The organism is Bradyrhizobium sp. IC4059 (assembly GCF_020193615.1).
In the GTDB taxonomy this organism is placed as follows: domain Bacteria; phylum Pseudomonadota; class Alphaproteobacteria; order Rhizobiales; family Xanthobacteraceae; genus Bradyrhizobium; species Bradyrhizobium yuanmingense.
The window spans coordinates 343743-400162 of the sequence record NZ_JADYVH010000004.1; the positions used below are offsets into that span (position 1 = coordinate 343743).

55 protein-coding genes (2 of these 55 cut by a window edge) are annotated in these 56420 nt (G+C 64.4%); 30 read left to right on the forward strand and 25 right to left on the reverse strand.

Annotation, left to right across the window (positions count from 1 at the left end):
• Positions 1-149, reverse strand: partial view of a DUF6636 domain-containing protein gene (locus tag I6F12_RS15140; protein ID WP_109142415.1) — the beginning only. 271 nt of this gene lie to the left of the window's left edge; 149 of the gene's 420 nt are visible here — the first part of the coding sequence; its start codon is at positions 147-149; the stop codon falls past the left edge of the window.
• Positions 150-160: 11 nt separating this feature from the next.
• Positions 161-1144 (reverse strand): threonine/serine dehydratase, encoded by a 984-nt coding sequence (locus tag I6F12_RS15145; protein WP_225126437.1) that lies wholly within the window; start codon positions 1142-1144, stop codon positions 161-163.
• Positions 1145-1171: 27 nt separating this feature from the next.
• On the opposite strand from I6F12_RS15145, the gene I6F12_RS15150 reads away from it, so the two are divergent.
• Positions 1172-1474 (forward strand): helix-turn-helix domain-containing protein, encoded by a 303-nt coding sequence (locus I6F12_RS15150; protein WP_036021541.1) that lies wholly within the window; start codon positions 1172-1174, stop codon positions 1472-1474.
• 140 nt (positions 1475-1614) lie between these two features.
• On the forward strand, positions 1615-2244 hold the full coding sequence (locus tag I6F12_RS15155) for a glutathione S-transferase family protein (RefSeq protein ID WP_225134610.1): 630 nt from the start codon (positions 1615-1617) through the stop codon (positions 2242-2244).
• A gap of 282 nt (positions 2245-2526) precedes the next feature.
• Here the strand turns inward: I6F12_RS15155 and metH are convergent, their stop codons facing one another.
• Complete coding sequence (metH, locus tag I6F12_RS15160; RefSeq protein ID WP_225156742.1) at positions 2527-6369, reverse strand: methionine synthase; 3843 nt, start codon at positions 6367-6369, stop codon at positions 2527-2529.
• Positions 6370-6375: 6 nt separating this feature from the next.
• Entirely contained in the window at positions 6376-7296 is a 921-nt protein-coding gene (gene metF, locus I6F12_RS15165; protein WP_225156743.1) for a methylenetetrahydrofolate reductase [NAD(P)H], read from the reverse strand.
• Between the two features lie 374 nt (positions 7297-7670).
• Between metF and I6F12_RS15170 the strand changes: the two genes are divergently transcribed.
• Positions 7671-8684 carry an LLM class flavin-dependent oxidoreductase gene (locus I6F12_RS15170; protein WP_225156744.1) on the forward strand — a complete coding sequence of 338 codons (1014 nt, stop codon included), beginning with the start codon at positions 7671-7673 and terminating at the stop codon, positions 8682-8684.
• Positions 8685-8869: 185 nt separating this feature from the next.
• Here the strand turns inward: I6F12_RS15170 and I6F12_RS15175 are convergent, their stop codons facing one another.
• Positions 8870-9727 (reverse strand): prephenate dehydratase, encoded by an 858-nt coding sequence (locus tag I6F12_RS15175; protein ID WP_035998021.1) that lies wholly within the window; start codon positions 9725-9727, stop codon positions 8870-8872.
• Between the two features lie 21 nt (positions 9728-9748).
• Entirely contained in the window at positions 9749-10489 is a 741-nt protein-coding gene (locus I6F12_RS15180; RefSeq protein ID WP_225156745.1) for a 3-deoxy-manno-octulosonate cytidylyltransferase, read from the reverse strand.
• 231 nt (positions 10490-10720) lie between these two features.
• On the opposite strand from I6F12_RS15180, the gene I6F12_RS15185 reads away from it, so the two are divergent.
• The 6 genes from I6F12_RS15185 (at position 10721) to I6F12_RS15210 (ending at position 19228) form a co-directional block, all read left to right on the forward strand.
• The gene (locus tag I6F12_RS15185; protein WP_035998026.1) at positions 10721-11272 is read left to right on the forward strand and encodes a cytochrome c family protein; all 552 of its coding nucleotides are present in this window, start codon (positions 10721-10723) and stop codon (positions 11270-11272) included.
• Positions 11273-11481: 209 nt separating this feature from the next.
• Positions 11482-13395 carry an extracellular solute-binding protein gene (locus I6F12_RS15190; RefSeq protein ID WP_225156746.1) on the forward strand — a complete coding sequence of 638 codons (1914 nt, stop codon included), beginning with the start codon at positions 11482-11484 and terminating at the stop codon, positions 13393-13395.
• A 14-nt stretch (positions 13396-13409) separates the two neighbouring features.
• Positions 13410-15296, forward strand: a complete 1887-nt coding sequence (locus I6F12_RS15195; protein WP_225156747.1) for an extracellular solute-binding protein — start codon at positions 13410-13412, stop codon at positions 15294-15296.
• 2 nt (positions 15297-15298) lie between these two features.
• Entirely contained in the window at positions 15299-16408 is a 1110-nt protein-coding gene (locus I6F12_RS15200; protein WP_035998032.1) for a microcin C ABC transporter permease YejB, read from the forward strand.
• Entirely contained in the window at positions 16408-17586 is a 1179-nt protein-coding gene (locus I6F12_RS15205) for an ABC transporter permease (protein WP_225156748.1), read from the forward strand. Before I6F12_RS15200 ends, I6F12_RS15205 begins: the two co-directional genes overlap by 1 nt.
• 4 nt (positions 17587-17590) lie before the next feature.
• Positions 17591-19228: an ABC transporter ATP-binding protein gene (locus I6F12_RS15210; RefSeq protein WP_036021581.1), complete on the forward strand. Its 1638-nt coding sequence runs from the start codon at positions 17591-17593 to the stop codon at positions 19226-19228.
• A 7-nt stretch (positions 19229-19235) separates the two neighbouring features.
• Here I6F12_RS15210 and I6F12_RS15215 read toward each other — a convergent pair whose 3' ends face one another.
• Together I6F12_RS15215 and I6F12_RS15220 are read right to left on the reverse strand one after the other, a co-directional pair.
• A complete protein-coding gene (locus I6F12_RS15215) occupies positions 19236-20090 on the reverse strand; it encodes a C40 family peptidase (protein WP_225156749.1) in 855 nt (284 codons plus the stop codon).
• The gene (locus I6F12_RS15220; RefSeq protein WP_225156750.1) at positions 20083-21456 is read right to left on the reverse strand and encodes a leucyl aminopeptidase family protein; all 1374 of its coding nucleotides are present in this window, start codon (positions 21454-21456) and stop codon (positions 20083-20085) included. The genes I6F12_RS15215 and I6F12_RS15220 overlap by 8 nt, the downstream gene beginning before the upstream one ends.
• 450 nt (positions 21457-21906) lie before the next feature.
• Here I6F12_RS15220 and I6F12_RS15225 point away from each other — a divergent pair, with 450 nt between their 5' ends.
• Both I6F12_RS15225 and I6F12_RS15230 read left to right on the forward strand, forming a co-directional pair.
• The gene (locus I6F12_RS15225) at positions 21907-23412 is read left to right on the forward strand and encodes a metallophosphoesterase (protein ID WP_225156751.1); all 1506 of its coding nucleotides are present in this window, start codon (positions 21907-21909) and stop codon (positions 23410-23412) included.
• Between the two features lie 96 nt (positions 23413-23508).
• Positions 23509-24336 carry a tetratricopeptide repeat protein gene (locus I6F12_RS15230; protein WP_035998052.1) on the forward strand — a complete coding sequence of 276 codons (828 nt, stop codon included), beginning with the start codon at positions 23509-23511 and terminating at the stop codon, positions 24334-24336.
• Between the two features lie 48 nt (positions 24337-24384).
• Here the strand turns inward: I6F12_RS15230 and I6F12_RS15235 are convergent, their stop codons facing one another.
• From I6F12_RS15235 to I6F12_RS15280, 10 genes are all read right to left on the reverse strand, one after another.
• Positions 24385-25359: a type II secretion system F family protein gene (locus I6F12_RS15235; protein WP_035998055.1), complete on the reverse strand. Its 975-nt coding sequence runs from the start codon at positions 25357-25359 to the stop codon at positions 24385-24387.
• 9 nt (positions 25360-25368) lie between these two features.
• Positions 25369-26346, reverse strand: a complete 978-nt coding sequence (locus tag I6F12_RS15240) for a type II secretion system F family protein (RefSeq protein ID WP_057028159.1) — start codon at positions 26344-26346, stop codon at positions 25369-25371.
• A 16-nt stretch (positions 26347-26362) separates the two neighbouring features.
• Positions 26363-27832 carry a CpaF family protein gene (locus tag I6F12_RS15245; protein ID WP_035998067.1) on the reverse strand — a complete coding sequence of 490 codons (1470 nt, stop codon included), beginning with the start codon at positions 27830-27832 and terminating at the stop codon, positions 26363-26365.
• 21 nt (positions 27833-27853) lie between these two features.
• Positions 27854-29122, reverse strand: a complete 1269-nt coding sequence (locus I6F12_RS15250) for an AAA family ATPase (protein ID WP_225156752.1) — start codon at positions 29120-29122, stop codon at positions 27854-27856.
• Positions 29119-29853: a CpaD family pilus assembly protein gene (locus tag I6F12_RS15255; RefSeq protein ID WP_035998073.1), complete on the reverse strand. Its 735-nt coding sequence runs from the start codon at positions 29851-29853 to the stop codon at positions 29119-29121. Before I6F12_RS15255 ends, I6F12_RS15250 begins: the two co-directional genes overlap by 4 nt.
• Before the next feature lie 20 nt (positions 29854-29873).
• Positions 29874-31364, reverse strand: a complete 1491-nt coding sequence (locus tag I6F12_RS15260; protein WP_225156753.1) for a type II and III secretion system protein family protein — start codon at positions 31362-31364, stop codon at positions 29874-29876.
• Entirely contained in the window at positions 31361-32158 is a 798-nt protein-coding gene (gene cpaB, locus I6F12_RS15265) for a Flp pilus assembly protein CpaB (protein WP_035998075.1), read from the reverse strand. Before cpaB ends, I6F12_RS15260 begins: the two co-directional genes overlap by 4 nt.
• A 129-nt stretch (positions 32159-32287) precedes the next feature.
• Positions 32288-32812 (reverse strand): prepilin peptidase, encoded by a 525-nt coding sequence (locus tag I6F12_RS15270; RefSeq protein ID WP_035998077.1) that lies wholly within the window; start codon positions 32810-32812, stop codon positions 32288-32290.
• Positions 32813-32934: 122 nt separating this feature from the next.
• Positions 32935-33075 carry a hypothetical protein gene (locus I6F12_RS15275; RefSeq protein ID WP_193760509.1) on the reverse strand — a complete coding sequence of 47 codons (141 nt, stop codon included), beginning with the start codon at positions 33073-33075 and terminating at the stop codon, positions 32935-32937.
• Positions 33076-33152: 77 nt separating this feature from the next.
• Complete coding sequence (locus I6F12_RS15280) at positions 33153-33317, reverse strand: Flp family type IVb pilin (RefSeq protein ID WP_025033956.1); 165 nt, start codon at positions 33315-33317, stop codon at positions 33153-33155.
• 272 nt (positions 33318-33589) lie between these two features.
• On the opposite strand from I6F12_RS15280, the gene I6F12_RS15285 reads away from it, so the two are divergent.
• From I6F12_RS15285 to I6F12_RS15300, 4 genes are all read left to right on the forward strand, one after another.
• Positions 33590-34417: a sterol desaturase family protein gene (locus I6F12_RS15285; protein ID WP_225156754.1), complete on the forward strand. Its 828-nt coding sequence runs from the start codon at positions 33590-33592 to the stop codon at positions 34415-34417.
• A gap of 250 nt (positions 34418-34667) precedes the next feature.
• The gene (locus tag I6F12_RS15290; protein ID WP_035998084.1) at positions 34668-35171 is read left to right on the forward strand and encodes a pilus assembly protein N-terminal domain-containing protein; all 504 of its coding nucleotides are present in this window, start codon (positions 34668-34670) and stop codon (positions 35169-35171) included.
• A 205-nt stretch (positions 35172-35376) separates the two neighbouring features.
• A complete protein-coding gene (locus I6F12_RS15295; RefSeq protein WP_036021610.1) occupies positions 35377-35958 on the forward strand; it encodes a TadE/TadG family type IV pilus assembly protein in 582 nt (193 codons plus the stop codon).
• 23 nt (positions 35959-35981) lie between these two features.
• Positions 35982-36596 carry a TadE/TadG family type IV pilus assembly protein gene (locus I6F12_RS15300; RefSeq protein ID WP_036021636.1) on the forward strand — a complete coding sequence of 205 codons (615 nt, stop codon included), beginning with the start codon at positions 35982-35984 and terminating at the stop codon, positions 36594-36596.
• 93 nt (positions 36597-36689) lie between these two features.
• Here I6F12_RS15300 and I6F12_RS15305 read toward each other — a convergent pair whose 3' ends face one another.
• From I6F12_RS15305 to I6F12_RS15315, 3 genes are all read right to left on the reverse strand, one after another.
• Positions 36690-36902: a cold-shock protein gene (locus I6F12_RS15305; RefSeq protein WP_035998097.1), complete on the reverse strand. Its 213-nt coding sequence runs from the start codon at positions 36900-36902 to the stop codon at positions 36690-36692.
• A 259-nt stretch (positions 36903-37161) separates the two neighbouring features.
• Positions 37162-37449, reverse strand: coding sequence for a translation initiation factor IF-1 (infA, locus tag I6F12_RS15310; protein WP_035998101.1), 288 nt, complete (start codon positions 37447-37449; stop codon positions 37162-37164).
• Between the two features lie 23 nt (positions 37450-37472).
• Positions 37473-39056 (reverse strand): DEAD/DEAH box helicase, encoded by a 1584-nt coding sequence (locus I6F12_RS15315; protein WP_051056812.1) that lies wholly within the window; start codon positions 39054-39056, stop codon positions 37473-37475.
• Positions 39057-39536: 480 nt separating this feature from the next.
• Between I6F12_RS15315 and urtA the strand changes: the two genes are divergently transcribed.
• The 15 genes from urtA to I6F12_RS15390 all read left to right on the forward strand — a co-directional run bounded on the left by urtA (position 39537) and on the right by I6F12_RS15390 (position 53523).
• Positions 39537-40859, forward strand: a complete 1323-nt coding sequence (urtA, locus tag I6F12_RS15320) for an urea ABC transporter substrate-binding protein (protein WP_225156755.1) — start codon at positions 39537-39539, stop codon at positions 40857-40859.
• 84 nt (positions 40860-40943) lie between these two features.
• Positions 40944-42551 carry an urea ABC transporter permease subunit UrtB gene (urtB, locus tag I6F12_RS15325; RefSeq protein ID WP_225156756.1) on the forward strand — a complete coding sequence of 536 codons (1608 nt, stop codon included), beginning with the start codon at positions 40944-40946 and terminating at the stop codon, positions 42549-42551.
• Entirely contained in the window at positions 42548-43717 is a 1170-nt protein-coding gene (gene urtC, locus I6F12_RS15330; protein ID WP_225156757.1) for an urea ABC transporter permease subunit UrtC, read from the forward strand. Before urtB ends, urtC begins: the two co-directional genes overlap by 4 nt.
• Before the next feature lie 6 nt (positions 43718-43723).
• Positions 43724-44485, forward strand: a complete 762-nt coding sequence (gene urtD, locus I6F12_RS15335; protein WP_018646608.1) for an urea ABC transporter ATP-binding protein UrtD — start codon at positions 43724-43726, stop codon at positions 44483-44485.
• Positions 44486-44573: 88 nt separating this feature from the next.
• Positions 44574-45269: an urea ABC transporter ATP-binding subunit UrtE gene (gene urtE, locus I6F12_RS15340; RefSeq protein WP_036021619.1), complete on the forward strand. Its 696-nt coding sequence runs from the start codon at positions 44574-44576 to the stop codon at positions 45267-45269.
• A gap of 38 nt (positions 45270-45307) precedes the next feature.
• Positions 45308-46138 carry an urease accessory protein UreD gene (locus I6F12_RS15345; protein WP_225156758.1) on the forward strand — a complete coding sequence of 277 codons (831 nt, stop codon included), beginning with the start codon at positions 45308-45310 and terminating at the stop codon, positions 46136-46138.
• Between the two features lie 38 nt (positions 46139-46176).
• Positions 46177-46479 carry an urease subunit gamma gene (locus I6F12_RS15350; RefSeq protein ID WP_007605424.1) on the forward strand — a complete coding sequence of 101 codons (303 nt, stop codon included), beginning with the start codon at positions 46177-46179 and terminating at the stop codon, positions 46477-46479.
• Between the two features lie 9 nt (positions 46480-46488).
• The gene (locus I6F12_RS15355; protein ID WP_026202067.1) at positions 46489-46794 is read left to right on the forward strand and encodes an urease subunit beta; all 306 of its coding nucleotides are present in this window, start codon (positions 46489-46491) and stop codon (positions 46792-46794) included.
• 56 nt (positions 46795-46850) lie between these two features.
• The gene (locus tag I6F12_RS15360; protein ID WP_035998123.1) at positions 46851-47390 is read left to right on the forward strand and encodes an HD domain-containing protein; all 540 of its coding nucleotides are present in this window, start codon (positions 46851-46853) and stop codon (positions 47388-47390) included.
• A gap of 34 nt (positions 47391-47424) precedes the next feature.
• Entirely contained in the window at positions 47425-49140 is a 1716-nt protein-coding gene (gene ureC, locus I6F12_RS15365) for an urease subunit alpha (protein WP_225156759.1), read from the forward strand.
• Between the two features lie 128 nt (positions 49141-49268).
• Positions 49269-49568, forward strand: a complete 300-nt coding sequence (locus I6F12_RS15370) for a putative quinol monooxygenase (RefSeq protein WP_035998129.1) — start codon at positions 49269-49271, stop codon at positions 49566-49568.
• 13 nt (positions 49569-49581) lie between these two features.
• Positions 49582-50193 carry an urease accessory protein UreE gene (locus I6F12_RS15375; protein ID WP_225139306.1) on the forward strand — a complete coding sequence of 204 codons (612 nt, stop codon included), beginning with the start codon at positions 49582-49584 and terminating at the stop codon, positions 50191-50193.
• Complete coding sequence (locus I6F12_RS15380) at positions 50174-50902, forward strand: urease accessory protein UreF (RefSeq protein WP_225156847.1); 729 nt, start codon at positions 50174-50176, stop codon at positions 50900-50902. Before I6F12_RS15375 ends, I6F12_RS15380 begins: the two co-directional genes overlap by 20 nt.
• A 39-nt stretch (positions 50903-50941) precedes the next feature.
• The gene (gene ureG / locus I6F12_RS15385; RefSeq protein ID WP_025033975.1) at positions 50942-51565 is read left to right on the forward strand and encodes an urease accessory protein UreG; all 624 of its coding nucleotides are present in this window, start codon (positions 50942-50944) and stop codon (positions 51563-51565) included.
• Positions 51566-51864: 299 nt separating this feature from the next.
• On the forward strand, positions 51865-53523 hold the full coding sequence (locus I6F12_RS15390) for an HWE histidine kinase domain-containing protein (protein WP_225156760.1): 1659 nt from the start codon (positions 51865-51867) through the stop codon (positions 53521-53523).
• Here I6F12_RS15390 and I6F12_RS15395 read toward each other — a convergent pair.
• From I6F12_RS15395 to I6F12_RS15410, 4 genes are all read right to left on the reverse strand, one after another.
• The gene (locus I6F12_RS15395) at positions 53520-54128 is read right to left on the reverse strand and encodes a TetR/AcrR family transcriptional regulator (protein ID WP_225141308.1); all 609 of its coding nucleotides are present in this window, start codon (positions 54126-54128) and stop codon (positions 53520-53522) included. The two genes, I6F12_RS15390 and I6F12_RS15395, sit on opposite strands and share 4 nt — an antisense overlap.
• Positions 54129-54218: 90 nt before the next feature.
• Positions 54219-55367, reverse strand: a complete 1149-nt coding sequence (locus tag I6F12_RS15400) for an OpgC domain-containing protein (RefSeq protein WP_035998141.1) — start codon at positions 55365-55367, stop codon at positions 54219-54221.
• Positions 55368-55535: 168 nt separating this feature from the next.
• The gene (locus I6F12_RS15405) at positions 55536-55991 is read right to left on the reverse strand and encodes a hypothetical protein (RefSeq protein ID WP_225156761.1); all 456 of its coding nucleotides are present in this window, start codon (positions 55989-55991) and stop codon (positions 55536-55538) included.
• A gap of 88 nt (positions 55992-56079) precedes the next feature.
• Positions 56080-56420, reverse strand: the 3' portion of a protein-coding gene (locus I6F12_RS15410) for a DUF883 family protein (RefSeq protein WP_035998171.1). 31 nt of this gene lie beyond the right edge of the window; the window shows 341 of its 372 coding nt (coding positions 32-372); its start codon lies beyond the right edge, outside the window; it ends in the stop codon at positions 56080-56082.

A 56420-nucleotide genomic window follows, 5' to 3' on the forward strand; every position in this document is an offset into this window, starting at 1 on the left:
CGGAGCACGCCCTGTCCGTTGTCGGTGAAGAACTGGCAGGCGATGTTCTTCGACGGCGTCAGAAAGCCGATCGGGCGGTCCTGCGCGTGGGCGGCGCCGATCATCGGCAGCAGGATCGCCATCAGGACCAGTCCGCGCGGTCGCGTCATGTCATTCCCGCTCAGCTCTCGAAAGTCACCGCCGTCGTGTTTGCCCCGCAGACCAGAACTGCGACGCGCTCGGTAGGTGAGGGACGATAGCGGCCGGAGAGCACCGCGGCAAATGCAGCTGCGCCGCCGGGCTCGGCCACGAGGCGCAAGTGCGACCACAGCGCAGCCTGCGCCTGCCGGATCGCATCGTCGCTGACCAGGACGACGCGCTCGACATTTGCCCGCGCGACCGGAAACATCAGCTCGCCGACACGCCGCGGCGCAAGGCTGTCGGCGGCGATGCCGCCGGCCGGCGCATCGACCGGTGCACCCGCCTCGAACGCGGCGTGCAGGGTCGGCGATTGCTCCGGCTCGACCGCGACGATGCGTGTCCGGCCGCCGTACCACGCGGCAATGCCGCCGATCAGCCCGCCGCCGCCGACCGCCACCAGCAGCGTGTCGATGCCGGGCGCATCCTGCTCAAGCTCCAGCCCGACGCTGCCCTGGCCGAGCAGGGTTTCGGCTTGATCGTAGGCATGGACGGCCAGCGCGCCGGTCTGCGCGACATGCGCCTCGCTCGCGGCGAGCGCATCGGCGTAGCGGCTGCCGGCGATCACGAGCTTTGCGCCATAGGTCCTGATCCGCTCGGCCTTGGCCGGCGAGGTGATGTCGGGCACGAAGATCGTGGCGGGAATGCCGAGCCGATGCGCGGCATAGGCAACGGCGGCGCCGTGATTGCCGCCGGACGCGGCGACCACACCGGCCTGCGGCACCTGCCGCAGCAGCAGATTGGCGAAGGCGCCGCGCGCCTTGAACGATCCGGAATGCTGCAGCATCTCGAGCTTGAAGGTAACAGGCGCGGCCGGCAGGCCGAAATCGGCGAGGTCGGCCTGAACAAGCGGCGTGCGCCTGATATGCGGACGGATGACCGGCTCGGTCGCCGCAATCCGCTCCCGTGTGATGTCCATTGTCGCTGTCATGATGCCGTCCAGGATAACCCAACTGAGAGTTGACATCAATTAGGTAATTAGCAAAATGGCTAAATGAAATTTGCCGTCGCCCTGCGCGCGCTCGCCAACGAACGCCGCCTGCAGATCCTGGAATGGCTGCGGGATCCGCGGAAGCATTTTCGCGAGCAGGAAGACGGCGACCTGGTCGAGGACGGTGTCTGCGGATTGCTGATCGCCGAAAAGCTCGGGGTCAGCGCGCCGACATTGAGCGAGCACATGCGGGTGCTGACGGCAGCCAAGCTGGTGCGCGCCAAGCGGATCAAGCAGTGGACGATGTACAAGCGCAACGAGACCGCCATTGCCGCGATCAAGCGCTCGATCCAGGACGGCCTTTGAGCGTGGTGCGCGGTGAGGCCGTCGCGGGTCGTTGCAGCCGGCGCAATGCTCCGTTTCCGAGATATTTGTTGCGCCGCGCCGAGCTGGTCGTGGAGACTGATCGGCCCTGCCTTGTTCAATGATAGAGAAGAGCGAGAACCATGTTCCTGATCGGCCAATATGATTCCCCCTTCGTCCGCCGCGTCGCGATTGCGCTCCGGCTTTACGGGCTCGCCTTCGAGCACAGGCCATGGTCGACCTTCGGCGATGCCGACAAGATCGCGCCGTACAATCCGCTCCGCCGCGTGCCGACCTTGGTGCTCGACGACGGTGAGGCTTTGATCGAGAGCACGATCATCCTCGATTATCTCGATGACCTCGTCGGCGCGGACAAGGCCATGCTGCCGCGCGGCGGCACCGAGCGGCGCAAGCATTTGCGCATCTGCGCGCTCGCTTCCGGCCTCGGCGACAAGGCGGTGAGCCTGCTCTACGAGCGCGTGCTGCGGAAGGAGCAGCTCGCGCTGTGGGTCGAGCGTTGCCAGGCGCAGATCGCGGACGTGCTGAAAGTGCTCGAGGCCGAGCGCGCCAAGGTGACGACGCCGTATTGGCTGGGCGACCGCATCGGCCACGCCGACGTTGCCGTCGCCTGTGTCGTCCGCTTCACCCGCGAAGCGCATCCGCAGCTGTTCGATGCCGCGCGCTATCCGGCGCTCGCGGCCCATAGCGAGCGTTGCGAGGCACTGGCGCCGTTCAAGGAGATCGTGCAGCCGCTGTCCCCGCCGAAGGGGTGAAGCGCTCTGTCATTCCGGGGCGCGCGAAGCGCGAGCCCGGAATCCGTGCAGCGGATGATGTGGAGCAATGGATTCCGGGCTCGCGCCAAGAGGCGCGCCCCGGAATGACAGCGCGGGGCCTGGCGAGAGTATCGGACGGCCACCGCAGTCGATGATGCAATAATACCCCTGTTTTGCCCGACGCCGCAACCGTGTTTTCGGCAAGTCAGAAAACGTCAAGCCTTTTTAACCCCATCGCTACTGTGCATGGGGTTGTTTTTCACGTTTGTGTTTCGGCGGCGTCTACCCCGCGCCGGCGCGCTTCTTCTGCCAGACCAAGTGCACCGCGCAGGTGCAGCCCGGCGGATGCGAGGCGAGGTCTTTCGGCATTTCGTCGTTCGCCGGCGTGGCGGCGAAGGGCTTGTCCTGCGACGGGATGTAGTTCAGCACCGGCGCGAGCCAGCGCTCGGCTTCGGCCACGCTCATGCCCTTGCGCGCGGCGTAGTCCTCGACCTGGTCGCGCTCGATCTTGCCGACGCCGAAATAATAGCTTTCGGGGCTGGCAAAATAGAGCCCGGAGACGGACGAGCCCGGCCACATCGCAAAGCTCTCCGTCAGCTTCACCCCGGCGGTGGCTTCCGCGTCGAGCAGCTCGAACAGCGTCGCCTTCTCGGTATGATCGGGCTGCGCGGGATAGCCGGGCGCGGGGCGGATTCCGGAGTACTTCTCCAGGATCAGCTCCTCGTTGGAGAGCGCCTCATCCGGTGCATAGGCCCAGAACTCGCGGCGGACGCGGGCGTGCATGCGTTCGGCAAAGGCCTCGGCGAGGCGGTCGGCCAGCGCCTTGCACAGGATCGAGGAGTAGTCGTCGTTCGCCATCTTGAAGCGGTCAGCCACGGCATCCTCGCCGATCCCTGCGGTGACGACGAAGCCGCCGATGTAATCGGGCACGCCGGCAGGGGCGATGAAGTCGGACAGCGCCGCATTGAAGCGGCCCTCGCGCTTCTCCAGCTGCTGGCGCAGCGTGTGCAGCGTCGCGATGCTCTTGGTCCTGTTATCGTCGGCATAGAGCACGATGTCGTCGCCTTGCGCGTTCGCCGGCCAGAAGCCGATCGTCGCCCGCGCCCGGAACCACTTCTCCTTGACGATCGTGTCGAGCATCTTGCGCGCATCGTCATAGAGCGAGCGCGCGACCTCGCCGACCTTGGAATCGTCGAGGATGGCGGGGAAGCGTCCGGCGAGCTCCCAGGTCTGGAAGAACGGCGTCCAGTCGATGCAGTCGACGAGCTCGGCGAGATCGTAATCGTCGAAGCTCTTGGTGCCAAGGAAAGTCGGCTTCACCGGCTTGCTCTTGGCAAAATCGACCGGCACGCGGTTGGCGCGGGCATCAGCGAGCTTCAGCCGCTTCTTGTCGGCCTGCGCGCGCAGATGCGCCTCCGAGATCCTTGCGTATTCGGCCCGCACCTCGGCCGCATAGGCCTCGCGTTTCTCCGGCGAGAGCAGCGCGGAGGCGACGCCGACCGCGCGGCTGGCGTCGTTGACATGCACGACGGGACCGGCGCGATAGCTCGGGTCGATCTTGACGGCCGTATGCACGCGGCTGGTGGTGGCGCCGCCGATCAGGAGCGGCAGCCTCAAGCCTTCGCGCTGCAACTCGCCGGCGAAGAACGCCATCTCGTCGAGCGAGGGCGTGATCAGGCCGGAGAGCCCGACGATGTCGGCCTTCTCCGCCTTCACCGTCTCGACGATCTTGGCGGCCGGCACCATCACGCCGAGATCGATGACCTCGAAATTGTTGCACTGGAGCACGATGCCGACGATGTTCTTGCCGATGTCGTGGACGTCGCCCTTCACCGTCGCGAGCACGATCTTGCCGGCGGACGAGGAGCCCTCGGTGCCGATGCCGCTCGCAAGGTTGCGCGCCTTCTCCTCCTCCATGAACGGCATGAGGTAAGCGACGGCCTGCTTCATCACGCGCGCGGACTTCACCACCTGCGGCAAAAACATCTTGCCGTCGCCGAAGAGATCGCCGACGACGTTCATGCCGGCCATCAGCGGGCCCTCGATGACGTCGAGCGGGCGCGAGGATTTCTTGCGGGCTTCTTCAGTGTCCTGCTCGATGAACTCGGTGATGCCATGCACCAGCGAATGCGACAGCCGCTTCTCCACCGGCCATTCGCGCCAGGCGAGATCGGCTTCCTTGCCTTCGGTCTTCTTGCCGCGGAACTTCTCCGCCAGCGCCAGCAGCCGCTCGGAGGCGCCCGCGTCACGGTTGAGGACGACGTCCTCGCACACTTGCCGCAGCTCCGGGTCGATGTCGTCATAAACGATCATCTGACCGGCATTGACGATGCCCATATCCATGCCGGCCTTGATGGCGTGATACAGGAACACCGAGTGCATGGCCTCGCGCACCGGCTCGTTGCCGCGGAACGAGAACGACAAATTGGAGACGCCGCCCGAGACATGCGCGCCCGGCAGGTTCTGCCGGATCCAGCGCGTCGCCTCGATGAAGTCGACGCCGTAATTGTTGTGCTCCTCGAGGCCGGTCGCGATCGCGAAGATGTTCGGATCGAAGATGATGTCTTCCGGCGGGAAGCCGACCTTGTTCACCAGGATGTCGTAGGCACGCTTGCAGATCTCGGTCTTGCGCGCGAACGTGTCGGCCTGGCCGACCTCGTCGAACGCCATCACGACAACGGCCGCGCCGTGGCGACGGGCGATCTTGGCCTCAAGGATGAACTTCTCCTCGCCTTCCTTCATCGAGATCGAGTTGACGACCGGCTTGCCCTGCACGCATTTCAGGCCGGCCTCGATCACCGAGAATTTCGAGGAATCGACCATCACAGGCACGCGCGCGATGTCGGGCTCGGCGGCGACGAGGTTGAGGAAGGTCACCATCGCCGCTTCGGAATCGAGCAGGCCCTCGTCCATGTTGACGTCGATGATCTGGGCCCCGTTCTCGACCTGGTCGCGCGCGACCTGGAGCGCGGCGGTGTAGTCGCCTGATGTGATCAGCTTGCGGAAGCGCGCCGAGCCCGTGACGTTGGTGCGCTCGCCGACGTTCACGAACGGGATTGCATCCGTCAGCACGAACGGCTCGAGTCCGGAAAGCCGCAGGCGCGGGGTGATCTCCGGCACGATGCGCGGCTTGTGCGGCGCCACTGCCGCGGCAATCGCCGCGATATGGTCCGGCGTCGTACCGCAGCAGCCGCCGACGATGTTGACGAGGCCATCACGCGCGAACTCGCCGATCAGCCGCGCCATGTATTCGGGCGTCTCGTCATACTGGCCGAACTCGTTCGGCAAGCCGGCATTGGGATAGGCGCAGACCAGCGTGTCGGCGACGCGGCCGATATCGGCGATATGCGCGCGCAGGTCTTCGGCGCCGAGCGCGCAGTTAAAGCCGATGGTGACGGGCTTGGCGTGCCGCACCGAATTCCAGAACGCTTCCGGCATCTGGCCCGACAGCAGGCGGCCGGACTTGTCGGTGATGGTGCCCGACACCATCACGGGAACGTCGATGCCGAGCTCTTCGGTGATCTCGGCGATCGCATAGAGCGCCGCCTTGGCGTTGAGCGTGTCGAAGATGGTCTCGACCAGCAGGAGATCGACGCCGCCGTCGATCAGGCCGCGGATCTGCTCGCCATAGGATTTTCGTAAGTCATCGAAGTTGACGGCGCGGTAACCGGGATTGGAAACGTCGGGCGAGATCGAGGCCGTGCGGTTGGTGGGGCCGATGGCGCCGGCGACGAAGCGCGGCTTGCCGTCCTCGGCTTCGACACGCCGTGCGGCATTGCCGGCGAGGCGGGCGCCTTCACGCGCCATCTCGTAGACGATGTCGGTGAGGTCGTAATCGGCCTGCGCGATCGAGGTCGTCGAGAACGTGTTGGTCGCGACGATGTCGGCGCCGGCGCGCAAATAGGCGGCGTGGATGTCCTCGATCGCCTGCGGCTGGGTCAGGATCAACAAATCGTTGTTGCCGCGCAGGTCGCGATGGAAGTTCTTGAAGCGCTCGCCGCGGAAGGCTTTCTCGTCGAGCTGCAGGTTCTGGATCATCGTGCCCATGGCGCCGTCGAGCACCAGGATGCGCTCGCGCGCGGCGTCGAGCAGGGCAGTTCGCTTCGGAGAGATGGTCACGGTCATTTTCTCTTACGCCGCCTTCTGCGCGCTTTTCGCGCGAATGCCGAGCAAATGGCTGATCGCGAACACGAGATCGGCGCGGTTCATGGTGTAGAAATGGAAGGTGTCGACGCCGTGCTTGGCGAGCTTCTGCACCTGGCCGGCCGCAACGGTCGCGGCCACCAGCTTGCGCGTCTCGGCATCGTCATCGAGGCCCTCGAACTTCGCCGCGAACCAGTCGGGCACCGTGGTGCCAGCACGGGTCACGAAATTGCGCGCCTGCTTGAAATTGTGCATGGGCATGATGCCCGGCACGATCGGGATGTCGATGCCGCGCGCACGCACGCGGTCGAGATAGCGGAAGTAGAGATCGTTGTCGAAGAACACCTGCGTGATCGCGCGTGTCGCGCCGGCGTCGACCTTGGCCTTGAGCGTGTCGATATCGGCATCGAAGTCGCGCGCTTCGGGGTGCTTCTCGGGATAGGCAGAGACCGAGACCTCGATGTCGCCGTGCCGCTTCTTGATGCCGGCGACGAGCTCGGCCGAGCTCTGATAACCCTCGGGATGGCTCGAAAAGGGCGTGCCGATGCCGCCGACGGGATCGCCGCGCAAGGCCACGATGTGGCGGACGCCGACCTCGTGATAGCGGTCGACGATCTCGTCGATCTCGCCGCACGAAGCACCGACGCAGGTCAGGTGCGCCGCCGGCAGCAGCGCGGTCTCTTTCAGGATGCGCGTGATGGTCGAATGGGTGCGCTCGCGGGTCGAGCCGCCGGCGCCATAGGTCACCGAGACGAACTTCGGCTCGAGCGGGGCCAGCCGGTTGATGGTCTCCCAGAGATTGCGCTCCATCTCTTCCGTCTTCGGCGGAAAGAACTCGAAGGAGATCGCGGGCCGCTTCAGGTGCCTGTCCTGCCGGTCGGCTGTCGCAGGCGTCGTCAGGTCAGTCATGGCGCCACTCACTCCAATGTCAGGCCGGCAATCGGGGTCTAGCCTCGGAGAGCCAAAATACGGCAAAGGCCCCTTGATCGACAGCCCATCATGCATGGGAAGTTGCCCATTCAGGTGCAGTTAGACGGGTCATTCTTGCGAATCATGTTTTGGGTGGGAAGCGCGCTGCATGACATAATGTGTTGAATTTGCAGATATTATCTCTCGTGACCCATCTTTTATGAACGATTTTCTTGGTGGGCAGATCAGAATCGTCTGCAAAGTAGCGGTCGTTGTCCCAACTCCAGCCGCTGGCGTGCCAGCCCGTCCGTACACGTCAGGCCTGCGCAGCCTGCCCATTGTCGCCGCGACCGCCTCGATTACCTTAAGCCGCCATGATCCCGCTCTCCGTCCTCGACCTCTCCGTCGTCACATCAGGCACCAAGCCCGCCGCGGCGCTGCGCAACAGCATCGATTTGGCGCGTCACGTGGATGGCCTCGGCTATGTCCGCTACTGGCTCGCCGAGCATCACAATCTCGCCTCCGTCGCGAGCCCCGCGCCCGACCTGATGATCGGCCAGATCGCGGCGGTGACGAAGCACCTCCGCGTCGGTTCCGGCGGGGTGATGCTGCCCAACCATGCGCCGCTGGTCGTCGCTGAGCGCTTCAAGATGCTGGAGGCGCTATTTCCGGGCCGGATCGATCTCGGTCTCGGCCGCGCGCCGGGCACCGATGGTGCGGCGGCTTACGCGCTCAGGAGCCGGCTCGACCGCCGCGAGGGCGACGATTTCCTGGAGCGGCTGCACGAGTTGATCCTGTGGGAGACGCGCGAATTCCCCGCGGGGCACCCCTACAACAACGTCGTCGCAATGCCCGACGACACCAGACTGCCGCCTATCTGGCTGCTCGGCTCCAGCGATTATTCCTCGGAATTGGCCGCCCAGGTCGGCATGGGCTTCGCCTTCGCCCATCATTTCGCGTCCCACGACGCGATCGATGCGATGGTGCATTACCGCAATCGCTTTCAACCCTCGGCCTGGCGTGCGAGCCCACATGCCATTCTCGCGGTCGCCGTCATTGCGGCTGATACCGACGAGGAGGCCGAAAGGCTCGCCTCGTCCTTCGACCTCAACCGTCTTCGCCGCGACCGCGGTCAATATCTGCCGCTGCCGAGCGTCGAGGAGGCGATGGCCTATCCGTATACGGACGCCGAGCGCACCTCGATCCTGCGCAACCGCTCGCGCCTGTTCGTCGGCAGTCCCGCGACGGTGCAGAAGAAGCTGCAGCCGCTGATCTACGCAAGCAAGCCGGACGAGCTGATGGTGATCACGGCGGTGTATGACCACGCGGCGCGAAAGAAGTCGTATTCGCTGCTGGCGGAGGCATTCGGGCTCAGAGCGGCGGGGTAGCTTACCCTCCCCTGGAGGGGGCGGGTCGATTGCGCGCAGCGCGAGCGGGGTGATCTCTCCACTCGGGCAGTATTCGACGTGGAGAGACCGTCACCCACCCCGCTACGCATTGCGCTGCGCTCCATGCGTAGCGACCCACGGGCGAGCTGCGCTCGTCCCGGACCCCTCCAGGGGAGGGTGAGGGATCAATCCTGCACTTCGCTGAACGTGGCGCGGAACGGATGGCCCGGATATACGCCGACGATGCGGAATTCGCGCGAGAAGAATTTCAGCTCCTCGATGGCGAAGGCGAGGCCCTTGTCATCGGGATGGCCGTCGACGTCGGCATAGAACTGCGTGGCGAAGAAATTGCCGTCGACCATGTAGCTCTCGAGCTTGGTCATGTTGACGCCATTGGTGGCGAAGCCGCCGAGCGCCTTGTAGAGCGCCGCCGGCAAATTGCGCACCCGGAAAACAAAAGTCGTGACGAGCGGCCCGGTACCTTGGGGCGCCCATTTCGGCTCGCGCGCCAGCACCACGAAGCGAGTGGTGTTGTGGGCCTCGTCCTCGATGTCCTCGGCGAGGATGTCGAGACCGTAGATCTTTGCAGCAAGGCGCGAGGCGATCGCGGCCACCGTCTTGTCCTTGCGCTCCGAGATGTCGCGGGCGCTGCCGGCGGTATCGGCATGCACGATCGGCTTGATGCCGAGCTTGCGGATGATGCGCCGGCACTGGCCGAGCGCATGCACATGGCTCTCGACGCTCTTGATGTCTTCGAGCTTGGTGCCCTTCACGGCCATCAGCTGATGCCGGACCGGCAGAAACCATTCGCCGACGATGAAGAGGCCGGACGCCGGCAGGAGGTGATGGATGTCGGCGACGCGGCCGGCGACCGAATTCTCGATCGGGATCATGCCGAGATCGGCCTCGCCCGACGAGATCGCCGACAGCGCGTCTTCGAATGTGGCGCAGGGCATCGGTTCGGCGTCGGGATAGGCCTCGACGATGGCGATGTGGGAATTGGCGCCAGGCTCGCCCTGGAATGCGATCTTCATCTTGCTCATGCTCGGCCTTGTAGCAGCGGCTCAGGATTTGGAAAGGATGCTGCGCGCGGTCTCGAGGTCCGCCGGCGTATCGACCCCGCGCGGCACGGTGTCGACGATGGTGAAATCGATGCGCATTCCGGCCTCAAGCGCCCGGAGCTGCTCGAGCTTCTCCTGCAATTCCAGCGGAGACGGCGGAAGAGAGACGTAGCGCTCCAGCGCGGCGCGGCGAAAGGCATAGAGGCCGATATGGTGATAACGCGGTCCGTCGCCGGTCGGGGCGGTCGCGCGGGTGAAATAAAGTGCGCGCATCCGCCTGCCGCCAACCGAGGTTCCGATCGCCTTCACCACGCTTGGGGCGAGATCCTCTTCCTCGGTGTGGATCCGCGAGGCCAGCGTCGCGATGTCCACGGCCGGGTCTTGCAGCGGCGGCAGCACCTCGCGGATGTTGTCGATCGTGATGGTCGGGAAATCCCCCTGGACATTGACCACGATCTCGGCCTTGCCCTCGGGATCGAGCTTCTGCATGGCCTCGTGGATGCGGTCGGAGCCGGAGGGGTGGTCGCCGCGGGTCATCACGGCCTCGCCGCCATGGGCGGTTACGGCCGAGGCGATCTCGTCGGTGTCGGTGGCCACCGCGACCCTGCCGATTGCGGCGGCCTCGGCACGGCGCAGCACATGCACGATCATCGGCAATCCCGCGATATCGGCGAGCGGCTTGCCGGGCAGGCGGGTTGCGGCCATGCGAGCCGGGATCAGCACCAGGATGCGGGGATCGATCATCGGGTTCAAAGGTCTGAGGTCAAGAGCCTGAAAACGGAGCGTTTTCCGCACCGGGACATGGGATGGGGACGGGCCTGAAGCCGGGTCGCTTATACGGGTTGCCAGACCCCGGGCAAACCGATATCTCAATGGCAAAACTCGGGGAAACAATAAGGAACGGTTGATTCTCCGAGGCTCGTCCTGCGGCCATCCGGGCCGCTGTTTCCTTCTTGCGGTGGGGCCTGGCCGGAAATGGACTCTTTCGAACTCAACAAGATTCTCGGCGCCGTGTTCGGCACCTGTCTCTTTCTGCTGGTGACGAGCTTCACCGCGAGTGCGCTGTTCTCCCCCAAGATGCCGGAAAAGCCGGGCTTCGAGATCGCGGTCAAGCAAGATGCCGGCTCCGGCAAGGAGGGCGCCGCCGCCGCACCGTCCGAACCGATCGAAAAGCTGCTCCAAACCGCCTCCGTCGAGAAGGGCGCCGCGGCCGCCAAGAAGTGTGGCGCCTGCCACACCTTCGAGAAGGGCGGCCCGAACCGAGTCGGTCCGAACCTCTATGGCGTCGTTGGCGAGCCCAAGGGCCAGGGCCGTGGTGGCTTCAACTTCTCGGCCGCCATAAAGGCCAAGGGTGGCAACTGGAGCTTCGACGACCTCAACAAGTTCCTCGCCAATCCGAAGGGCTTCATTCCGGGCACCGCGATGGGCTTTGCCGGTGTTGCCAAGGATTCCGAGCGTGCCGATATCATCGCCTATCTGAATTCGCAGTCGGAGAAACCTCAGCCGCTGCCGACGGCGTCAAAATAAGGTCCCAAGAACCGGCGCTCGAATACGGCCAGGCTGAAAAGTCTGGCCGTTTCCTTATCCGGGCCTCGCGGCGACGTTATCGGGGCGTTTGGCCGCATCCGATAGGCCGGCCGGGCTTCCAAGATGAGGAAAAAGCAACATATTCGGTCGAAACCTCGCCTATATTGGGAACTTAAAGGAGTAGCCTCCTTCAAGACAGGGATGTTGATTTGGCCATTACCCGACGAGATCTCCTGCTCACCGGCACTGCAGCCGCAGCGCTTCCAGCCCTTGGCTCCGTCGCGGGCGTTCCCGTCGGCGTGGCGCATGCGCAATCAGCAACTGAGCTGCCTTCCGGCGGGTTGCCTTGGCGCCACGCGCTGTCGCTGTTCGGAAAGGTCAAGTACCCCGCCGACTTCAAGCGCTTCGACTACGTCAATCCGGACGCCCCCAAAGGCGGTGTCGCGCGCCAGATCGCCGTCGGCACGTTCGACAATTTCAACATCGTCGTCTCGGGCGTGAAGGGCCAGGTCGCCGGTGCCGTCGCGTTCATCTATGAATCGCTCCTGACGCAGTCGCTCGACGAGGTCTCGACCGAATACGGCGCGCTGGCCGAAGCGGTCAGCCATCCCGACGATTTTTCCTTCGTCACCTATCGCCTGCGCCCGCAGGCGAAATGGCATGACGGCAAGCCTGTTACGCCGGAGGACGTGATCTTCTCGCTCGATTCCTTCAAGAAGAACCATCCGATGTACTCGGCCTATTACAGCCATGTGGTGAAGGCCGAGAAGGTCGGCGAGCGTGACGTGAAGTTCGTGTTCGACGCACCCGGCAACCGCGAGCTGCCGCTGATCGTGGGACAGCTGATCGTCCTTCCGAAACATTGGTGGGAGGGGACGGACGCGCAGGGCCGCAAGCGCGATATCGCCACCACCACGCTGGAAGTGCCGCTCGGCTCGGGCCCTTACAAGGTCAAGGAATTCGTCGCAGGACGCTCGATCGCGCTGGAGCGCGTCAAGGACTATTGGGGCCGCGATCTTCCCATCAATGTGGGCCGCAATAATTTCGATGAGCTGCGCTACGAATATTTTCGCGACGGCACCGTTGCGATCGAGGCCTTCAAGGCCGACCAGGTCGATTGGCGCACCGAGAACAGCGCGAAGAGTTGGGCGACCGCCTATGATTTCCCGGCCGTGACCGAAAAGCGGGTGATCCTCGAGGAATTCGTCAATCGCAGCTCGGGCGTGATGCAGGCCTTCGTGCCGAACCTGCGCCGCGCCAAGTTCAGCGATCCGCGCGTGCGTCGTGCGCTCAACTACGCGTTCGACTTCGAGGAGATGAACAAGCAGATCTTCTACGGTCAGTACAAGCGCATCAGCAGCTATTTCGACGGCATCGAGGAGCTGATGGCAACGGGATTGCCGCAGGGTAAGGAGCTCGAAATTCTCGAGACCGTCCGCGCCCAGGTACCGCCCGAGGTCTTCACGACGCCCTACACCAATCCGGTCGGGGGTAGTCCGGAGGCGGTGCGCGACAATTTGCGTGAGGCGCTGCGCCTGTTCAAGGAAGCCGGCTACGAGGTGCGAGATCGCAAGCTGGTCGACGTCAAGACCGGTGCGCAGTTCTCGCTGGAATTGCTCAACTCGGATCCCAGCTTCGAACGAATTACGCTGTTCTACAAGCCGTCGCTGGAGCGGCTCGGCATTGCGGTGAGCGTTCGGACGGTCGATCCGACCCAGTATGAGAACAGGACGCGCGAGTGGGACTTCGACATCGTGACGAACTCCTGGGGCGAGTCGCAATCGCCGGGCAACGAGCAGCGCGAGTTCTGGTCCTCCAAATCGGCCGACATCGCCGGGTCGCGCAACATCGCCGGTATCAAGAATCCGGCCGTGGACAAGCTGATCGAGCGGGTGATCTACGCCACTGATCGCGACGATCTCGTCGCGGCCACCAAGGCCCTCGACCGCGTGTTGCTGTGGAATCACTACGTCGTGCCGCAATGGACCTACAACAAGGTGCGCACCGCGCGCTGGGATCGCTTCGGCCGGCCGACGGAATTGCCCAGGTATGGTCTGTCCGGCTTCCCGTTCATCTGGTGGTACGACGCAGACAAGGCGGCACGGATCGCAAAGAAATCGTGAAGGACAATCCCCGCATGACGCAGATGTCACGCCGCCATGTGCTGGTCCTGGGTGTTGGCGGCGCCGTCGGGGCGTCCGTCGGCGCGCCGCTGCTGCGCAGCGCGCGAGCATCGGAAGCGGCGACCGAGGCGCACGGCATGTCGGCATTCGGCGATCTCAAATATCCCGCCGACTTCCGTCATTTCGATTACGTCAATGTCGACGCGCCGAAAGGCGGCACGTTCTCGCTAATCCCGTCGGTGCGGGCCTACAATCAGTCCTACCAGACCTTCAACTCGCTCAACGCCTTCATCCTGAAAGGCGACGGCGCACAAGGTATGGGTATGACGTTCTCGCCGCTGATGATCCGCGCAGCTGACGAGCCCGACGCAATGTACGGGTTGGCGGCCAAATCCGTGCAGATATCGCCGGACAAGCTGGTCTACCGCTTCGCGATGCGACCCGAGGCGAAATTCCACGACGGGACCAGGCTCACCGCCCACGATGCAGCCTATTCGCTGACGACTCTGAAGACCAAGGGGCATCCGCTGATCACCGTGCAGATGCGCGACATGGTCAGTGCCGAAGCCCTCGACGATGCGACGCTCGTCGTCACCTTCGCCAAGGGACGTGCACGCGACGTGCCGCTCTATGTCGCCAGCCTGCCGATCTTCTCGAAGGCGTACTACGCCTCCCGCCCGTTCGATGAATCGTCGCTGGAGATTCCGCTCGGCTCGGGCCCGTACAGGGTCGGCAGGTTCGAGGTCAATCGCTACATCGAGTTCGAGCGCGTGAAGGACTGGTGGGCCGCTGATCTGCCGCCCTGCCGCGGCAGCTACAATTTCGATGTCGTCCGCTATGAATTCTATCGCGACCGCGACGTCGCCTTCGAGGGCTTTACCGGCAAGAGCTATCTTTATCGCGAGGAGTTCACTTCGCGCATCTGGGCGACGCGCTATGACTTCCCCGCGGTGAAGGAAGGCCGAGTCAAGATGGAGGTCGTGCCCGACGATACGCCCTCCGGCGCGCAAGGCTGGTTCATCAATACGCGGCGCGACAAATTCAAAGACCCCCGCGTGCGCGAGGCCCTGATCAACGCTTTCGATTTCGAATGGACCAACAAGACAATCATGTACGGCGCTTACGCTCGTACGGTGTCACCGTTCCAGAACTCGGACCTGATGGCCGGCAATGCGCCGCCTTCGCCGGAAGAGCTGAAGCTGCTGGAGCCGTTTCGCGGCCAGGTTCCTGACGAGGTGTTCGCGGCGCCGTTCACGCCGCCGGCCTCCGACGGCTCCGGACAGGACCGCAGCCTGCTCCGCAAGGCGCAGCAATTGCTGACCGAGGCCGGCGTGCCCATCAAGGACGGCAAGCGGGTGCTGCCGAACGGCGAATTGTTCAAGATCGAGTTCCTGCTGGATGAGCCCTCGTTCCAGCCGCACCACGCGCCTTACATCAAGAATCTCGCGACGCTCGGCATCGAAGCGAGCGTGCGCCTCGTCGATGCCGTACAGCACAAAGCCCGGCAGGAAGATTTCGATTTCGACATGACCATCCAGCGCTTCAGCATGTCGGCGACGCCAGGCGATGCCATGCGCGCGTTCTTCTCCTCGCAGGTCGCAAACACCAAGGGCTCGTACAATCTGGCTGGCGTCGCCAGTCCGGCGATCGACGCCATGATCGAGAAGATCATGGCGGCCGACAGCCGCGAAGACCTGACCGTCGCCTGCCGCGCCTTCGATCGCCTGTTCCGCGCCGGCCGGTATTGGGTGCCGCAATGGTACAACAAGACGCACCGGCTGGCTTATTGGGATCAGTTCGGACATCCGCCGAAGCTGCCGCGCTATGCCAACGGCGTCGGCGCGCCCGACATCTGGTGGTATGAGCCCGCCAAGGCGGCCAAGCTCGAGCAGGCAAAATAGCCATGAGCGCCTATATCGCCCGCCGCCTCCTGCTAATGATTCCGACCCTGCTTGGGATCCTCTTCGTGTCCTTCGTCGTGGTGCAATTCGCGCCCGGCGGCCCGGTTGAACGCGTGATCGCGCAGCTCTCGGGCGCCGACACCGGCGGCACCTCGCGCATATCGGGCGGCAGCGATTTTGCGCAGCGCGCGCCGGGGCAGGTCGGTGCGGGCGGCGATTCCGTCAACTCGAAATATCGCGGCGCGCAGGGCCTCGACCCCGATTTCATCAAGAAGCTGGAAGTGCAGTTCGGCTTCGACAAGCCGGCGCCGGAACGCTTCCTGCTGATGGTGTGGAACTTCGCCCGCTTCGATTTCGGCAAGAGCTATTTTCGCGACGTCAGCGTGCTGCAGCTCATCAAGGAAAAGCTGCCGGTCTCGATCTCGCTTGGCCTCTGGCTAACACTTCTGACCTACCTGATCTCGATCCCGCTCGGCATTCGCAAGGCCGTGAACGACGGGGCGCGGTTCGACACCTGGACCTCGACGGTGCTCGTGCTCGGCTATGCCATCCCCGGTTTTCTGTTCGCCATTCTCCTCATCATCCTGTTTGCCGGCGGCTCCTTCTTCAACTGGTTCCCGCTGCGCGGACTGACCTCGGACGGCTGGTCGCAGTTTCCCTGGTATTGGAAGATCATCGATTATTTCTGGCATCTGACGTTGCCACTTATCGCCATGGGGCTAGGTGCCTTCACCACCATGACGTTCCTGACCAAGAATTCGTTCCTGGATGAGATCCGCAAGCAATACGTCATGACCGCCCGCGCCAAGGGCTGCAGCGAGAACCGGGTGCTCTATGGCCACGTCTTCCGCAACGCGATGCTGATCGTGATCGCCGGCTTCCCCGGCACTTTCATCCACGCCTTCTTTTCCGGCTCGCTGCTGATCGAGACCATCTTCTCGCTGGACGGGCTCGGACTGCTCAGCTTCGAGAGCGTGCTCAATCGCGATTATCCCGTGGTGTTCGGCACGCTCTACATCTTCTCGCTGGTCGGCCTCGTGATCAACCTGATCTCCGACCTGACCTATATGTGGATCGACCCCCGGATCGATTTCGAAGCGCGGGAGGTCTGATGACGATCACCGCGCCGACGCCGATCGAGACCACAGCGAAGTCGCCGCTCGGCGATGCCGTTCCGATCACGGGCAAGCCGTTCGCTCCATCGCCGCTTAACCGGCGGCGGTGGCAGAACTTCAAGGCGAACCACCGCGGCTACTGGTCCTTCTGGATCTTCATCGGCCTGTTCGTGATCTCGCTGTTCGCCGAGCTGATCGCGAACGATCGGCCCTTCCTGATCAAGTTCGACGGTCGGCTATATTGGCCGGCCTTCGTGACCTATTCGGAGACGACGTTCGGCGGCGATTTCGAGACGGCGGCCGATTACCGCGACCCGTACTTGCAGAAGCTGATCAAGGACAAGGGCGGCAGCGTCGTCTGGCCGCTGATCCGTTACTCCTATGACACTCACAATCTCGATCTGCCGACGCCGGCGCCGTCGCCGCCGACCTGGATGCTGACGGAGAAGCAGTGCAAGCCGGTGGTGGAGAAGAAGGGACTGAAGAGCTGCCGCGATCTCGAATACAATTGGCTCGGCACCGACGATCAGGGCCGCGACGTGCTGGCGCGGCTGATCTACGGCTTCCGCATCTCGGTGCTGTTCGGCCTTTGCCTCACCATCGTTTCGTCGGTCATCGGCATCGCGGCGGGTGCGGTGCAGGGCTATTTCGGCGGTTGGGTCGATCTGATCTTCCAGCGTTTCATCGAGATCTGGACCGCGATTCCATCGCTGTATCTTCTCCTGATCCTGTCCTCGGTGCTGGTGCCCGGTTTCTTCGTGCTACTCGGCATCTTGCTGCTGTTCTCCTGGGTCTCGCTGGTTGGCCTCGTGCGGGCCGAATTCCTGCGCGGGCGCAATTTCGAATACGTCCAGGCGGCACGTGCGCTCGGCGTCTCCAATCCTCTGATCATGTTCCGCCACCTGCTGCCGAACGCGATGGTCGCGACCATGACGTTCCTGCCGTTCATCGTTTCGAGCTCGGTGATGACGCTGACGGCGCTCGATTTCCTCGGCTTCGGCCTGCCACCGGGATCGCCCTCGCTCGGCGAATTGCTCTCGCAGGCCAAGGCCAATGTGCAGGCACCGTGGCTCGGCTTCTCCGGCTTCTTCTCGGTCGCGATCATGCTCTCGCTGTTGATCTTCATCGGTGAAGCCGTGCGCGACGCCTTCGACCCGCGCAAGACGTTCAGGTAAGGCCATGGATGCGATCAACCAGCCACTGCTCGCCGTTCGCGACCTCTCGGTGGCCTTTCACCAGGGCGGCGCCACCACGCTTGCGGTCGACAAGGTCTCGTTCCAGATCAAGCGCGGCGAATGCGTCGCGCTGGTCGGCGAGTCCGGCTCCGGCAAATCGGTCAGCGCACTCTCGATCCTGAAGCTGCTGCCGTATCCGAATGCCTCCCATCCCTCCGGCAGCATCCGCTTCAAGGGCCAGGAGTTGATCGACCAGTCCGAGCAGCAGATGCGGGAGATCAGGGGCAGCGACATCTCCATCATCTTCCAGGAGCCGATGACCTCGCTCAATCCGCTGCACACGATCGAGGCGCAGATCGGCGAGATCATCCAGCTGCACAATCCGACCAGCAATGCGCAGGCCCGCAAGCGGACGCTGGAGCTCTTGACCCAGGTCGGCATTCCCGATCCAGAGACGCGGCTGAACAGCTATCCGCACCAGCTCTCCGGCGGCCAGCGCCAGCGTGTGATGATCGCGATGGCGCTCGCCAACGAGCCGGACCTTCTGATCGCGGACGAGCCGACCACGGCGCTCGACGTCACCGTGCAGGCGCAGATCCTGGCGCTGCTCGCCGAGATCCGCGCGCGGCTCGGCATGAGCCTGCTGTTCATCACCCACGATCTCGGCATCGTGCGCCGCATTGCCGACACCGTCTGTGTCATGAAGGGCGGCGTGATCGTCGAGCAGGGTCCGGTCGAGCAGGTCTTCAAGACCCCGAAACATCCCTATACACGCGACCTGCTCGCGGCGGAGCCCAAGCCCGATCCGGCGCCGCCGCAGCCGAATGCGCCGGTGGTGATGTCGGCCAATGATCTCAAGGTCTGGTTCCCGATCAAGCGCGGCCTGATGCGCAAGACGGTCGGTCACATCAAGGCGGTCGATGGGGTCAGTGTCGCCGTACGCAAGGGCGAGACGCTCGGCGTGGTCGGCGAATCCGGCTCGGGCAAGACCACGCTGGGGCTGGCGCTGCTGCGGCTGATCTCCTCGAACGGACGCATCGTGTTCTTAGGGAACGACATCCAGGGCCTGCGCTTCAAGGAGATGCGTCCCTTCCGGCGCGACATGCAGATCGTGTTTCAGGATCCGTTCGGCTCGCTCTCACCGCGCATGTCGGTCGCCGACATCATCGCCGAGGGCCTGTCCGTGCATCAGCCGGCGCTCTCGCGCGAGGAACGCGAGGCGCGCGTGGTCAAGGCACTCGAGGATGTCGGACTCAATCCGGAGACGCGCTTCCGCTATCCGCACGAATTCTCCGGCGGCCAGCGTCAGCGCATCTCGATCGCGCGCGCGATCGTGCTGGAGCCTGATTTCGTCGTGCTGGACGAGCCGACCAGCGCGCTCGACATGCTGTTCCAGGCGCAGATGGTCGATCTGTTGCGCGAGCTCCAGCGCAAGCGCGAGCTCACCTACATGTTCATTTCGCACGATTTGCGTGTCGTCGCCTCGCTCGCCAGCCACCTCATCGTGATGCGCGGCGGCAAGGTGGTCGAGGAGGGGCAGGCGGCCGAATTGTTCAGGAATCCGAAGACGGATTACACCCGAGCGCTGTTCGCGGCCGCGTTCCGGCTGGAGACGGCCGGGAACGGGGCGGTGGCGACGTAGCGCTCCGTCAGAGCCGCTTGATCGCGACGACCTCGCTGCCAGCCGCCTTGATCCGCGCGATCGCCGGCTCGATCGGCTCGATCACCGTTGCCATGTGATGCGCATTGGCGTGAACCATGGTGGTGGCGTCGCGCACGATGGCGACATGACCTTTCCAGAAGATCAGATCGCCGCGCTGCAAGCTGCTCCGCTCATGCGGCTCCAGCGTGCGGCCGAGACCGGCGAGCTGCATGTCGCTGTCACGCGGGCAGCCGATCCCGGCTGATGTCAGCGAGACCTGGACGAGGCCGGAGCAATCGATGCCAAAGCTGCTCTTTCCGCCCCAGAGATAGGGCGTGCCGACGAAGCGCTCGGCCACCGCGACGAAATCCGGCTCGCGATGATCGAGCGGGATGAGATGCGTTCTCGGCAGATATCTGCCGTCGTGCGTCACGGCGAAGCTGCCGTCCTCGCGCGCCACGGCAAGCTTCGATCCCATCACGAGCGTGTCGGCCGGCGGCAGCTTGATCGAGGGGCCGGGGAACGCAAACGTCCGCAGTGCGCCGACCACGTGCGTTGGGGCGGCCGACGGCTTTGCGAGCGCCGCATCCGGGAGCCAGCCGACATAGCCATCGCTACTGAGCTGGCCCCAGGCCCAACCCTCGCCGTTGCGGTCGTAGATGGTGACGCGTTCGCCGCGCAGCGCTTCGGTCATCAACGTCGCGTTGGAGGACGGCTGCTCGCGCATGGGCGCGATCGGCTCGACGACCTCGAACTCGTCACCCTCGACGAAGCGCTGCGCCTCGACCTTGCCTTCGAGATATTTGGCGGCAAGGTCGCCCCGCGCCGGCGTCAGCCTCGGGTCGTGTCCTGGATCAGGCATAGCGCTCGCTCAGCAGTGCGTAGATGGCGCGTGCGGCCTGGCATTCGCCGCCCTCGGGCCGCGCCGGCTTCGCCGACGGCGTCCAGCCATAGATGTCGACGTGGAGCCAGCTCTTGGCGTGCTCGACGAAGCGTTGCAGGAACAGCGCGCAGGTGATCGAGCCGGCGAAACCGCCCGAGGGTGCATTGGTGATGGTGGCGGTCTTGGAGTCCAGCCAGGCATCGTAAGGCGGCCACAGCGGCATGCGCCACAACGGATCGTTCTCCCTCATCGCGCAGCGCGCGAGGTCGGCAGCCAGCGTCTCATCATGGGTGTAGAAGGGCGGCAGATCCGGCCCCAGTGCGACGCGGGCCGCGCCGGTCAGCGTGCCCAGGTCGATCAGCAGATCGGGCTTCTCCTCATCGGCCAGCGCCAGCGCGTCGGCGAGCACGAGGCGGCCTTCGGCGTCGGTGTTGCCGATCTCGACGGTGATCCCTTTGCGCGAGGTGAAGATATCGAGCGGACGGAAGGCATTGCCGGCGACGGCGTTCTCCACCGCCGGAATCAGCACGCGCAGCCGCACCTTCAGCTTCGCATCCATCACCATGCGCGCCAGCGCCAGCACGTTGGCTGCGCCGCCCATGTCCTTCTTCATGATCAGCATGCCGCTCGACGGCTTCAGGTCGAGCCCGCCGGTGTCGAAACAGACGCCCTTGCCGACCAGCGTCACCTTGGGATGATCAGGATCGCCCCAGACGATGTCGATCAGCCGTGGCGCGCGGCTGGAGGCCATGCCGACGGCGTGGATCAGCGGAAAGTTCTTCGCCAGCTCCTCGCCGACGGTGCAGGAAAAGCTCGCGCCGAACTCGGCGGCGAGCGCTTGCGCGGCTGCGGCGAGCTCATCCGGGCCCATGTCGTTGGACGGCGCGTTGATGAGGTCGCGCGCGAGCATTGCCGCATCGGCAATCCGCTCGATCTCGGCCGCGTCGACACTGTCAGGCGGCACCAGCCGGATCTCGGGGCGATCTGCCTTGCGGTAGCGGGCAAAGCGGTAGCAACCCAATGCGAAGGCGAGCGCGGCCAGCCGCGCATCGTGCGGTGCATTGGCAAACCGATAGGTGCCGGGCGGCAAGAGGCCGGGCAGGGCGCCGGGCCGAAACAGGTCGCGCGATCTTGCATCCTCTTCCTCGAGCCCGAACAGCACCTGCGCAATGGTGCCGTCGGTCGCGGGCAGCGCCAGATAGCTGCCCGGCTTGGCGGCGAAGGCGCTGGCACGCGCGAACTGGCGTTGCGCCGGCGGCAGCGTTTCGGCGACCTGATCCCAGCTCGATTTGGTGACGAAGGTGATCGGGGTGGCGGTGGATGACGTCTCGAAGACAGAAGGCATTGGCGGGTCCGGATCGTCAGTTCAGGCGAGTCATGCGAACGGACGAGACTTCGCAGAGTTTGGCCGCCGCTGCAATCGGCTTTGCCGTCACCGTTCAGCGAGCCGCTACTCGCCGCAAGGTGGGCATGCGGTTCGATGCGCTCGACGAGATCCGCGAGCGGCTTGCCATCGAGTATCGACCGGGCGCGACGAAACCGTCCGCGGACAAATCTCGTATCTCACGCCGAGAGCTGCCGTTCGCAACGCCACGGCCCCAGGGCTTTACTAGCGCTTCGGTTGTGGCATTATCGACGAACATTTTAGATTGTGTCGCTTGTTCTGCATGAACCCGAACGCAGACACGCGGCGGCATGGTGCCTGCCCAGGTTGGGTCGATACGGCTGAATCTGCTCGTCGAAGCATTTTTCTCATTGTTTGGGCGGCGCAGCATATGCAGATGAGCGGCGCAAAATGGATAGATCGTTCGTTGTTGCGCAGATTTCCGACCTGCATCTGGACGGGTCGGGCCGGCTGCTTCCGGCCATCGAGACGCTCAGGGCCGCGATTTGCGAGAAGATGGCGGCTGCCGCGAATGTTCCCGATCGCATCCTGCTGATCACGGGCGATCTGGTGGACGACCCAACGCCGCGCGCGCTCGACGAGGCGCTCGCCGTCATCGCATGCTTCCGGCAGACGGGGCTATTCACCGACATCCAAGCCGTGGCAGGCAATCACGACGTCAAGCGGCCGAACCAGCGTGCGGGCCGTCACGACGCCTACGACTACCTGCACCTGCCGCGGACCGCGAAGAATGTCTATTACCGTCAGGCAGGCCTCGACCTGGTGCTGCTCGATTCCAATCGCGCCAACTTGAAGGCGCTCGCGAGCGGCAAGATCGACGAGAGCGCTTACAAGGCGATGGTCGCCGATTCTGCCCGGCTGAGCGCCGAGGTCGCGGGAAGCATCGGTTCGGCCGGGCGCGCCGACTACGCCGAGCCGGCGGAAAATCTGGTTCGTGTGCTGGCCCTGCACCATCACCCACTGCCGCAGGCCACCGGCGAAGGAAAGCGCTTTCTAGGCATGCCGGACGAGCCGCTGATGTATCTCGCCGCACCCGCGACCTTCCTCGAGGCCGCCACCTCGCTCAACGTCGATCTGGTTCTGCACGGTCATCGCCATGTCGAGGGGCTGACCCGCTATTCCATCCCCGATCCGCGTGCGACGTCGAGCGAGAGCGGTGAGGCGTTCTGGCGCACGATCTACGTGCTCTCCTGTCCGTCCTCGACCGGGCAAGCCGGCGACGATGCCGGTTTCAACCTCGTCCATTTCGGCCCCGCGTCCCATGCCGGCCGCAACGAGCACCGCTTCGCGATCACCCGCTATACGAGGCTCCGCAACGATGCGGCCTTCAGGCCGCTCGATTCCAACCTGCCGGGCGGCGTCATCAGGCTGCCGGCGGGGCGGGATTTTTCCCGCGATCCGGCCGTCCAGTCGGCGATCGAGGCGGCCTCGTCCCGCACACTGAAACGCGACCAGGTCGCGGCGATCGTCCGCCGGCTGTTCATGCGTGGCAGCTTTTACGATGAGGCGGAGCCGAACTGGGCGATAGCGCTCTACACCTACATGGTCTCGGCCCATGCCTGGGCGGAGCTCGAGCGTAAGGCCGCGAGATCCCGGCCGGGATTCGACAGCGACGCGCTCGCCGCGGTGAAGACGTTGCTCGGCCGATTGATCGAGCAATCCGCTGACGTGCTCGGCATCGATCGCGCTCAGCTCGATGAGCTCTACGGGAGAGGCCTGATCAATTGTAACGACTTCCTGCGTCAGGTGCCGCGGCTGCCTTCTGAAGGTGTCGACGTTCAGCGGCGGGGGCGGCAGAGGCTGCAACTGCTGCTGGAGCTGGATCAGCAGGTGCAGGCGCTCGGCCCCGATCTCGGCCTCGGCGGCAAAGCGCCGCCGCAACCATCGCCGGCGTGAGAGAAGCGCGTCTAAGCGCTGTTAACCGGCCGTTAGGGTTAACATTCTACTGCTGACACGTTCGGCTCGATCGAGCAGCTCGAGAGTCAAAGCGTCATGCATCAACGGATCAGGCTTACCCGGCTACTTGCTTCGACGTCGCTGGTCGCGACAGTGGCGATGTGCCTCGGCGGCTGCACGGCGATGTCGAAGCTCTCGGAGGTGACGGGCTCGGTCGGCCCCCGGGCGGACGCGGCCTCCGCCGATCGCGCGCCCACCGATCCGGCGCGTGCGGTCGAAGCCTATGGCGAGCGCTACCGCGCCAATCCCAAAGATGCCGACGCCGCGCTCGCCTATGGACAGGCCTTGCGTGCCAACGGCCAGCGCGCCCAGGCCGCCGCCGTGCTCGAGCAGGCGACGATCGCCAACCCCGGCAACAAGGCGCTGCTTGCCCAGTACGGCCGCGCACTCGCCGACAACGGCAATTTCCAGCAGGCCTTCGACGTGCTGTCGAAGGCGCATTCGCCCGACAATCCGGACTGGCGCCTGCTCTCGGTGCAGGGCACCGCGCTCGACCAGATGGGCCGTCATGAGGAGGCGCGATCCTATTACGCGAGCGCGCTCAAGATCGCACCGGGTGATCCCGGCGTGCTCTCCAACCTCGGCCTGTCCTACATGCTATCGAAAGAGCTGCCGAAGGCGGAAGAGGCGCTGCGGCAGGCGCATGCCTCGCCGCGTGCCAGCGCCCGGGTCCGGCAGAACCTCGGCCTGGTCGTCGGCCTGCAGGGCCGCTTCGCGGAGGCGGAGACCATCGTCAAGGCGGACCTGCCGCCGGACCAAGCTGCGGCCAATGTCGCCTATCTCAAGGAGATGCTGAGCCGTAGCGAGGCCCCGCGCGGCGCGCCGAAGCGGACGCCGGTCGCTTCGCTGAGCCAGCCCGGCTGATCATCTGACTTCCTGGCCTTGGTGGCGGACCGTACGGTCCAGCCCGGCTCATTGCATCTCGGTGACCTTGATGGCGGTGGGTCCGAGAATGACCACGAACAGCACAGGCAGGAAAAACAGGATCATCGGCACCGTGAGCTTCGGCGGCAGCGCGGCCGCCTTCTTCTCGGCCTCGTTCATGCGCATGTCGCGATTTTCCTGCGCCATGACGCGCAGGGAATGGCCGAGCGGAGTGCCGTATCGTTCCGCCTGTTGCAGCGCCAGACACACCGACTTGACGCCCTCGAGCCCGGTGCGCCGTGCCAGGTTCTCATAGGCGACCTTGCGATCCTGCAGGTAGGACAGCTCGGCCGTGGTCAGGGTGAACTCCTCCGACAGCGCAATCGACTGGCCCACGATTTCGGTCGCAACTTTCCGGAATGCCATCTCGACCGACATGCCCGATTCGATGCAGATCAGGAGCAAATCGAGCGCGTCGGGAAACGCACGCTTGATCGAGAGCTGGCGCTTGGAGATCGCATTCCTGAGGAACAGCATCGGCGCCTGGAGGCCGAGATAGGCGGCGCCGATACAGATGCCGATCTTGATCGGCATCGACTGTTGCATGTTTCCGATCACGAACACGTAGAGGGCCGAGCCGATCAAGAACACGATCGGGGCGACCATGCGGGCAAACAGGAAGGTGATGTAGGGCGCCTGGCCGCGGTAACCCGCCATGATGAGCTTGTCCCGCGCAGCCTCCTGCGCGAGCCATTTGGTCAGGTTGAAGTCCTCGACCACCTTGGAGACGAGTTGCTTCGGCGTCTGGCGCAGCGAAACCTTCTCGCTCTTGTTGAGACGCTCACGCTCGCGCTGCCGGATGCGTTCACGCTCGCTCGCCACCGCCTTCATGCGCTTGGAGAGGCCCTCGCCGGCGAACAACGGCATCACCAGCGTATAGACGGTGGCGCTCGCGGCGATGGCCGCGAGCAGCATGGTCATGAAACGGACGTCGTGCAGTTTCGAGACGAGGAATTCGACCATGCGACACCGTCAGAAATCGAAGTTGATCATCTTCTTCATCACCAGGATGCCGATCGACATCCAGACGACGCAGCCGACCAGCATCAGCTGGCCGGTGGGATGAGTCCAAAGCACCGAGATGTATTGCGGCGTCGTGAGATAGACCAGGAACATCACGATCGGCGGCAGCGAGCCGATGATGCCGGCCGAGGCCTTGGCTTCCATCGACATCGCCTGGATCTTTTCCTTCATCTTCTTGCGGTCGCGCAGCACCTTGGAGAGGTTACCGAGCGCTTCGGAGAGGTTGCCGCCCGATTTCTGCTGGATCGACACCACGATTCCGAAGAAATTGGCTTCCGGCAGTGGCATGCGCTCGTAAAGCCGCGCGCAGGCCTCGCCCAGCGGCATGCCGATCGCCTGCGTCTCGATGATGGCCAGAAACTCGCTGCGCAGCGGCTCGGGCGAATCGGCGGCTACGACCTTGATCGATTCGAACAAGGGCAGGCCTGCCTTGATGCCGCGGACGATCACGTCGACCGCGTCGGGCAGTGCAGCCAGGAACTTGGTTTCGCGACGCTTCTTGAGGAAGCCGAGTGCCCAGCGCGGCAGGCCGAAGCCGCCGGCAAAGGCAAGACCGGCGGCGCCGATCAGGCCCCCGCCCGCGAACATAGCGGCCGCGAAAAAAACGCCGGCCACCACGGCGGACACGGTCCAGAACTTCTGCGGCGTCCAGTCGAGCCCGGCCTGCGACAGGCGGACGCTGAGCGGAGCGCTCTTCTCCTGGGCGCGCCGCGCCTCGAGGTCCTTCAGCGTGGACTCGACCTGCTCGCGGCGAGAGCGCTGGGTTTTCTCGGCCTGCCGGGCCGTGGGCGCTTCGGCGCGCGCGACCGAGGCACGGCGGCTTTCCGCCTTTCGCTCCCCAGACAGCACCGGATAGAGGAATACCCAGGCGATGCCACCAACTGCTGCGGTGGCGAGGAAGGCGAGGGCGAGGACCTGCATGTTCATGGCGCTGCCAATCTGCTCACGTCTTCGGCGCGACTTCCGCCGCGTCGAGCGCCGCGGCGAGGCGCTTCTCCTCGCCGTAATAACGGGCGCGTTCCCAGAACTTCGGACGGCCGATGCCGGTTGAGCGGTGCCGGCCGATGATCTTGCCGTTGGCGTCCTCGCCGACCATGTCGTAGAGGAAGATGTCCTGGGTGATGATGGTGTCGCCTTCCATGCCCATCACCTCGGTGATGTGGGTGATGCGGCGGGAGCCGTCGCGCAGGCGCGCGGCCTGAATGATGACATCGATCGAGGCGCAGATCATCTCGCGAATTGTTCGCGACGGAAGGGAAAAGCCGCCCATCGTGATCATGGATTCGCAGCGCGACAGCGCCTCGCGCGGGTTGTTGGCGTGCAGCGTGCCCATCGAGCCGTCATGGCCGGTGTTCATGGCCTGCAGCAGGTCGAAGGCTTCCGGTCCGCGGACCTCGCCGACGATGATGCGTTCGGGACGCATACGCAGGCAGTTGCGCACCAATTCGCGCATCGTGACCTGGCCCTCGCCCTCGATGTTGGGCGGACGGGTTTCCAGCCGCACCACGTGAGGCTGCTGCAGCTGGAGCTCGGCGGCGTCCTCGCAAGTGATGACGCGCTCGTCGTGCTCGATGTAGTTGGTGAGGCAGTTGAGCAGGGTCGTCTTGCCCGAGCCGGTACCGCCGGAGATCAGCACGTTGCAGCGGACGCGGCCGATGATCTGAAGGATCTCGGCGCCTTCCGGCGTGATCGCGCCGAACTTAACAAGCTGATCCAGCGTCAGCTTGTCTTTCTTGAATTTGCGGATGGTGAGCGCGGGGCCGTCGATCGACAGCGGCGGCACGATGGCGTTGACACGGGAGCCGTCGGCGAGGCGCGCGTCGCAGATCGGCGAGGATTCGTCGACGCGCCGGCCGACCTGGCTGACGATGCGCTGGCAGATGTTGAGAAGCTGCTGGTTGTCGCGGAAGCGGATGCCGGTACGCTGGATCTTGCCGCCGACCTCAATGTAGACGGTGTTGGCGCCATTGACCATGATGTCGGCGATGTCGTCGCGCGACAATAGCGGCTCGAGCGGGCCGTAACCGAGGACGTCGTTGCAGATGTCGTCGAGCAGCTCCTCCTGCTCGGCGATCGACATCACGATGTTCTTGATCGCGATGATCTCGTTGACGATGTCGCGGATTTCCTCGCGCGCGGACTCCGAATCGAGCTTGGCGAGCTGGGCGAGGTCGATGGCCTCGATCAGCGCGCCGAAGATGGTCGCCTTGACCTCGTAATAATTGTCCGAACGCCGGCTCTCCATGGCCGGAGGCGGCGGAGCCTTGGCGGGCGCAAGCGGCGGCGAGGCGACGGCCGGCGGAGGCGGAGCGCGCGAAACCGTCGGCGCCTGAGCCGGGGCAGGCTCGAGCGACACGGCGCCGGGCTTGGGTGCCCGAAGGTCGGTGTCTGTTCCGCTACGCTTACCGAACACTTAACAACTCCATGCGGCGGCTTATCTTCCCCGCAACTTCTCAATCAGAGGTGAAAGCAGGGACGACTTTTGCTTCTTGGTCTCGCTGCGGCCGGTCAGGCGCTGGGCGATCTGCAGGAACATCTCGATCGACTTGTGGTTGGCGGAGATCTCCGCGATCATCTGGCCGTTGTTGGCCGCCGAGCCGAAGATCTGCGGTTCGAACGGGATCGAGACGACCGGCTGGCTCTCGATTGCCTTGGCGAACTCCGCGGCGGCGATCTCGGGCCGTTTCGGCACGCCGACCTGGTTCAGGCAGTAGAGCGGCGGCCGGTCGTTGGGGCGCGCGGCCTTCAACAGATCGAACAGGTTCTTGGTATTGCGCAGATTGGCGAGGTCTGGCGCGGCCACGATCAGGATGTCGTCCGCCCCGATCAAGGCGCGCTTGGTCCAGCCCGACCATTGATGCGGAACGTCGAGCACGATGCAGGGCATGGTGGAGCGCAGCGTGTCGAATACGGCATCGAAAGCGTCAGTGCCGAAATCATAGACCCGGTCGAGCGTCGCAGGCGCCGCCAGCAGGCTGAGATGGTCGGTGCATTTCGACAGCAGGCGGTCGATGAACGCGGTGTCAACGCGGTCAGGCGAGAACACGGCGTCGGCGATACCCTGCGGCGGATCCTGGTTGTAGTCGAGCCCGGCCGTGCCGAAGGCGAGGTCGAGATCGGCGACGACGGCGTCCATCGCGAGGTCTCGCGCGATCGCCCACGCGACGTTGTGCGAGATGGTCGAAGCCCCGACGCCACCCTTGGCTCCGACCACGGCGATGATGCGGCCGACTGCCTTGGCTTCGGGGGCCGAGAACAGGTTGCAGATCGAGCGTACGACGTCGATCGCGCCGACCGGCGCGAGCACGTAATCGCTGACGCCGCGGCGCACCAGCTCGCGATAGAGCGTGACGTCGTTGATGCGGCCGATCACCACCACGCGGGTGCCGGCATCGCAGACGGTGGCAAGCTGGTCGAGTCCGCCCAGCAGGTCGTTGCGACCGTCGCTCTCGAGCACGATCACGTTCGGCGTGGGAGCCGAGCGGTAGGCTTCGATCGCGGCCGCCATGCCGCCCATCTGGATCTTCAGATGAGCCTTGCCGAGACGGCGATCCTCGCCGGCCGACTGCACCGCGGCGGCCGTCTCCACGGTTTCGCAGAAGGCCTGAACCGAGACGCGCGGCGCGGGCCCAATATGCTCCTCGACCGGCGGAGGAGCTGCTGCCGGCTGCTCTTCGTGTGTCTGGCGCGCGTAACTGATCATTTGCCGGTGTCGCTGAGTTTGGCCCTGTCGGCCTCGGGATAGGTGGTCGCCGTCGTCGTTCCCTTGCGATACTTCTCGAACCCGGTGATGCGCCGCGGCGTGTATGACGGAGTTTCGGGCCGCGGCTGCTCAAGATCCGACGGATTGTCGACCATGGCCGCGAGGTTGCGCTGATAAGCGCAGCCGTAGTTGTAATAGTCCTTGTTCTCGAACCAGCGCTTGTTCTTCATCGAGGGTCCGATGTCTTCCGGCCACAGGCCGCAGGGACCGGCGACTGCGGCAATCCTGGAATAGGTGAGCCGGATCGGGGGGAGGAAGCGCTTGTCTTGCGGCTGGTAGGGGTGAAGGCTGACGCCGCGCGGCGGAACGCCTGCCGCCGCCAGCATCGCCTGGATCTCACGCATCGTATCGGCGACCGGGCGAGCATTGGGCGTATTGGAAGGCACGTCGATGCGAATCGCGCCGGTGCCTTCTTGCAACCACGCCGATGCCACGCCCATCACGTCAGCGCGTTGGGCCGCGGTTAATCCGCCGCGGGCATGACCCACGAAGACTACGATCGAGCGATTCTGCTCCTCGACCGCGATCGGATGGCGCTGCTTGTAGTCGTCGGGAATGGACGCCGTGAGGACTTCGTCGTGCTGGCAGCCCCCGACCGCGAGCGCGAGGCCGATGAGCGCGCCACCGAGGCTGATGGCGCGCTTGCGAAGCTGGGGTGGTCTCGTGATCATCGTGAAATCCCCGTTCCGCCTCAGTCGGTAATGAAGCCGTAGGTGCCGCGGTAGTTCTTGGCCGCTTCGGTCCGGCCCGGCACGCCGTAGATCCGGTTGATATTGCCGATCAGCTGCGCCTGCGGATCCGCAGGCGGAGCGAAGCCGTCATCCGGCCGCGACAGGTCCTTCGGCGCCACCGCGCGGACCACATAGGGCGTCACGATCACGACCAACTCGGTTGCATTGTTGACGAAGTCGCGGCTGCGGAACAGCGTGCCGAGGATCGGGAGCTGCATCAGCCCCGGCATTCCGTTGACAGCTTGCTTGGTCTGCTGCTGGATCAGGCCGGCCATCGCCATCGCGCCGCCGGACGGAATTTCCAGCGAAGTCTCTGCGCGGCGTGTCTTGATTGAGGGGACCGTCAGCGAGTTGACCGTGTTCGAGGTCACCGCCTGCGACAGCGTGATCGCATTCTCATTTGACAGTTCGGAGACCTCGGTCATCACCCGCAAGCTGATCTTGCCTTCGCTCAGGACCACAGGCGTAAAGTTGAGTGAGATGCCGAACTTCTTGAAGCTGATCTGAGTGGTACAGACGCGCGTGACGGGATCGCACGAATAACCTGCAGGCACCGGAAATTCGCCGCCGGCGAGAAAGGTGGCGGACTCTCCGGAGATCGCGGTCAGGTTCGGCTCGGCCAGCGTCCTGATCACGCCCGCGCTCTCCATCGCACGCAGGGTCGCCTGCACCGAAGGCGTCGCGCCGAAACTCGCAGTGAGATTGTTGCCATCCACCAGATTACGGCCGAGGGCCGTGAACGGGTTGGAGTTGCTGAAGCTCACCACCGATGTGCCGTAGTTGAGGTTGGCGGTGAGGTCGATACCGAGCTGCTTGACGATCGTGCGCGCGACTTCGGCAACGGTCACCTTGAGCATGACTTGGTCGCGGCCGCGCACCACGATCGAGTTCACCACCTTGTCGACGCCGCCGGCCAGGCGCGCAGCGAGCTCGTTGGCCTGTTGCGCCTCCATAGGGTTGGCGGCCGTGCCGGACAGGACGATACCGTCGCCCAGGCCGTCGATCTGGATGTCTGAGTTGGGCAGAACCTGCTTCAGTGCGGCCCGCACGCCGTTGAGGTCGCGCTTCACCGCGATGTCGTAGGCCGCAATCTGCTGCCCGGCGGAATCGAAGAACACGATATTGGTCTGGCCGACCGCGGCGCCGATGATATAGGCGCGCTGTGCGGAGCGGACCACCGCATTGGCGATCTTAGGATCGGCGACCAGCACGTCCTTGATGTCGCGCGGCAGGTCGATCACGACCGACTTGCCGATGCCGAGCGAGAGGAAACGCGCGTTGATCTGGCCGTCCGCCGCGGCCTGCGGCACAGGGCGGTAATCGGCGGCGACTGCCGGGGCGATCGTCGGGCTGAGCGCCAGCGCGAGGGCGGCCGAAAACGACAGGGCGCGGACCAGTGAGGTCCGCATCGTCGCCGAATCTGCCCTGTATCTGATGTCGACTGTCTTCATCGTGCCTTAGCCGCCTGACTTGGAATGCCGTAGCGAATGATCGAGACACCGTCGCGCTTCTGCGCGGAGTCATCGAGCGTGATCTCGCTCATTTTGACGTCGACGATGCTGCGCAGCGCCAGCGACAGCGTGCCGCTCTGGCGCGCCGCGGAGAGCGTTGCGGTCTGCGCGGGATTGAGCTCGAGGGTGACGGTCTTGCCGATCACCGCGTTCTGCCCGTCCTTCTCCTTGGGTGCCTGGTCGATGGCCAGGACCCGGATATTGGCCAGGATGATCTCGGAGGTGACGATGTCGGGAGCGCCGCTGCTCTGATCCGGGTTCTTGAGCCGGCGGGTGAGCAGGACGTCGACGCGGTCGTTGGGCAGGATGAAGCCGCCCGCGCCGGTCTCCGGCGAGATCTCGGTCGAGATCGCCCGCATGCCGGTGGGCAGGATTGCCGCCATGAAGCCGGAACCCTCGGCCTTGACCAGCTTCTGGTCGCGGATCGGCTCACCCTGGATGAAGGGCGCGCGCGCGATCGAGCCGGTCACCTGGGTCGCACCGTCGGGGCGCTCGTTGCGTCGGATGAAGGTGGCGCTGGCGGTCGCGGTCGGCCAGGTCTGCCATTGCACGTCTTCGGGCTTCACGGTCTGGCCGAGGCCGATGTCGTTCTTGGCCACGAGGACGTCGACGGTCGGCAGCTGCGCGACCGGAACCGGAGGCGGCGCAGAATTGTCGGAGCCGCTCGCCAGGTACGCGGCGACGCCGCCGGCGCAGATGGCGACCGTCAGGACGACAATGCGTGCCCTATTCATACGCTTCAACTTTCCAACAATACGCCGCGACGCTGCCGCCGCCGTGATCGGCAGTTGACCAGCTATTCGTCAAAGCATGGTTAATGAGGCGTATCTAAATCGCCTTAACGCCGGGTTTACCCGGGGCGTTCAGCGCAGCGCGAGGCGAGCGAGGTCGATCGTCTTCACCCATTCGGTCTCCGGGTAGACCATCAGCGCGCTCAGCGCGAGCGCGATGCCGTAGGGAATGCCGCTCTCCTTGGCGTGCAGCCGTGCGAGCCAGGCCTGTCCTGCCAGCCCGTAAGGCAGCGGCCATTGCCGGAACTGCAGCAGGAGCAGCGTCAGCGCGCCGCCGAACAGCGAGGCGTAGAGCAGGAAGTTCATCAGATGTGGGAAGCCGAACCAGAGCGCGACGGAGGCCGCGACCTTGGCGTCGCCGCCGCCCACCCAGCCCATGGCGAAGCAGGTGAAGGCCACGACCAGAACGAGCGCACCGGCGCCGACATGACTCAGCATCTCGTAAGGTGCCATGCCCCCGGCGAGGGCGAGCGCGAAGAAGCCCGCCACCAGCGCCAGCGATACGCGGTTCGAGATCGTCATCGTGAAGAGATCGCTCGCGGCGGCGAACGCCATCAGGGCCGGGAAGAGCAGAAGGCGCGCAAGGTCGAGAATCATGGGCTGCGTCTTGAGGCCTGGGTTTGTCGCGGGAGCTGCTTCGGGCGATGCTAGCGCGCGATGCTAAACAAACCGACAACGGCGGCACGGGCGCGCCCGGGCCTCGGCCGACGAACGCGCTTTCACCAGAAGCTGGCAATACGTGCGGCGAGCGCGACCGTCGCAACCAGCAGCGCAAGGCAGATCCAATAGACCGGCGAGCCGGCCTGCGCCGCTTCCGCCTCGTGCGCCGCGACCGCGGCATCGGTTCTGAACTCGTGCAACGCCACTGGAACTCGCCGTCTTCAGAAAAACAAACGCCCCGGAGGTCCGGGGCTTTTGCCGTCGTTCGTGGACCCGCTTACTTCAGCGAGGTGCTGATCGAGCTGAACTTGGCGTTCAGCGTGGTGCCGAGATTGTTGACGACGGTGATGATGGCCAGCGCGATGCCGGCGGCGATCAGGCCGTATTCGATGGCGGTGGCGCCGGATTCATCCTTCGCGAAACGCGCAATCAAGTTCTTCATGAACAAAACTCCGTCTGGGTGGGGACCGCCTCGTTCGGCGCTGTCGTTGACGCGACGACCATGAGAGCCGAGCTCTTTCGGGAGAGTTAATTCGACCGGGTAATCCCACGTCCGGCGCGATGCTTTTGCCCAGAGTGAATTTCGCCTTAAGACGGCACCTGCAAATTCGTTGCGGTTCCGGATGTGCCGCCATCGCGGCGCGTGCTTCACCCTCCCTTAAATTTCGCGGAGTAGGCCTTGAGCTACAGCGGAATTCGCGGAGAGAGGCGACGATGTCGAGCCTGCCCATGCAAGTCGCCTTGATGTTCGGCGAGACCATCGTCAAGGTGATCCCGGTCACCTTGGTGCTCGCGGCGGTCTTCACCGTGCTGGAGCATTTCTGGGCCTGCAATCCCGGCGCGCCGTGGTGGCGCAAGCGGGAGATCGTCACCGACATCTGCTACTGGTTCTTCGTTCCGGTGTTCGCCCGCACCATGCGGATCGGGCTGCTGGTTGTCGGCGCCAGCGTCGTCTTCAACATCCACGACGCCGACGAGCTCATCGCCTTTTACGACAATGGCCACGGTCCGCTGGCGCAGCTGCCGCTGTGGCTGCAGGCCGTGCTGTTCCTGGTGCTGTCCGATTTCATGCTGTACTGGCTGCATCGGCTTTTCCACGACGGCGGCTTCTGGAAATATCACGCCATCCATCATTCGTCGGAGGAGATCGGCTGGATCTCCGCGGCGCGCTTCCATCCGGTCAATCTCTTGCTCGGGACGATCAGCGTCGACGTCGTGCTGCTGATGGCAGGCATCTCCCCGAACGTCATGGTCTGGGTCGGCCCGTTCACCACCTTCCACTCGGCCTTTGTGCACGCCAACCTGAACTGGACTTTCGGACCGTTCAAATACGTGCTGGCGACGCCGGTCTTCCATCGCTGGCACCACACCTCGCTCGAAGAGGGCGGCAACACCAATTTTGCCGGAACGTTCCCGATCTGGGACGTGCTGTTCGGCACCTTCCGCATGCCGGAGGGCAGGCTGCCGCAGGACTACGGCAAGGACGAAGCGGCCATGCCCAAGGAGATCGGCGGGCAGCTCGCCTTTCCGTTCCGGCACTAAAGCATAATCCGAAAAAGGCCGAAGCAGTTTTCCGGAAAGATCATGCGTAAACAACAACCTAAAGCGCGATGACGATTCATCCAAAACTCATCGCGCTTTAGGGGGCGGGCCCCGCAAATGTCCGTCCGTTCAAACAATACGCGGCGAGTTTGCGGAACGTTCACGAATTAAAGGCAGGTTAGCCGGGTCGGGCACCGGCTCCGCTGTATTCGTCGCTTCTGCCGGTTTGTGACGTCCCGGGGGTAAGAGTATGCGTAAAGAAATGCTGCGCCGTCATGTGCGCGTCTGTGTTCTGGTTGCCGCTGCGGTGCTGGCCTCGCCGGCCGCCAGCCTTGCCGAGCCCGTCGCCGATACCATCGCCGTCAATGTCGACCAGGCCAAGCTGGTGCGGCTGCCCGGCAAGGTGGCGACCATCGTGGTCGGCAATCCCCTGATCGCCGACGTCACGCTCCAGCCCGGCGGCATGATCGTCGTGACCGGAAAGGGCTACGGGGCCACCAACTTCATCGCGCTCGACCGCGGCGGCGAGATTCTGGTGGACCGCCAGATCCAGGTCGAAGGTCCGAGCGACCGGCTCGTCACCGTCTATCGCGGGGTCGAGCGGGAGTCCTACAGTTGCGTGCCGCTTTGCCAGCGCCGCGTGACGCTCGGCGACAGCGACACCTATTTCAACAACGCGATGAGCCAGGCCGGTACGCTGAGCAGCAGCGCCAGCGGAGGTGCGGGTGCCGGCGCGGCTGCCAAGCCAAACTAGCCCACGGGCGGGCCTCGATCCCGCCAAGCCGCTCGATTCGAGGGCGGCACCTCGTTGCATGCCGTGCTTCCTCCCGCTTGCGGGCGCTGGTTAACGCGGTGTTAACGGCGCGGTCCGTTGGAAGCGGATCGTCTGAAACACTTAGACAATCAGTTTCCGCTATTGAACGGGCAGATGATCGCCGGCCGCTGGGGAATTTGACGAGATGCCATCGCCTGCACCTACGAGGTTCACGCTCCGGAAAGCGCTGCTCCGGTTTCGCGGCAACCGCCGCGGCTCCGCAGCCGTCGAATTTGCGCTGGTCGCACCGATGTTCTTCGCGCTGCTGTTCGCGATCCTCGAGACGGCGCTCATGTTCTTCTCCAGCCAGGTGCTCGAGACCATCGCGCAGGACTCCGCGCGCGCGATTCTAACCGGCCAGGCTCAGGCGCAGGGCGGCTCGGTGGCGGCCTGCCAGTCCGCGCCCAACACAGTCGCTGCATGCGATCAGACGACGTTCAAGACCTTCGTCTGCAGCAAGATTCCGGCGCTGTTCGATTGCAGCAAGCTGTACGTCGACGTCGTCAGCACCAGCTCGTTCGGGACGCTCAGCCTCACCAATTTCGGCAATTCCTGCACCTTCAATCCCTCCGGGATGCAGTACAGTGCCGGAAGCTCCGGTCAGGTCGTCGTGGTGCGCCTGTTCTATCAATGGCCGCTCATCGTCACCGGCCTCGGCTACAACGCGGGATGCAGCAACAAGCGGCTGATGGTGGCGACGGTGGCGTTCAAGAACGAACCCTTCTGAGGCAGATGGATCTGGGCGGACCGATGCGGGCGATTGCGAACATCTGGAGGAATGCACGCGGCTCCGTGCGCGGCTTCGTCGCCGACAAGCGCGCGCTGGCGGCGACCGAATTCGCGATCATCGTACCGCTGATGCTGGTGATGTTCTTCGGCACTGTCGAATTTTCGTCCGCCGTGGCGATCGACCGCAAAATCACGTTGATCGCGCGGACATTGTCCGATTTGACCTCGCAGTCGACCACGCTCAACGATGCCAGCATGAAGGATACGTTCACGGCAAGCATCTCCGTCGTCATGCCTTACGACGCTGCGCTCGTGAAGGGCACGATCTCCCAGATCTACATCGACGCCAACAGCATCGCCAAGGTCCAGTGGAGCAGGGCCGGCACGATTGCGAGCGGCGCGACGCAAGCCACGCTTGCGACCTCGGCTCGGAACGCCGGCGACACGGTCACCACGATGATTCCCCCGGCACTCTTGATTCCGTCGAGCTATCTCATCCTGAGCGAAGCCAACTACACTTACACGCCCACCATCGGCTACGTGTTGAAGTCGAGCGTAACCCTGAGCGATCTCTCCTACACGCGGCCGCGTCAGGTCACCTGCGTGCCCTACAACAACGTGCCGTCGACGTGTTGAGATCTGTCAGCCGCCCGTGACATGAAAAAAAGGCCGTGCGTTGCGCACGGCCTTTGTGCTTTGGCTCGCTGATCGGGCCGGCGCCCGGCGGGCTCAGCCCGCAGCGCGCAGGTTGTCCGCCGCCGACTTGCCGGAACGGCGGTCGGCCACGATCTCGTAGGAGATCTTCTGGCCCTCGCGGAGCGAGCCGAGGCCGGCGCGCTCCACGGCGCTGATGTGAACGAACACGTCCTGGCCGCCATCGTCGGGCTGAATGAAGCCATAGCCCTTGGTTGCGTTAAACCACTTCACGGTTCCCATGCTCACGGGGGTAGTCCCTCTCAGATAACACTATGTCGGAGCCCGCTCGCGCGGGCAGGGTTAGATCGAATTTCTGGAAGGGTCGTCAGCGTGTCTGAACCGGCTGTACCGGTGGATGCCAATGTCGTCCGGCCGAAAATCGATTAATTCATTTTATCGGAAGCAGCGGTTCGAAACAATCCGGACGCGCACGATTTTTTGATCCGCCGTGATGTCAACGGCGGATCACCTAACAGATCGGAATTCGAACCCGCGCCGCAGCCGACTAGCGGCGGCGGAATTGGCCGCCGCGCTGTCCGGGACGGGGCGGTCCGCCCGGCGTGCTGGGACGTTCGTCCTTGTGGCGGAAAATCAGCCGGCCCTTCTCGAGGTCATAGGGCGACATCTCCACCGTCACGCGGTCGCCCGCGAGCGTCTTGATGCGGTTCTTCTTCATCTTGCCGGCGGTATAGGCAACGATCTCGTGTCCGGCGTCGAGCTGCACGCGGTAGCGGGCATCGGGGAGGATTTCGGTGACCAGTCCTTCGAACTGGATCAGCTCTTCCTTAGCCATTGATATCTCCAGGTCGTGGACGGCTAGTGCGAATAGGGTTTGCGGTTCGGTTGGCTGTTTGGCCGACTCTGGCGGCGCAAAAAGGCAACGCCTTGTATCCCATCAGGGGTCCCGGCGCTATGCGCGGAACGCTGTTCCGGACGGTCGACAGGCGACGAATGCATCTTACCACCGGAGCGGCGGCGGCGAGAACCCTTGGAAGCATTCGGGCCACTGCCGGGCCGTCCGTCGGCATGCCTCGCCTCGGCGTGCCGGCCTTCACCGTGCCTGCCGTCGCCTTGCTTACCGGCACTATGGTGGCGCCCGTCGGCATGCCGTTCGTCGGCGCGACGTCCGTCACCGTGGCGTGCGCCTTGTGGGCGCTGGCCCGAACGACCGCCCGGCCGGCCCTGTCGTTGCTGCGACGGGGCGGGACCAGCATCGCGGCGGCCGGCGTCGGTGCGGTGGTCCTCCCGCGGCAGGGCGACGCGAATCAGCCGCTCGATGTCGCGCAGATAGCCGAGCTCCTCGCCGCCCGCGACCAGCGAGATTGCGGTGCCGTCGGCTCCGGCGCGCGCGGTGCGGCCGATGCGGTGGACGTAGGTCTCCGGCACGTTCGGCAGGTCGAAGTTGATGACGTGACTGATGCCGTCGACGTCGATGCCGCGAGCGGCGATGTCGGTGGCGACCAGGGTGCGGATCTCTCCCGATCGGAACTGGGCCAGCGTGCGCTCGCGATGGTTCTGCGACTTGTTGCCGTGGATGGCGTTGGCGGCGATCCCGGCCTTGGCCAGCGTCTTCACCACCTTGTCGGCGCCGTGCTTGGTGCGGGTGAAGACCAGCGCGCGGTTGATCGCCTCGTCCTGCAGCAGCTTGGTCAGGAAGGCCGGCTTGGCCGCGAAGTCGACCTGCAGGATGCGCTGGTTGATCCGCTCGGCGGTCGAGGACACCGGGGTCACCGCGACACGGGCGGGGTCGCGCAACATGGAATCGGCGAGCTCGGCGATGTCCTTCGGCATGGTGGCCGAGAAGAACAGGGTCTGCCGCTTGATCGGCAGCTTGGCGACGATTTTGCGGATGTCGTTGATGAAGCCCATGTCGAGCATGCGGTCGGCTTCGTCGAGCACGAGGAACTCGACGCTTGAAAGCTTCAAGCCGTTGCTCTGCACGAGGTCGAGCAGGCGGCCGGGGGTGGCGACCAGCACGTCGACGCCCTGCATCAGCGCACGGACCTGGCGGCCCATCGGCACGCCGCCGATCGCGAGCGTCGAGGACAGGCGGATGTGGCGGCCGTAGGCGTTGAAGCTGTCGAGGATCTGCCCGGACAGCTCGCGGGTCGGCGACAGCACCAGCACGCGGGCGGTCTTGGGCTGCGGCTTGATGCGGTTCTCGAGCAGACGATGCAGGATCGGCAGCGCGAAGGACGCGGTCTTGCCGGTACCGGTCTGGGCGATGCCGACGACGTCGCGGCCGGTCAATGCCAGCGGGATGGTTTGGGCCTGGATCGGAGTGGGGGTGACGTAATTCTCTTCACGAAGAGCGCGCGCGATGGGTTCGGCGAGGCCGAAGTCCTGAAACGAAGTCAAAAGAGGGGTTCTTTCCATGTCAAAAGCGAACGCCCGGCGCATCAGCGCGGCGCGCGCAAAAGGGTGTCGAGAAGACACCTGCGTGTTTGGGGTGTCGGATGGCTTGGATGATATGGGGCAAGCCAGAGGCCCGTAGAGGGCTTAAGAACACGCGGCTCGCTACGACCCCTTGATTCGCAAGAGGTCTCGGACGCTCATATGGAACATCGAGGGGGCGCTTTCAAGGCACTTGCCTCCAAAACAGCGGGTGCGGTGCAAAAATACTGCTGCCAGAAATTTAGCCAGCATTAGCGATTTGCTTAGAAAGTAGTCTGACTGCCGCTTTCGCATACATTTATGTTGCCTATGATTTAGGCTGCAAGTCTGCGGAGAAACTTCAATTTCTGGCAATTAGTTTTGCAAATTCAATAAGTTGATGGGTGCCCAGCCCATGGCATGGTTCTTGCGATTCCGTTAACCGCAGGCGGCCGTGGGGCCGTTTCGCAGCGTTTTTCACGTCTGCGTCAGGGAGATGAGGCACTCATGTTTAACAAATCCACTCACGATATAGCGGCGTCATTTAGCCGCCGCGGCGTGCTCGCTGCGACCGCCGGACTGATGCTCGGTCTGGCTTCATTGACTGGCGCAAAGGCCGCCGACGACACCATCAAGGTGGGTGTACTCCACTCCCTGTCCGGCACGATGGCAATCAGCGAAACCACGCTGAAGGACACCATCCTCTTCCTGATCGACGAGCAGAACAAGAAGGGCGGCGTGCTCGGCAAGAAGCTGGAGGCCGTCGTCGTCGATCCCGCATCGAACTGGCCGCTGTTCGCCGAAAAGGCGCGCGAGCTGATCACCAAGAACAAGGTCTCGGTCGTGTTCGGCTGCTGGACCTCGGTGTCGCGTAAGTCGGTGCTCCCGGTGTTCAAGGAGCTCAACAGCATCCTGTTCTACCCCGTGCAATACGAGGGTGAAGAGAGCGAGCGTAACGTGTTCTACACGGGGGCTGCGCCGAACCAGCAGGCGATCCCTGCCGTCGACTACCTCATGAAGGACGAGAAGGTGAAGCGCTGGGTGCTCGCGGGCACCGACTACGTCTATCCGCGCACCACCAACAAGATCCTGGAGGCCTATCTGAAGTCCAAGGGCGTCGCCCAGGAAGACATCATGATCAACTACACGCCGTTCGGTCATTCCGACTGGCAGACGATCGTGGCCGACATCAAGAAGTTCGGCTCGGCCGGCAAGAAGACCGCGGTGGTCTCGACCATCAACGGCGACGCCAACGTTCCCTTCTACAAGGAGCTCGGCAACCAGGGCATCAAGGCCAAGGACATCCCGGTGGTGGCGTTCTCGGTGGGTGAGGAAGAGCTCGCCGGCATCGACACCAAGCCGCTGGTCGGCCACCTCGCCGCCTGGAACTACTTCCAGTCGATCAAGTCGCCGGAGAACGAGAAGTTCATCAAGGCGTGGCAGGTCTACACCAAGAATCCGAAGCGCGTGACCAACGATCCGATGGAAGCGCACGTGATCGGCTTCGACATGTGGGTCAAGGCGGTCGAGAAGGTGAAGTCGACCGATCCCGACAAGGTCATCGACGCTCTCCCGGGCATCGAAGCCAAGAACCTGACCGGCGGCACCTCCAAGATGCTCCCGAACCACCATATCACCAAGCCGGTGTTCATCGGCGAGATCAAGGGCAACGGCCAGTTCGACGTGGTCTGGAAGACCCCGAGCCTCGTCCCCGGCGACGCCTGGTCGAAGGAGCTCGACGGCTCCAAGGACCTGATCGGCGACTGGGTCGGCAAGAAGTGCGGCAACTTCAACACCAAGTCCAACAAGTGCCTCGGCTCGGGCTCCTGATCCCGATCTGACGCTCCATTGCAAGACCGGAGAGGGCGGCGATCCCGCCGCCTTCTCCACTCATTTCTGCCGGGGTCATTCACAGTGCCAGCCCATTTGTCCGCTCGTCTCTGTTCGCTTGCACTCTCGTTGTTCCTGATTGCGTTCGCGCTGCCGGCCTTCGCCGGTCCGTTCGAGGATGCGGTCGCCAAATTCGCCAACGATGATTTTTCCGACACGGAAGAGGCGATCGGTGTGATCGCGGGCAGCGGCAGCAAGCTGGCTTTTCCGATCATCAATGCGCTTCAGGACGGTCGCCTCATGGCCGATCCCGACAGTAAGAAGGTCTACGTCACCGATGCGGACGGCAAGTCGATCGACGCTGCGACCGGCGAGGCCGTTGCCAGCGTTCCCGACAGTGCGAGCGCGGTTCGCCTCAACAACCGCCTGCGCCGCAGCGTCGACGCCGCACTCGGGAGCCTGACGCTGCAGTCTCCGGATCTGGGAACGCGCCTGCAAGCCGCGCAGTCCGTCTTCAAGTCGCACGAGGAGACCGCGCTCGAGGCGGTCGATGCCGCGCTTGCCAAGGAAGCCAACAAATCCGTCAAGGCGGCGCTCACTGAGGCCCGAGCCGCGATCCTGCTGTTCAAGTCCGAGGCCACCGAGGTCGAGAAGCTCGAAGCGGTCGCAACCCTCAAGGCGCGGGGCGACCAGGATGCGCTGGCGCTGCTCACCGGAATGGGCGACCAGCCGGCCTCGGTCACCAAGGCCGCCGCGAGCGCGATCGGCTCGATCCAGAATTCGCTCGCGGTCTGGTCGATGGTGCAGAATGCCTGGTACGGCCTCTCGCTCGGCTCGGTGCTGCTGCTCGCCGCGATCGGGCTCGCCATCACCTTCGGCGTGATGGGCGTCATCAACATGGCGCATGGCGAGATGGTGATGATCGGGGCCTACACCACCTTCGTGGTGCAGGAGGTGATCCGCACCCGCTATCCCGGCCTGTTCGACTATTCGCTCTTGATCGCCGTGCCGCTCGCCTTTCTCGTCGCCGGCGCGATCGGCGTGCTGATCGAGCGCAGCATCATCCGCTTCCTCTACGGCCGCCCGCTCGAGACGCTGCTCGCGACCTGGGGCCTGTCGCTGGTGCTGCAGCAGGCGGTGCGCACCATGTTCGGCCCGACCAACCGCGAGGTCGGCAACCCCTCCTGGATGAGCGGCGCGTTCGAGCTCGGCCAGATCACCATCACCTATAACCGGCTCTGGATCCTTCTCTTCACGCTCGCCGTGTTCGCGATCCTGCTCGCGATGCTGCGCTACACCGCGCTGGGCCTCGAAATGCGCGCGGTGACGCAGAACCGCCGCATGGCGGCTTCCATGGGCATCGCCACCTCGCGCGTCGACGCGCTGACCTTCGGCCTCGGTTCGGGCATTGCCGGCATCGCCGGCGTCGCGCTGTCGCAGATCGACAATGTCAGCCCCAATCTCGGCCAGAGTTACATCATCGACAGTTTCATGGTCGTGGTGTTCGGCGGGGTCGGCAATCTCTGGGGCACGCTCGTCGGCGCCTTCACGCTCGGCATCGCCAACAAATTCCTGGAGCCGGTCGCCGGCGCCGTGCTCGGCAAGATCGCGATCCTGGTTCTCATCATCCTGTTCATTCAAAAGCGGCCGCGCGGCCTGTTCGCGCTCAAGGGCCGTGCGGTGGAAGCATGACCCCTCACATGCTGACGCGATCGCTGGACCGCAGCGCGACGATCTTCCTTGCCGTCGTCGCGGCCTGCGGCATCCTCATTCCGCTCTCCAACCTGCTGCTTCCCGCGGGCTCGTTCCTGCAGGTGCCGACCTATCTCGTCGCGCTCTGGGGCAAGTATGTCTGCTACGCCATCCTGGCGCTCGCGATCGACCTGATCTGGGGCTATTGCGGCATCCTCTCGCTCGGCCACGGCGCCTTCTTCGCGCTCGGCGGCTACGCCATGGGCATGTACCTGATGCGACAGATCGGCACCCGCGGCGTCTACGGCAATCCGATCCTGCCCGACTTCATGGTGTTCCTGAACTGGGAGAAGCTGCCCTGGTACTGGTACGGCTTCGACATGTTCTGGTTCGCGGCGCTGATGGTGCTGGTCGTACCGGGCCTGCTCGCCTTCTGCTTCGGCTGGCTCGCCTTCCGCTCACGTGTCACCGGCGTTTATCTGTCGATCATCACGCAGGCGATGACCTACGCGCTGCTGCTCGCCTTCTTCCGCAACGACTTTGGTTTCGGCGGCAATAACGGCCTGACCGACTTCAAGGACATCCTGGGCTTCAACGTCCAGGCGGAGGGGACGCGCGCCGCGTTGTTCGCGCTGAGCTGTCTGGCGCTGATCATCGGCTTCCTGATCTGCCGCGCCATCGTCTCCTCCAAGCTCGGCAAGGTCTTGATTGCCGTGCGCGACGCGGAATCGCGCACGCGCTTCCTCGGCTACCGCGTCGAATCCTACAAGCTGTTCGTGTTCACGGTGTCGGCCTGCATGGCCGGCGTTGCCGGCGCGCTCTACGTGCCGCAGGTCGGCATCATCAACCCGAGCGAATTCGCGCCGGGCAATTCGATCGAGGCGGTGATCTGGGTCGCGGTCGGCGGCCGCGGCACGCTGGTCGGCGCGGCGCTCGGCGCCGTCGTCGTCAACTACGCCAAGACGTTCTTCACCTCGGGCGTGCTCGCGCCGTACTGGCTGTTCATGCTGGGCGCATTGTTCATCCTGGTGACGCTGCTGCTGCCCAAGGGCATCGTCGGCACCTTCAATGCCTGGTGGGATCAGTCGAAGGAAAAACGCACCCCCGCGACTTCCGTGAGCGCTGCGGCCGAAGGCGGCGTCACCGAACCCAAGATGGCGGAGTAAGCGGTCATGAACGTCATGGACACCCGCGCCACCTCCGCGATGCTCTATCTGGACGGCGTGCACGTCTCCTTCGACGGCTTCCACGCCATCAACAATCTGTCGCTGACGCTCGAGCCCGGCGAGATGCGCGCCATCATCGGCCCGAACGGCGCCGGCAAGACCACGATGATGGACATCATCACCGGCAAGACCAAGCCGGATGAAGGCACCGTGCTGTTCGACGGCGTCACCGACCTGACGCGGCTCGACGAGACCCGCATCGCCGAGCTCGGCATCGGCCGCAAATTCCAGAAGCCGACGGTGTTCGAGAGCCAGACCGTGCAGGACAACCTCCTGCTGGCGCTCAATGTCGACCACTCGGTTCGCGGCACGCTGTTCTGGCGCGGCAGCAAGGCGGAGTCCGAACGCATCGACAAGGTGCTGGAGACGATCCGCCTCACCGAGGCTCGCAATCGTCTCGCCGGCAGCCTCAGCCACGGCCAGAAGCAATGGCTGGAGATCGGCATGCTGCTGGCGCAGGACCCGAAACTGCTGCTGGTCGACGAGCCCGTCGCGGGAATGACCGACGTCGAGACGCATCTCACCGCCGAGCTGCTGAAGGAAATCAACAAGACCCACACCGTCATGGTGGTCGAGCACGACATGACCTTCGTGCGCGAGCTCGGCGTCAAGGTCACCTGCCTGCACGAAGGCACGGTGCTCGCGGAAGGGACCATCGACCAGGTCTCGTCCAACGAGAGGGTCATCGAAGTGTATTTGGGAAGGTAGCGAATGGCGAATAGGGAATGGCGAATGGACTGGCCGCTTCTCCTATTCGCTACTCGCCATTCGCTATTCGCCCGCAAAGGTGTTTCCGATGCTTGAAGTGAAAGACATCAACCTGTTTTACGGTGCTGCCCAGGCGCTGCGCGGCGTCTCGATCTCGGCCGAGCCCGGCAAGGTCACGTGCGTGCTCGGACGTAACGGCGTCGGCAAGACCTCGCTCCTGCGCGCGATGGTCGGGCAATATCCGATCTCGTCGGGCGCAATCGTGTTCGACGGCAGCGATATCACCGGCCTCAAGCCGTACGAGCGGGCGCGCAAGGGCATCGGCTTCGTGCCGCAGGGCCGCGAGATCTTCCCGTTGCTGACAGTCGAGGAGAACCTCAAGACCGGCTTCGGTCCGCTCAAGCGCGAGGACAAGCACATCCCCGACGATGTGTTCTCGCTGTTTCCGGTGCTGCAATCCATGCTGGGCCGGCGCGGCGGCGACCTCTCCGGCGGCCAGCAGCAGCAGCTCGCGATCGGCCGCGCGCTGGTGATGCGGCCGAAACTACTTTTGCTCGACGAGCCCACCGAAGGCATCCAGCCCTCGATCATCAAGGACATCGGCCGCGCCATTTCGTATCTGCGCAACCTCGGCAACATCGCCATCGTGCTGGTCGAACAATATCTCGACTTTGCCTGCGAACTCGGCGACAGTTTCGCGGTGATGGATCGCGGCGCGGTGAAGTTCACCTGCGACCGCTCCAATCTCGATCCGGGCGAGATCAGCCGCCAGATGGCGCTGTAAGCCGGAACAGACCTGCCGCGACCGGTTGGGGGAGACGGATGCGCAGCGAATTGTCAGCCACGTCCACGCTGTTCGAGGCCAACCGTGCCCGTGGCACCGTGCGCTTCGACGTGCATGCGCGCGACGGGGTGACACGGCGCGGCACCTTGCATGAATCCGGTTCGCTCCGCGTCCGCTTTCCCTCGCCGGAAGATCAGGGCCTGTCCGGCGTGTTCGTCAACACGGCCGGCGGTGTTGCCGGCGGTGATCGCTTTGATATCGAGATAGCGGCGGCGGATGCAGCGCGGCTGACGCTGACCACAGCGGCCGCCGAAAAGGTCTATCGCACGCCCGGAGCGGCAGCGCAGCTCAACATCGCCCTGAAGGTCGGCGCGGACGCGCATCTTGCCTGGCTGCCCCAGGAGACGATTCTGTTCGACCGTGCCCGCGTCCAGCGCCGCTTCGACATCGACCTCGACGAGGCGGCCTCGCTCCTGCTCTGCGAGATCGTGGTGTTCGGCCGCACCGCCATGGGCGAGCGGATGGAGCAGGGCGAGTTCGTCGACCGCTGGCGGCTACGCCGCGGCGGGCGGCTGGTGTTCGCCGAGACGGTCCGGCTCGACGGCGATATCGGTGCCAAGCTCGGCCGGTCCGCCGTCGCCAAAGGTGGCGCGGCGATCGGCACAGCCCTGATCGTGCCCGGCGACGAAGCCCTGGTCGAGCGCATCCGCGAGGCGTCGGAATCGTTCTCCGGCGAAGCCGGAATCTCGGCCTGGAATGGCTTTGCAATGGCGCGGTTCTGTGCCCAAGATGCGGCGCGCTTGCGCGCCGACATGATGACGGTGCTGGCGCGCACCGGTGCGGCCCTGCCGCGGCTCTGGCTGAACTAGACTGGTTGAATTGACGTGTTGAACGGAAGAGATGTCGCATGAATCTGTCTCCCCGCGAAAAGGACAAGCTTTTGATCTCGATGGCGGCGATCGTGGCCCGCCGCCGGCTGGACCGCGGCGTCAAGCTCAACCATCCCGAGGCGATCGCGATCATCTCCGACTTCATTCTGGAAGGCGCGCGTGACGGCCGCACCGTCGCCGAGCTGATGCAGTCAGGCGCGCAAGTTCTGACCCGCGACCAGGTGATGCCGGGCATTCCCGAGATGATCCACGACATCCAGGTCGAGGCGACTTTTCCTGATGGCACCAAGCTCGTCACCGTGCACGAGCCGATCAGGTAGGAGCAGAGCATGATCCCCGGCGAACTCTTCATTCAGGACGGCGAGATCGAGCTCAACGCCGGCCGCAAGACCGTGACGCTGACGGTCGCCAATACCGGCGACCGCCCGATCCAGGTTGGCTCGCACTACCATTTCTTCGAGACCAACCCCGCGCTGAAGTTCGACCGCAAGAAGGCGCGCGGCATGCGCCTCGACATCGCCGCTGGCACCGCCGTCCGCTTCGAGCCCGGCCAGACCCGCGACGTCCAGCTCGTCGCCATGGCGGGGAAGAAGACGATCTACGGCTTCCGCGGCGATGTGATGGGGAAGCTGTGACCTCCGCAGGAACGAGCACGGCGCGGCATGGTTGAGGCGGAAACGGAGGTATTTCCATGCTCTCACCAATCCGCCTCGTCTCGGAAGCTGCCGAGCTCGCCGCGCAGCGCCATAACGGCATGGCGCGCAAGGGCCGCGGCAATGAGCCCTATATCAATCATCTCGCAGAGGTCGCGAACCTGCTCGCGACTGCGACCGACGGCGCCGATGCCGAGCTGGTCGCGGCCGGCTGGCTGCACGATACCATCGAGGACACCGACACCACGCGCGAGGAGCTCGCGCAGAGATTTTCCGATCGGGTCGCGTCCCTCGTTGCCGAGTGCACCGACGACATGAGCTTGCCGAAAGCGAAGCGGCGGCAGAAGCAAATCGAGGACGCGCCCCACAAATCGCCGGGCGCCAAGCTGATCAAGATCGCCGACAAGATCAGCAATACGGGCGCGCGCATTCAGACCGATCCGAATGCTGGGGAGCGCGAAGATCTCGCCGACTATATCGCCTGGGCCACGCAGGTCGTGGCGGGGTGCCGCGGCGGCAATGCGTGGCTCGACGAAAAATTCGATGACGCCGTGAAAGCAGCAAAGGCCTTGCTGTGACCAACCAGACATTCAATCGCAAACGGGGCTTGTGATGTCCGTCAAGATGAAGCGTTCCGTCTATGCCGACATGTTCGGCCCGACCACCGGCGACAAGGTGCGGCTGGCCGACACCGACCTCATCATCGAGGTCGAGAAGGATTTCACCACCTATGGCGAGGAGGTGAAGTTCGGCGGCGGCAAGGTGATCCGCGATGGCATGGGGCAGTCGCAGGTCACCAACAGGCAGGGCGCGGCCGATACCGTCATCACCAATGCGCTGATCGTGGACCATTGGGGCATCGTGAAGGCCGACGTCGCTATCAAGGACGGCATGATCGCAGGCATCGGCAAGGCCGGCAATCCCGACATCCAGCCCGGGGTCACCATCATCATCGGCCCCGGCACCGACGTGATCGCGGGTGAGGGCAAGATCCTCACCGCCGGCGGCTTCGACAGCCACATCCATTTCATCTGTCCGCAGCAGATCGAGCACGCGCTGATGTCAGGAGTCACCTCGATGCTGGGGGGCGGCACCGGCCCGTCGCACGGCACCTTCGCGACCACCTGTACGCCGGGGCCCTGGCATATGGGGCGGATGATCCAGTCGTTCGACGCCTTCCCGGTCAATCTCGGCATTTCCGGCAAGGGCAACGCCTCGCGGCCCGCCGCGCTGGTCGAGATGATCAGGGCCGGCGCCTGTGCGCTGAAGCTGCACGAGGATTGGGGCACCACGCCGGCCGCGATCGACAATTGCCTGTCGGTCGCCGACGATCACGACATCCAGGTGATGATCCACACCGACACGCTGAACGAATCCGGCTTCGTCGAGGACACGATCAAGGCCTTCAAGGGCCGCACCATCCACGCCTTCCACACCGAAGGCGCCGGCGGCGGCCATGCTCCTGACATCATCAAGGTCGCCGGCCTGAAGAACGTGCTGCCCTCGTCGACCAACCCGACGCGGCCGTTCACCCGCAACACCATCGACGAGCATCTGGACATGCTGATGGTGTGCCACCATCTCGATCCGTCCATCGCCGAAGATCTGGCGTTCGCCGAAAGCCGCATCCGCAAGGAGACGATCGCGGCCGAGGACATCCTCCACGACCTCGGCGCGCTCTCGATGATGTCCTCGGACTCGCAGGCCATGGGCCGCCTCGGCGAAGTCATCATCCGGACCTGGCAGACCGCGGACAAGATGAAGAAGCAGCGCGGGTCGCTGCCGCAGGACAAGGGCAAGGACAACGACAATTTCCGCGTCAAGCGCTACATCGCCAAGTACACCATCAATCCCGCCATCGCGCACGGCGTGTCGAAGCTGATCGGCTCGGTCGAGAAGGGCAAGATGGCCGATCTCGTGCTGTGGTCGCCGGCCTTCTTCGGCGTCAAGCCGGACTGCATCGTCAAGGGCGGCACCATCGTCGCGGCGCCCATGGGCGATCCCAACGCCTCGATCCCGACGCCGCAGCCGGTGCACTACCAGCCGATGTTCGGCGCGTTCGGCAAGGCACGTACGGCCTCCTCGGTGGTGTTCACTTCCAAGGCCGCGATCACCGGTGGCCTCGCGCGCAAGCTCGGCCTCGAGAAGAAGCTCTATGCCGTCCAGAACACCCGCGGCAAGATCTCCAAGAAGAGCATGATCCACAACGACGCGACGCCCGATATCGAGGTCGATCCGGAGACCTATGAAGTGCACGCCGATGGCGAGCTCCTGACCTGTGCTCCGGCGGAGGTGCTGCCGATGGCGCAGCGATATTTCATGTACTGAAATAGCGTCTCGACGCATGTCCCCGGCGGTGTCCGGGGACGGCTTTTTGCGGTTTTGCGTTCGGTCCCGCCTGGTCTAATGTCCCGCCCGGTATCGTAACCCTCAGAAGAAAAGCCGGAGGATTTCTCGTGATCTACGTCGTTGCTACCTTGACCATCAAGCCCGAGACGCGCGCCGAATTCATTGCAGCCGCCACCGCCTGCATCAAGGAGACGCGGAAAGAGCCCGGCAATATCGCCTATGACCTGCATGAGAGCGTCACCGACCCTGCCAAGATGGTGTTCGTCGAGCAGTGGGAGAATATGGAAGCGCTGGGGCCGCATCGCGCTGCCGAGCACATGAAGACGTTCGGCCGCGTTGCGGTGAAATGTTTCACGGCGCCGCCGAAGATCGAATACATCACGCCCGAGAAGGTCGAGACACGGTAAAGAGGTAAGACGCATGATCCGGGCGACGCAGGTCAGGGGACAGCACCGCTTCACGGAAGCACCAGTGGACACGGTCGTGCTCGATTTTGACGACCGGCACCGCCGCCGCATGACGATGACCGGAACGCGTGGTCTCGAATTCCTGCTCGACCTGGAACATGCCGTCGCGCTGCGCGGCGGCGATGCGCTGGTGCTGGAGGACGGAAGGCTGATCGAGGTGGTCGCGGCGCCCGAGCCGCTGCTCGAAATCCGCGGCCGCGATCCGCACCACCTCGTCCGCGTCGGCTGGCATCTTGGCAACCGTCATCTGCCGACCCAGATCTTGGCCAAGGCCCTGCGCATCCGCCGCGATCACGTCATCGCGGCGATGGTGAAGGGCCTCGGCGCGCGTGTGATCGAGATCGAGGCGCCGTTCGATCCCGAAGGCGGCGCCTACGCCGATGCCGGCCACGCGCATGGACACGACCATGCGCATCACGATCACGGCCATCATCACCATGACCATGGCCACCACCATGATCATGGCTCGCACGACCATAGCCACGAGCACCACCATCACCACGACGAGCATTGCGATCATCCCGACCATCACCACGGCCACAAGCATGCTCATGACCACAAATGAGCCGGTCGGCGCCGGTGATCTTGCCGAGGGCGAGGCGGCGGCGCTGTACCGGCTGATGACCTGGCTTTCGCCGGCGTTCCCGGTCGGCGGCTTCTCCTACTCCAGCGGCATCGAATGGGCGGTCGAGGCGGGCGACATCACCGACACGACGACGCTGGCGGATTGGCTCGATGCGATGCTCGGCGACGGCTCCGGCTTCTGTGACGCGACGTTTCTGGTCCACGCCTATCGCGCCACGGAATCGGGCGAGACGGCCGCTTTGAACGAGATCGCCGAGCTCGCGAGCGCCTTCGTGCCGTCGCGCGAGCGGCAGCTGGAGACGACCTCACAGGGCCGCGCCTTCATCGATATCTCGCGCGCCGCATGGGATGCCGACGGACTGGATGCCACGGTCGCGGCATGCGGCGCGCCGCTAGTCTATCCGGTCGCGGTCGGTGTGGTTGCCGCGATGCACGCCGTGCCGTTGGCGCCGACGCTGCACGCCTTCCTGCATGCGCTGGTCTCGAACTGGATTTCCGCCGCCAGCCGGCTCATTCCGCTCGGCCAGACCGATAGCCAGCGTGTGCTGGTGAAGCTGGAAGCCGCCGTCGCCGCCACCGCCAATCGCGCGCTGAATGCAACCTTGGATGATCTCGGCAGCGCGACGTTCCGGGCCGATCTCGCCAGCTTGCGGCACGAGACGCAATATACCCGCTTGTTTCGGTCGTGAGCGGTGCGGCCGTCAAGTCATCAGGAGAGAACGAGTCACATGGCGAAATCTCACGGTCCCTTGCGTGTCGGCGTCGGCGGTCCGGTCGGATCGGGCAAGACCGCGCTGATGGACCTGCTCTGCAAGACCATGCGCGAGCGCTATGACATTGCGGCGATCACCAACGACATCTACACCAAATGGGATGCGGAGTTCCTGGTGCGTTCGGGATCGCTGACGCCGGATCGCATCGCCGGCGTCGAGACCGGCGGTTGTCCGCACACGGCGATCCGCGAGGATGCCTCGATGAATCTCGCTGCGGTCGCGGACATGCGCGCCAAGTTTCCCGGACTTGACCTCGTGCTGATCGAATCCGGCGGCGACAATCTCGCTGCCACTTTTTCCCCGGAGCTGGCCGACCTCACCATCTATGTCATCGACGTCGCCGCTGGCGACAAGATCCCGTCCAAGGGCGGCCCCGGCATCACCCGGTCCGACCTCCTGGTCATCAACAAGACCGACCTTGCGCCCCATGTCGGCGCCTCCCTGGAGAAGATGGAGACGGACGCCAGGCGCATGCGCGGCGAACGTCCCTTCGTCATGACCAACCTCAAGAAGAGCGAGGGGCTCGACCGAATCGTCGGCTTCATCGAGGCCAAAGGCGGCCTGAAACGGGCGGGCTGACCGGACGCGACCAGTTGGCGCAGGCGTTTTTCGTCGTTAACGCCTGGGCCGTGCCGCAACCCACGGAACAAATTTCGGACACGGCGATTAACTACCTCCGGCGCCCGGGGCGAATTCATCCCGGCCAGACCATCGGCCGGGCGGATTAAGCTTTTCAGGCGACCCAAGTTGCGTACTGATGCCTCCTCCTTCATTATCTCCGCCACTGGGGTTTACCCTGCTTCGGCCTCTGGCCGTTCGAGCGGCGTTCATGTGCTCCGTGTTCATTGCCGACCTCCTGCTTTCGCCTGAGTAATCGCGTGGTCAGGCTGGGTTTCATCATCGGCTTCATCGCTCTGCTCGGGGCCTTGCTCTCCGGGCTTGCGGCTTATCGCGTCCACGACCAAGAGCTGGCGCTGGACCGGATCGCGCTGGCGCGTGCGATCGACGTGCATGCGAGCCTGGTTCAGGACCGCCTGACCGAGCGCGAGCTGCTCGCGCGTGTCGCCTCGGGCCTGTTCCGCGCGCCGTCGGTGATCAAGCCGAACGTGCTGGAGCCGCTGCGCTCGGCGATCTACGCCTTCAAGACCGACTTCGTGGTGGCCGGCTGGATCGCCCGGCTGAAGCCGAACGAGCTTGCGGCGGCGCAGGCCGCCATTGCCAGCGCCGGCTTCCCGAATCCGCAGATCCGCTCGTTTGACGACAAGCCGATCAACCCTGCCGATGTCACCCAGCCGATCGATGTGCTGTTGGATCTCGAGCCGCGAAGCAACGAGACCAAGACGTTGCCCGGCCGCAGCTACGATCAGGATCCGGTTCGCAGCGCGATGCTCACGCGGGCGCGCGCCGAAAAGAGGTCGGTTGCCTCCGACCCGGTGCCGTTGATCCGCGGAAACGGTCCGATCGGCATCATCGTGGCCGCGCCCGTCGTTCCCGAGGGCGCGACGGAGCCGGCCGGGTTCGTCACATTTTCCTACGAGCTCGCCTCGCTGATGCTGGCCAATGACGACATGTCGCTGTTCGCGGTGGCGCTCAGGGATCCGCGCAAGGACGGCGGCGAGCTGATCGCCAATGATCAGGGCGTGGTCTCGACGCGGATCGCGGCGGCGGACGGGGCACCGTCGGCGACGCGCACGGTGAGCTTCGGTGGCCGCGATTGGCAGCTCGGCTATTACGCGAAGACCAATTCGGTGCGCCGCGCCGAGCAGACCGCCATCATCGTGGCGGCGATCGGCTTTGCCATCACCGCAATGGTGTGCGGCCTGTTCGGTTACGTCGCCTACAACAATCTGCGGCTCAGCCGGGAGATCCAGGTCAGGATCGGATTCGAGCGGCGGTTGACCGCGGTGATCGACGAGCTCAACCACCGCGTCAAGAACATCCTGGCGGTGATCCAGTCGATCGTGACGCGCACCTTGCGCCACGGCTCGGATATCGATATTGCGCGCGAGCTCCTGATCGGGCGCATCCACGCCATGTCCAATGTGGTGTCGCTGCTCAGCGAGAGCCAGTGGCAGGGTGTCAAGTTGAAGGGCCTGTTCGAGGCGCGCGCGATTCCGCATGCCGATCGCATCGCCGTCACCGGCCCCGACATCGCGGTCAGCGCGCGTGCCGCACAGAGCCTGTCGCTGCTGTTCTTCGAGCTCGCCTCGCATTCCGACGAGGGCCTGTCGCTGGTCGGCAAGCACCCGCACATCACCGCCAACTGGACGGTGACCGGCGAGGAGGGCGACGAGGTCTTCCATTTCCGCTGGGAGGAGTTCAACACCAGCGAGGCGACGCGCCGGCCCGATTCTGATTTCGGCCTGATCCTGCTCGACCGCGTCGCGCCCGAGGCGCTGGGCGGGACCGCCAAGCGCTTCTTCACCGACGTCTCCTACGTCTATGAATTGACCGCGCCGATGGAGACGGTGGTCGACATGACCGAGCGCGACCGCACGGATAAAATCTCGGCGCCGGTCAGGCCGGTGCGAAGTTAGCCCTTCGGCCGCAACACCAGATCGACGAGGCTGCGCGCGTAGCCGGGTGTGATCGGTGCGATGCCGAAGATATAGCGGTAGAACAGGCTGCCATAGATCGCGTCGTAGAGATTCTCAGGAGGACCCTCGGCCTGAATGCTGCCGTCCTTCTGGCCGGCGGCGATCATGTCCACCAGCGCGTCGCGGCGGAATTGCAGGTACCGGGCGTAGAACAGCTCGGCCGACCCGGTCTTGGAAATGCATTCGGAGACGACGGCGAGCTGCACCTTGCCGAACTCGCCCTGCAGCGCCTCGGCATAGGCGGCGGCGTGGCGCCGCGCGCGCGCCGCGGGCGTGCCCGCGCTCGCGGGCGGCAGCGGCAGCATTTGCGCGGCATGGTGGAGGAAGGCGTCGATCAGCAGCGCTTCCCGCGACGGCCACCATTTGTAGATCGTCATCTTGGACACGCTGGAGTGCCGTGCGATCGCATCGATGGTGGTGGCGGCAAGGCCGGTGGTCGCCATCAGTGCATAGGCGCTTTCGAGGATGGCGTTGGTGGTCTCGATCGACCTTGGCCGGCCGCGCCGGGGCGCGCGCTCCGCCTCTTCACGCCCGTCTTTCGCCATCGCCACGCCCGGTCTCCTCACGCAGGGTCCCGGCATAGCCCAGGGGCGGCATTCGGCCTAGCAGAATCGCACGATTTCATCGCGAAGCGATCAGCTCTGGGCCTGCTGCCGCAGGGCTGCCGGCAGATCCTGCCGTTTCGACCAGGCGATGTAGTAGGCGAGCCCGGTCATCGCCGCGAAGCCGGTGATGCTCACCGCCACCTGCATCACCGCCAGGTTCGGCCCGGTGATCAGGATGAGGTGGCCAGCGAAGGATAGGAACACGGCGACGCAGAATACCGCGAGCCATTCCTCACCACATGCGATCACCGCTTGCAGCGGTTTCCATCTCAGGCCGGGGTGATCTGCCGGAATGAGATGGGTGGCAATGAATGCGAGGGCGAGGAAGTGGACCACCCGATAGGGAGCGAGGTTTTCCTTGTCGGTCGGAGCGATGCTGTTGAGGAGCAGATCGGGCAGGTAAGCCGACAGCGCCGGCGAATGGCGCATCAAGGTGACGGCCATCGCGAAGACCAGGTAGGCGCCGGCGAGGATCCGCAGCCAGGACATGCCGTGCAGCGCACGTCCCGGAGCGCCCGTCACGGCGAACCAGCCGCCCAGCACCATCAACATCTGCCAGCACAGCGGATTGAAGGTCCATTCCCCGTCCGGATAGATCCGAAAATTCCAGTCGAACCAGCGTGCGGCGAGATACAGCGCGACCGATGCCGCCAGCGTCAGGTTCGGGCCCCGCAGCAGGCCCCACAACGCGAACGGAAAGAACGCCATCAGCGGGACCATCAGCTGCAGCAGGTCGAGGTTCAGCGGCTCTTCCTGGAGCACGAGACCGCGGACCAGGATGCGCAGTGGATGCTCGAGAATTCCGGAGATGTTGTATTGGTGGATGATCTCCGGCGCCATCGATTGCCTGGCGACATAGGCGATGGCATCGATATAGATCACGAACAGTACGACATAGGCGGCATAGAGCCGCCAGACCCGGCGAAAGATGCGCGTCGCCGCGACCAAGTAGCCGCGTTCCAGCGCCATCCTGCCATGGATGATGGCAACCCCATACCCCACCACGAACACGAACAGGTCCGCCGCGCCGCTGAAGCCGAAATTGCGCAGCGTCAGCAGGTTGACGACGTTGTTGGGAATATGGTCGACGAATATGGACCAATTGGCGATGCCGAGCGTCAGATAGAGCCTGGCGTCATGCTGGAATGCGGCGAGGTTCGCCTTGACGGACGGTTTCATTGAGCAAAATAGCTTTGGGAATCAGGATGATGCTTTTAACGGCAACCGCCTGCTCGTCCGAGTAGCGTTTGCGTGAGCAGGGAAGAACCGCGCCAAACGGCGTCAAATGTGCCGCTTGCTCTATGAAATGCAGATAGATGCGCGCGCAGTAATTATAATGCCGGACCTCTACTCGGCAGGTTCGGCCGACACCTCGTCGGACACGCCGGCGCGGCTCGCCAGGATGCCCAGGGCGACGCCCCCGATCGCCAGGATCGGCAGCAGCCGCTTGACGCCGATGGCACGAACGATCTGGAGCCCGGTGGCGAGGAGCATCGGATCTGCAAGCATGCTCTGCGCGGCCGATTTCGCGGCGCGCTCGGCCGCGATCTGGGCGCGTTTCTGCACCTCGCGCTTGTAGCTCCAATAGGAGCCTGCCGCGGCCAGGGTGAACAGGAAGAAGATGCCGGCGCCGGCAAGACAAGCCTGCACCGGGCCATATTTCTGCAGCACCCAAATGAAGACGGCGGCACAGAGGAAGCCTGTGGTCACGAGCAGCGCGAAGGCAGCGCCCGCGGCAAGGGAGGTCAGCCGAACCGTCGTGCCGGTTGATGCGCTGATGCCGTCGATGATGCGCTGAAACATGGCCTTGCTCCTCAATCCCCGCCAGCCGAATGGTCACGAGCCAACAGCGGCGGCGTGCCGCCGCCGTATCAAATGGGCGTCGACATCCTTAGCGACGCCAGGCGACGCCGATCAGGAAGCCGATGCCGAGCGCCAGCCCGACGGTCGCCAGCGGCCGCTGCGTGATCGCCTCTTCCAGCGTCTCCTCGATCGAGCCGTAGGCGTCATGTGCAGCTTCCATCATCGCGCTGCCGCGCTCGGACATGTCGTCCATCGCGGAGTCCATGTTCTCGCGCGCCTGGCGATAGCCGCGGCGAGCCTGCTTGCTGGTGGAGTTGGCGAAAGTATTGAGCGCGTCGGTGATCTGGTCGGTGAGGGCGGCGATATCGCTTTTCACGGCTGCTACATCCTTTTCGAGGCGGTCTCGGGTGGCTTTGTCGGTCCAGTCTC

Bases quoted from the DNA above. Each gene is read 5' to 3' on its own strand.
- I6F12_RS15145 (WP_225126437.1), bottom strand. From the start codon at position 1,144: ATGTCAACTCTCAGTTGGGTTATCCTGGACGGCATCATGACAGCGACA.
- I6F12_RS15150 (WP_036021541.1), top strand. From the start codon at position 1,172: ATGAAATTTGCCGTCGCCCTGCGCGCGCTCGCCAACGAACGCCGCCTG.
- I6F12_RS15155 (WP_225134610.1), top strand. From the start codon at position 1,615: ATGTTCCTGATCGGCCAATATGATTCCCCCTTCGTCCGCCGCGTCGCG.
- metH (WP_225156742.1), bottom strand. From the start codon at position 6,369: ATGACCGTGACCATCTCTCCGAAGCGAACTGCCCTGCTCGACGCCGCG.
- metF (WP_225156743.1), bottom strand. From the start codon at position 7,296: ATGACTGACCTGACGACGCCTGCGACAGCCGACCGGCAGGACAGGCAC.
- I6F12_RS15170 (WP_225156744.1), top strand. From the start codon at position 7,671: ATGATCCCGCTCTCCGTCCTCGACCTCTCCGTCGTCACATCAGGCACC.
- I6F12_RS15175 (WP_035998021.1), bottom strand. From the start codon at position 9,727: ATGAGCAAGATGAAGATCGCATTCCAGGGCGAGCCTGGCGCCAATTCC.
- I6F12_RS15180 (WP_225156745.1), bottom strand. From the start codon at position 10,489: ATGATCGATCCCCGCATCCTGGTGCTGATCCCGGCTCGCATGGCCGCA.
- I6F12_RS15185 (WP_035998026.1), top strand. From the start codon at position 10,721: ATGGACTCTTTCGAACTCAACAAGATTCTCGGCGCCGTGTTCGGCACC.
- I6F12_RS15195 (WP_225156747.1), top strand. From the start codon at position 13,410: ATGACGCAGATGTCACGCCGCCATGTGCTGGTCCTGGGTGTTGGCGGC.
- I6F12_RS15200 (WP_035998032.1), top strand. From the start codon at position 15,299: ATGAGCGCCTATATCGCCCGCCGCCTCCTGCTAATGATTCCGACCCTG.
- I6F12_RS15205 (WP_225156748.1), top strand. From the start codon at position 16,408: ATGACGATCACCGCGCCGACGCCGATCGAGACCACAGCGAAGTCGCCG.
- I6F12_RS15210 (WP_036021581.1), top strand. From the start codon at position 17,591: ATGGATGCGATCAACCAGCCACTGCTCGCCGTTCGCGACCTCTCGGTG.
- I6F12_RS15215 (WP_225156749.1), bottom strand. From the start codon at position 20,090: ATGCCTGATCCAGGACACGACCCGAGGCTGACGCCGGCGCGGGGCGAC.
- I6F12_RS15220 (WP_225156750.1), bottom strand. From the start codon at position 21,456: ATGCCTTCTGTCTTCGAGACGTCATCCACCGCCACCCCGATCACCTTC.
- I6F12_RS15225 (WP_225156751.1), top strand. From the start codon at position 21,907: ATGGATAGATCGTTCGTTGTTGCGCAGATTTCCGACCTGCATCTGGAC.
- I6F12_RS15230 (WP_035998052.1), top strand. From the start codon at position 23,509: ATGCATCAACGGATCAGGCTTACCCGGCTACTTGCTTCGACGTCGCTG.
- I6F12_RS15235 (WP_035998055.1), bottom strand. From the start codon at position 25,359: ATGGTCGAATTCCTCGTCTCGAAACTGCACGACGTCCGTTTCATGACC.
- I6F12_RS15240 (WP_057028159.1), bottom strand. From the start codon at position 26,346: ATGAACATGCAGGTCCTCGCCCTCGCCTTCCTCGCCACCGCAGCAGTT.
- I6F12_RS15250 (WP_225156752.1), bottom strand. From the start codon at position 29,122: ATGATCAGTTACGCGCGCCAGACACACGAAGAGCAGCCGGCAGCAGCT.
- I6F12_RS15255 (WP_035998073.1), bottom strand. From the start codon at position 29,853: ATGATCACGAGACCACCCCAGCTTCGCAAGCGCGCCATCAGCCTCGGT.
- I6F12_RS15260 (WP_225156753.1), bottom strand. From the start codon at position 31,364: ATGAAGACAGTCGACATCAGATACAGGGCAGATTCGGCGACGATGCGG.
- cpaB (WP_035998075.1), bottom strand. From the start codon at position 32,158: ATGAATAGGGCACGCATTGTCGTCCTGACGGTCGCCATCTGCGCCGGC.
- I6F12_RS15270 (WP_035998077.1), bottom strand. From the start codon at position 32,812: ATGATTCTCGACCTTGCGCGCCTTCTGCTCTTCCCGGCCCTGATGGCG.
- I6F12_RS15280 (WP_025033956.1), bottom strand. From the start codon at position 33,317: ATGAAGAACTTGATTGCGCGTTTCGCGAAGGATGAATCCGGCGCCACC.
- I6F12_RS15285 (WP_225156754.1), top strand. From the start codon at position 33,590: ATGTCGAGCCTGCCCATGCAAGTCGCCTTGATGTTCGGCGAGACCATC.
- I6F12_RS15290 (WP_035998084.1), top strand. From the start codon at position 34,668: ATGCGTAAAGAAATGCTGCGCCGTCATGTGCGCGTCTGTGTTCTGGTT.
- I6F12_RS15295 (WP_036021610.1), top strand. From the start codon at position 35,377: ATGCCATCGCCTGCACCTACGAGGTTCACGCTCCGGAAAGCGCTGCTC.
- I6F12_RS15300 (WP_036021636.1), top strand. From the start codon at position 35,982: ATGCGGGCGATTGCGAACATCTGGAGGAATGCACGCGGCTCCGTGCGC.
- infA (WP_035998101.1), bottom strand. From the start codon at position 37,449: ATGGCTAAGGAAGAGCTGATCCAGTTCGAAGGACTGGTCACCGAAATC.
- I6F12_RS15315 (WP_051056812.1), bottom strand. From the start codon at position 39,056: ATGCGCCGGGCGTTCGCTTTTGACATGGAAAGAACCCCTCTTTTGACT.
- urtA (WP_225156755.1), top strand. From the start codon at position 39,537: ATGTTTAACAAATCCACTCACGATATAGCGGCGTCATTTAGCCGCCGC.
- urtC (WP_225156757.1), top strand. From the start codon at position 42,548: ATGACCCCTCACATGCTGACGCGATCGCTGGACCGCAGCGCGACGATC.
- urtD (WP_018646608.1), top strand. From the start codon at position 43,724: ATGAACGTCATGGACACCCGCGCCACCTCCGCGATGCTCTATCTGGAC.
- urtE (WP_036021619.1), top strand. From the start codon at position 44,574: ATGCTTGAAGTGAAAGACATCAACCTGTTTTACGGTGCTGCCCAGGCG.
- I6F12_RS15345 (WP_225156758.1), top strand. From the start codon at position 45,308: ATGCGCAGCGAATTGTCAGCCACGTCCACGCTGTTCGAGGCCAACCGT.
- I6F12_RS15350 (WP_007605424.1), top strand. From the start codon at position 46,177: ATGAATCTGTCTCCCCGCGAAAAGGACAAGCTTTTGATCTCGATGGCG.
- I6F12_RS15355 (WP_026202067.1), top strand. From the start codon at position 46,489: ATGATCCCCGGCGAACTCTTCATTCAGGACGGCGAGATCGAGCTCAAC.
- I6F12_RS15360 (WP_035998123.1), top strand. From the start codon at position 46,851: ATGCTCTCACCAATCCGCCTCGTCTCGGAAGCTGCCGAGCTCGCCGCG.
- ureC (WP_225156759.1), top strand. From the start codon at position 47,425: ATGTCCGTCAAGATGAAGCGTTCCGTCTATGCCGACATGTTCGGCCCG.
- I6F12_RS15375 (WP_225139306.1), top strand. From the start codon at position 49,582: ATGATCCGGGCGACGCAGGTCAGGGGACAGCACCGCTTCACGGAAGCA.
- I6F12_RS15380 (WP_225156847.1), top strand. From the start codon at position 50,174: ATGCTCATGACCACAAATGAGCCGGTCGGCGCCGGTGATCTTGCCGAG.
- ureG (WP_025033975.1), top strand. From the start codon at position 50,942: ATGGCGAAATCTCACGGTCCCTTGCGTGTCGGCGTCGGCGGTCCGGTC.
- I6F12_RS15395 (WP_225141308.1), bottom strand. From the start codon at position 54,128: ATGGCGAAAGACGGGCGTGAAGAGGCGGAGCGCGCGCCCCGGCGCGGC.
- I6F12_RS15400 (WP_035998141.1), bottom strand. From the start codon at position 55,367: ATGAAACCGTCCGTCAAGGCGAACCTCGCCGCATTCCAGCATGACGCC.
- I6F12_RS15405 (WP_225156761.1), bottom strand. From the start codon at position 55,991: ATGTTTCAGCGCATCATCGACGGCATCAGCGCATCAACCGGCACGACG.